The following is a 56,251-nucleotide window of genomic DNA, read 5'->3' on the forward strand; positions in this document are numbered from 1 at the left end:
TAAGCATCACCCCGTTCGTGCCATCGAGATGCGCGGCAACGATCGCTCTGACGGCATCGACGAACGGATTGCGTTCCCGGACGAAGCAGGCCTCGAAATAGGCTTTCAGATCTTCGGCAAACGGCGCGCGTGCCTCGGCATTGTCGAAGACATAACCGCCACCGACGGTCGGCTGCATGATGGCGTGAATGACCTTCTCGCGGGCGATCTCGCCCTCCCAGCGATAGTCGGGATCGTGCACGAACCATGTGTCGGGATCGGCCGTCTCCTGCAGCATCAGATAGTGCGGGAAGGGGTTCTGGTTGAACTTGTTCTCGCGTTCCGGCAGGTGGAACATGTCGAGCATGACCATGACCGAGCCGGTCTCGCCGCGCTGCTTCAACAGCCCGAGGAGCACCGCGAGGTTGTCGAGCTTGGTGCGCTGCGGGTCGTACCACTCGACGACGGAGACGCCGTAAAGCCGCTCGAACCAGCCGCGGAAAAATTCCTGGGTGATGTCGGGTGCATGATAGAGAAGCTCGAAACGCTCGCTGACCGCGAATTTCGCGTCCCAGACGCCGAAATAGAATGGCCGCTGGTCCAGCCCGTTTCGCTTCAGGCCATCCGAAACGCAGCTGACAAAGCAATGGACCTTGATGTCGTAATAGGCCTCGCCGTGCACGCCTTCGTCGGTCGTCCCGCCGGTGAGCGGAAAGGCCGGCACGATGGTCGCGGTGGGCTTGGGCACATAGAGCGCGACGAGATCGGCGACCGTTTCGATCTCCTGTTTCGCGATCGCCTCTTCCGGCACCGACAGCCCGTATTCGAGCTCGAGATTGAGGAAGATTTCGAGGATCAGGACGGAGTCGAGATAAAGATCTTCGTTGAGGCGGGCGTCGAGGCCGAAGCCGTCCATATGCCCATGCGCCATCTTGTCGGTCAGGACGGCCTCGACCGCCACCAGAACTTCGCTTTCGGTCATGATGCGGCTCCCGCAATCGGTTTGTTGAATTCGCCTGCCAGATGACGGGCCGCGACGTCGCGGCGGCTGATCTTGCCGTTCGCCTGGCGCGGAACCGCGTCGATCTGCAGGATTTCCATCGGCAACTGGTGAGATGCGAGGTGGCGGCTGCACCATTCGCGCACGGCTTGCGGCGCCACCGGCGCCTCGGCGCTGAAGAGCAACGCGACACGCTCCCCGGCAAAACGGTCGGCCTTGCGGAAGGCCACCGCATCGGTAACCTCCGGCATCGCCATGACCGCATCCTCCACGTCCTTCGGATAGACGTTGAGGCCGGAGACGTTGATCATGTCGTCCAGGCGGGAAACGAAGATGAGCATGCCGTCGGCGCGGCGGTAGCCGAGGTCGCGCGTGTGGATCGGCGCGCCGTCGCCGTTGCTGACGACGATCTCGCCCGTATCCTCGGCGCTGTCGCCGGTGGCGGCGATCAGATGCGGCAGGACGAAGCCCATGTCGCCGGCAGACGTCACATCGGGATTGATGGCGATGCAGCCGGATTCCGAGCAGCCATATTGCTGGAACATGAAACGGCTCTTGGCGCGGATATCGGCAAACCACGGCTCGGGCAGCAGCGTGCCCGAGGTCATCGTCGCGTGGATCTGCTCGCCCGCGGGCATCAGCCGCGCTAGCGTATGCAGGATCGCCGGCGAGGAGTAGAGCAGCGGCCGTTCGGTCTCGCGCAGCACCTTCAGGAGATATTTCGGGTTCGCGGTATTGACGATGACGGGTGTCTGCCCGCGCTTCAGTGCCACCAGGATACCGCAGATCAGCCCGTAGGAATGGGTGGCCGGGCAGGCGATGACCGGCGTCATGTCCTCCGGCTCGCGGAAGGTGCCGACATAGCTTTCGATCTCGGCATCGATTTCGGCCCACCTGCGCGCCACGCATTTCGGCGCGCCAGTCGTGCCGGAGCTCATCTGCAACAGCGTGCCTTCAGGCGAAAGCTGGCCGGATGGTTCGAGAACGTCGGCCGTCAGGCTGTTGTAGAACAGCCGGTCGCAGCTAGCACCGATCGCGAGCTTGCGCGCGGCCGGATAGGGTGTGCCCGGATGGATCGGCAGCACGCTCGCCCCTGCCTTGCGGATGGCAAAGAACAGCGCCAGCCAATCGGCCGTTTCCGAGAAGCAGACGGCGTAGCGGCCGGTGTCTTGCGCGCTCAGGCCGATCTCGGCTGCGAGCTCTGCCGATCTGGTGCTGAAATAGGCCTCGTCATAGAGCCTGTCGTCGATACGGATCATGGCTTTCTCCTTCGTTGGAGCGTTCTTGCGGCCAAGGCGTTCGCCACCTCGTGGTGGTATTCCGGCTTGAGCGCGAGCAGCTTCCTCGTCATCAGGGATTCGGTCAGGATGCGGGGAAGGTCGCAGGCAAGCTGCGCCAGCCGCTCCGTCGCGCCGTGCTCCGCCTCGTAGGCGGCAAGCACGGTCTGGACGCGCTGCCAGAAGAGCGTTTCCGGCAGGTCGTAGCAGTGGTCGAGAAGGTGGGAGATCTCACTCAGATTGTAGACGAACAGCGTGTCCATCACCAATTCGCGCAGCGAATCCAGGTTGTCCGTCCAATAGAACTGGTCAGGCTCCGCCTCCCGGTAAGCTGGATGGAGCGACAGGAAATCCGGCGCCTTTTCCGGCGCGCGCAGGAAGCCCGGCGAAAACTCGATGCTCTCGTGAAAATCACGAAGGATCAGCCGCACCGGCCAGCCATCGCGATGGACCAGAAGCATGTTCTGCCCATGCGCTTCAACCGCCAGCCCATGGTGCACCAGGAGGTGCCAGACGGGTAGGACGGCGACTTCAATCAGGCGGTTGATCCAGGGCATCAGACCGAAGCGCTGGATCCAGTCGTCGGCGAAGGCACGCCCGTCCGCTTCGACCATCATCAGCGCGTTGAAGGGAATGACGGCCTCGCCTGAGCCAAGCGTCGCTTCCGCACTCTCGCGCCAGATGGCTGCGACCTGTCCGGCCAAAGGGCCGTCGCTGTCGGCGATGATGCCGGCATATTCCTGCAGGACGGTGAGCGGATAGCGGTCGCGAAAGGCCGGATCTCGGGCAACCATCCCGGCGATCCAGCGCGAGATCACCGGCGCCGTGCACACCGAATGCGCCTCAAGGATGCGGCGCGACGAGGTGTTGACCATGTTGAGCGGCAGCTTGATGCTCGCGGCCAGCGGCCGATCCTGGTTCAACAGGGAACGAACTGACTGCGTCGCCGTGTACCGGTCACCCGCCGGACCAAGGCAAAAGGCTTCACCCGCGGTGATCCAGCCCGAAAGCTCAGTCTCGCTGAGTTCGCGCCACTGCCAGGGATGCAGCGGCAGAAGGCCGAACAGGTCAGGCGAAACATCGCACTCGTGCCGCTTCGCCCGGAGTTCGGACCAGGTTTCCTCGCCCAGTTCCGTTTCCCAGAAGGCATCCTCATCACCAGGGATCGCGCAGCGAAGATGCTTGCGCGCCACCAGCAACCAGACGAGCTGGAACGCGCCCCCCATTTCGGGTCCATAGGCTGCATGGTCGGCGACGGAAAAGCCGGTACGTGCCTTATAGCAGGGGTGGTAGGGATGGCCCTCGTCCAGCGCTCCCTCCAACTCGGCAAATGACAAGGCGCGGCGCAGCCGCGTCGGTACCTGACGCTCGTTCCAGGCGCTGAAGGCAATCGTCTGCGTCAGTTCGTTGAGCAGCTTTCCGCGTGTCGGTCCGCTGCCCGGCAGGACGGATACCAACTGCGCCAGCGGCGGCACGACCCAGCCGTCGGCGTCATCGCGCATTTCTACCGATCCGGCAGCCAGCCGCAGCCGGCCAAAGGGACCGATGGCGCCGCAGCAGCGGAACTGCCGACCACCGAGCGACCAGTGGAAGGTGGTGATATCCCCGTCCGTGTGCTCGCTGGCCTCAACGATGCCTTCGAACAGCAGCGCGGCAACGAGCTGGCGGAGCACCCGCTCGTCCGGGCGGCCCTTGAGATCAAGAGGCAATGGCATGGTCGGTCCTCGGCGCAGTCAGAACGGCCGGCGCCCGGAGCGGGTTCGGCACAGGGCGATAAAGGGACGGCGCGTTGCTGGATTGCAGTTCGTCGACGTCGTAGAGGCGCGTCGTCAGGTTAGCCTTGGAGACGATCGTCGGCAGATCGAGCACGTGACGGGCGAAGTCGCGACCGGCGCCACTCATCCGGGTGGCATAGCGCTCGATATGCGCGCGCAATTCGCGCAGGAGCAGGCTCTCGTCGCAGAGCCCGTCATGGCCCATGCGGCTGATCACCGAGAAGACCTGATTGACGATCAGGTAATAGGCGAAGCGATCCCGGATCTCGCTCTCGGCAAAATAGAGGGACGCGATCCTTTCAGTCTCGGGCACATGCCCGGCAATCAGGCTGCGATACCGCTCCGAGAGATAGAAGCCCTGATTGTCGCGGTAGTAGCTGACGGACGGATAGCCGGTGCCAACGTCCAACAGGCTGTTTTGCTGGTGGGCTTCAAGCGCTATCCCGTAGTCGTCATAGAGACGGAGCAGCGGTTCGACGGCGCAGTCGAGATAGCGGCGAAACCAGGCAAGCGCCGCATCCGCCAGGTTTTCGCCGGCGCGCAGAGCAGCCCTCTCAACCAGCCTTGCCAGCCGGGATGGCGCGCCGGGTAGCGGATCGGCGGTCAGGGCCGCGACGGTGACGACGCCCCGCCCGCCGCTCCCGAAAAACGGGTTCTCCCGCAGGATGACTTCAAAGCCGCTCTCGCCGCGTCCCGGCACGTCGAGCGTGATGTAAGCGGGGTCCTGAATGATGCGGAAGTTTCGCGAGCGCTCGGCAAAACCGATCCGGTCGATCAGCTTTGCCATTGCGACGCCCGCTTCGAGTTCCTGGCGACGGTTCAGCCGCACGGAGTTGGTGATGCGCACGGGCAGGGAGAACTTGAGCATCCAGTCGGCATCGGCGCCGTAGACCGTGCGCACCGACGAGGTCGCGGTGAAGGCCGGACCGGCGGGACCGAGATGCCGCAGCCGCCCCTCCCCCAACAAGCCGCTGATATCGGGATCAAGCAGCAGCGCTTCGGCCTGGAGCGGATGCATCGGCAGCAGATATTCGTCGTCGCCGATCGCGAAGCCGTCAGTATCCGGTCCGACCAGCGACCGCACGATCTCGGGCGCTGCAACCGCGCGCGCGCAATCGTGCCTGATATCGCCGCGTTTTGCCGCGAAGTAGTGCAGCTTGAACTGGCCGCGCAGTTCCGGCGCGTAGCTCTCCTGCTGCCAATAGGTCATGCCCTGGCGGCTCTTCGGTGTCGGGTGCTGCCAATGGCCGAAAACGAGCGACTGCTCCGCTTCGATGAAATGTCCGCCGTCCGCCGGTTCCGGCGCGGCCCTGTCGATATAGAGTGCGGTCTGCTGGTAGCTTTCGAGCACGCGCATCAGCAGTTCGAGTTCGAAGCCGCGCAGGGCGTCCGCCTGGGCCTCGTCGACCTGGCGGTAGCACTCGTGCACCAGGATATGGAGCGCCGAAATCAGTTCGATCTGGCGCCAGGTGGCGTCGGACACGCCTCTGCCCCATACCCGGCCGAAATGGTGGGGGCCGCAGAGCGACGGCGACGTCACCTCGGCGCGCAGGATCATCTGCTGCCTGGGAAGAGACCATTCCACGCAGTCGACGGCGCGGCCTGGGGCGCGATGCATGGCCCGGATGCCCGGATTGACTTCGCGCAGGTAGCAGTTTGCGAAGCTTTGAAAGGTGGCTATTTCTGCGATTTGCCTAGACGATTGCATCCTGATCCTCGGCACGCGACACGCATAGCCGCGCAATTGCGTTGGGCGCTTTCGACCAACACATTGAATTTTCTGATCCGAACTGTTTTGAAGCGGGCCGCTTAGCCGCCGGCTTGCCAGGCAAGCGGACCGGGCTCTTCCCGGAATGCAAAGCGCAGAAGATGGCTTTCGATCACCGATTTCGTGTCGGCGAGTTCGGCATCGTCGGGCGAGCGGGCGCGAATGCTGAGGCCATCGGCGGTCGCGTGGAGATAGCCGGTGCCGCAGTAGAACCGGAGCTCGGCGCGATCGCCCGCCTGTTCGACGTCGATCTTGTGGGCGAAATGCTTGCAGAGTTGCGTCAGGTACTTCTGGCCGTCTTCCGTCGCAAAATGGGTGGTCGCTTCTTGCATCTGGAACTTCCTGTCTTTCGGCTTTCGCTGCTCTGGCGGCCGGGACTGACCGCCTGAGCGTCTTGGGCGGCTGCCGCCGGGAGGATCCGTCAGCCGCAGTCGGGACCGCCGACCTAGAAGGTCGCTCTGGCGGTCAGGATAAAGGAACGTCCGGGCTCGTAGAGCGGCGTGACTTGACCGAATTCCTGACCGTAGGTCGCGCGGTCCGAATAGGTTTCGTCGAAGATGTTCTTGAGTTCGGCGCGCAGCGTCAGGTTTGGCCGCTGCGGCGGCACATATTCGACGAAAGCGTTGAAGACCTCGTAACCTTGAAGGGGCTTGGAGCCGGCGGCCACGTCGTCGTAGTCGAGCGCGATTTCGGCATCGGCGCCAAAGGTGACGCCCCAATCCGTCAATGTGTGCACCGCCTGCAGGGTGATGATCTGCCCGGCGGGGGTGGCGAGATAGGTGCCGAGGTCGGAATCGGCCGGCTTGCCATCGATCTCGACGTCGATATTGGCGTATTTCACCTTGAAATAGCCGTCGCCCCAGTTGTAGCCGCCGCCGATCTCGAACCCGCGTGAGCGGACGTCATGGGCCTCGATCCCGCGCGCAACGGCAAACCGTGGCGTGCGGGCGTCGTCGAGATCTGTCTGGAAAACGCTGCCTTCCACGGTAAAGCCGTTGTAGTTTGCCTCCAGCCCGAGGATGTAGTTGTCTGCCGTCACCGGCTTCGGGCCGTTGCCATAATCCCAGTTGGGATTGATGATGAAATTCTCGGCGAGCGGAATTCCGGCCCACACATGCGAGTAGCCGGCTTTGGCCGTCAACAGGTCTTCGACGAGGTCGTATTCGCCCGAGACGTTTCCGCTGAAACCGGAGTTGTTCCACGTCTGGCCGGTGGTGCCGGTAAAGCGCTGATTGTCGCCGCGCGCACCGAAGGAGAGGCGTGTGCGCTCGAAGGGCTCCAGCCGCGCCTGGGCATAGAGACCGACATTGCGCGCCTTCTCCGAGCCCGGATCGAAGAGATCCCTGAGCTTTGCCTCGTCATCGTAGAAATCGATGCCGGCGACGACGTTGCCGATATCGAAGGAGAACTTGTTCTCGAACTTGCCGTTGAAGCTGTCCGACGCGCCGACACCCTGGTAGCTCACAGGAATGCCCGGCGTCGGCTTCGGATAAACAGGCACCTCGACTTCGGTCTTGCTGTAGGCGAGCAGCAATGTCGGATCCCACCAGCCCTCGGGCGTGCTGTCGGTATAGGTGAACACCGTGTTGCCCCGTTCGAGCGTGTAGTCGCGGATGCGTGGCTCCCAGGGCTTGCTGCCCGTCGTCGATCCCATATTGGCGCGGAACGGTCGCGGTGCATCGTCGCGTATGCTGTCGTGGCTGATCTCGAAGCGGTCGCCGCTGTCGAACTCGTAGGCGAGTTTTCCAAGCCCGCTCAAGAGGTCGGTGGAGGTTCCCTGCACTTCCTGGCCGTTGCCGGCGGTGAAATCGTTGCCGGTTCCGAAGTTGAAGTACCCGAGGAACTCCAATCCGTCTCGCATGCCGTAGGCCGAGAGCCCGGTTGTCACCGTGTTGCTGTTGAAATTGTAGCTGGACGTGACGGAGCCGCCAAAGCCGTCGCCGTCCAGCAGATCGCGCGCATCGATCGTTTCATAGGAAATCGCGCCGGCGAGCGCCCCCGGACCGGCATCGGCCGGCGCGACGCCGGCATCGACGTTGACGGCCTTGAGCAGGCCCGGATCAATCAGGTTCGTGCCGTTGTGATGAAAGACCTTGTTGTTCTGCCGGCCGCCGTCCATCGTCACCGCGAGGCTGGTTTCCTCGATGCCATGGACATAGACCTTCTGCGACATCGGCAGCGAACTGCCGACCGAAATGCCGGGCTCGCCGGAAAACACGTCGGCAATGTTGGCGGGGTTCTTGCGCTTCAGGTCTTCCGACGAGATGACGATCTCGCCAGCGCCGAGCGGCCCGGCGCCGAAGGCCGAAATCGGATCGAGCACCGTTGCGCCGTCCGCAGCGACAGCAGCGCTGCCACCCGCCGAAACGGCCGAACCGACCAGCGCGGTCCCGCCCGATATCCTGTAGGAAATGCCTGTGCCGGACAAAAGCCGGGCAAGCGCCTGGTCCGCCGTCATCGTTCCGCTGACCTTGGCCGAGCGAAGCCCCTGCGATGTTGAAGCCGCCAGGGTCACCTGCAGGCCGGACTGTCGCCCGAAGGCGTTGAGCGCGGTGGAAAGCGGCTGCGACGGGATGTCGAAGCTGCGGGCATTGCTGACGCGCGACGCGGTCTGCTGGGCGGAGACCGTGGAAACGGGCATCAGCGCGAGGGAGGAAAACGCGGCGATCGCCGTCGTCGTCAGCAGGCGCCGTCTTTCACGGCGACGTCCCGTATCGAATTTCAGATGTCCCTTGCGGCATTTCGGCGAACGCATCTTACCCCCGTCTCGGCATTCCACGCGGCCTTGCGGGCGCGCGTTTCCAACCAAAGACGACCGGCCCCGGATTTTTTTTCACCGGCGCGCGATTTTTTCCTGATTTTTTTACTCCAATTAAAACCGCGTCAGGATGCGGCCATAGCGGGTCACTTCGCGCACTTTGCCGCCGAAGGGCTGCACCAGCGCCTGGAGCGCACGATCCGGATCCTTTAGGTCGTAGACGCCGGTCACGCGCCGCGCCGCGAGATCGGGCTGCGGAATGGAGATCCAGGCGGAATGGTAGCGCTGCAGCCGCTCGGCGGCTGCAGCGACCGTCACATCATTGACGAACATCCTGCCGCTTCGCCAGGCGCCGATCTCGTCTTCCGCGATCGCACTCCGCACGACCGCGCCGGTCGCATGGCTCACCGTCGCCATTTCTCCCGGCGCCAGTTCGAAGTTCTGCCTGTGCGCGTTGGCGCTGTAGGAGACGGCGACCGTGCCGTGCGCCAACTCGACGGTCGTCTCGGTGCTCGCCAGCTGCACATCGAACGCGGTCCCGAGCACGGACACCTCGACGCCCCCCGCCTCGACGACGAAAGGACGCGAGGGATCGCGGGCCACGTTGAAAAAGGCTTCGCCCTTCAGGAGCCTGACATGGCGGGTCCCGGCGCCGATGTCGGTGGCGATGGCGCTGCCGCCGCCCATTTCGATGATCGTCCCGTCCACGAGCGTAACCGTCCTGTTTTGCGCCGTCTCGGTCACATGATCGGCCTGCCACCACACGAAAAGCGACGGCACGGAGACGAAAAGCGCGAGGCAGGCAGCAAGCGCCAGCGCCACGCCGGCGGCCAAGCCGCTCGTCCCCATCCGGCGGCGTTGGCGGATCGTTGTTTCGACGGCAACGGACGGTCTTGCCCCGCGCCAAAGATGCTCGTTCACCGGCGGCACCTCGCCGAGCAGCTGCCAGGTCCGCAAAGCCGTCTCCCAGGCCTGGGCATGCAGATCCGACTGGCCCAGCCACGCACGGAACCCGGCCTCCGTCTCGCGACAGTTCGGGCGCGCCTTCAACTCGAGGAACCAGTCCATGGCCTCCTCGAGCAGAGCCTCCGATATGTGGTTGTCCTTGGTCAAAGCCTTGCCTGCCGCTTGGATGATCGACGCCCTAGCACCTTGTTTCTGTAGCCCCCTACCCCGTCAAGCGGCGTCACCGGGAAGCGGGACGCTTCCGTGGTTCCTTCGCACTGTCTTAAAGACGATCAGCACCGGAATTTTTTTCACACGGGGACCCCTGAAATTCTAGGAGGCGCCGCCGGCAAGCGTTGTCGCAACCCGCATCATGGCGGAGCGCACGTGGCGGTGTGCCGTCGCGACGGAGATGTCGAGGTGGGCTGCGATCTCTTCCAGGGTATAGCCGCCGAAACGGTGCATCTCGAGTGCAACCCGCACGTCCTCGGGTAGGTCTTCGAGAATACCGGAGATGCGTCTTATTTCATCGCTGACGAGGATGATGTCTTCGGGCGTCGGCACCTCGATCGGCATGGACCAGAACGGCGGCTCGCTCTGCTCCTCCCGCGCTTCGATCTTGCGTCGTTTCAGGAGGTCGAGGGACAGGTTGCGGACGATCTTGTAGAGATACGCGAGCGACAGGCCGGACGGCCCCGCCGAGGGCGGACTGCCGGTATTTGCCGGCGCGAATCGGATGAAGGCCTCCTGCACGATATCTTCGGCCGTTTCCCGCGATCCGACGATCCGCGTGGCATAGGCGACCAGGGCAGTGCGGTTGGCGAAATAGACCTGATGGCGCGTGTCCGTGTCGACCACTGTGTCTGATCCGATCAAATAATTTCGATTTGGCGCGCCGTGCGCACCCCTGCCGGCAGGCGATCGATGGCCAGGGACCGACCGAGCGCGGTGTCTCTTAGCACGCAGAAATAAACTTGTCTGTAATACTCATGTTAAAATTTCAAGGCACGCACGAAGGCGTGGAGAGAGCGTGCGCTTCGGGGGAGCGGGCGTTCCCGGAGCGAAGCTCCCGAACCAGATCGATCAAGGCACGCAGTTTCGCCGGCACGTGTCGGCGGCCAGGAAAATAGAGGCAGAGTCCGTCATATGGCGGCGTCCACTCCTCCAGCACCGGAAGCAGGCGCCCGGCCTTGACGTGGTCGCGCACGTGGTGATCGGAGAGATAGGCCAATCCCACCCCGCAAAGGGCCGCCTGAAGCATGAGCTCGCTGTCGTCGAGAGTGAGCGGTCCCGGCACATCGATTTCGGTGCTTTCTCCACGCCGGGAAAACTCCCAGTGGTAGATCCTGCCGCTCGCCATGCGCGCCCGGATGCAGGCATGTTGCATCAGATCGCCCGGCCGCAGCGGCACCGTTCTTTCACGAAAATACTCCGGCGACCCCACGACGATCATGCGTGACTGAGGCGCCACCGGAACGGCGATCATATCTGGCGGAACCGCTTCGGCGAGGCGAAACCCGGCATCGAAACCGAGTGCCACGATATCCACCAGCGCATTGTCGGTCGCAACCTCCAGCGCCATGTCCGGGTAGCGCCGCAGATACTCGATCAGCAGCGGCCGCAGAACCATCTTCGCCGCTCCCGGCGACGTGTTGAGCCGCAGCATTCCGCTCGGCCGCGCCTGGGATTCCGTCGCCCGCTCGACCGCGTTGTCGATGGCGGCAAGCGCCGGCAGGATCTCGGCAACGAAAGCCTCGCCGGCCGTCGTCAGCGCCACCGATCGCGTCGTGCGGTTGAACAGGCGCACGTTGAGCCGCGCCTCCAGGGCCAGGACGGCATGGCTCAACGACGAGGACGAAACCCCGAGTTCCCGGGCAGCGGCCCGAAAGCCGCCGAGCCGCGCGATCGCCGCCACGGCCTCCAGTTCGGGCAAGCTCGCCTTCATTGCACTATCTAACTCATCAGAGTGTCTTCGATTGATAATCTTATCCTGACGATCGTTCGGATGCATATCCCTGTCATCGCAACAGGAAATCGGACGATGAAGATCATTGAGCAGATGTATGTCGATGGCGCTTTCGTTGCGCCTCACGGCGACGAGCGCTTCGCGCTTTTCAATCCCGCCACGGAGGAAAAGATCGGCGAGGTTCGGCTGGGCGACGCGCAGGATGCACGCGCGGCGATTGCTGCCGCGAAACGTGCTTTCCCTGCCATGCGACGAACGACACCGGCCGAACGGATCGCCATGCTGCATGCGTTGAGGCAGGCCGTCGCTGCCAGCGCCGATACCCTTCGCGCGGCCATGGCCACCGAGTACGGCGCGCCGCAGTCCTTCCTCGCCTTCTCCGTGCCGCACGCGGCAAACGTGTTCGACGTCGCGGCAAAGACCGTGGCCGACTACGCCTTCACCCGACGCGTCGGTAATGCGGAGGTGGTGATGGAACCGGTTGGCGTGGCTGCGGCAATCACGCCCTGGAACAGCAATATCGGCTTCATCTGCACCAAGCTTGCAACCGCGATCGCCGCCGGCACGACCATCGTGATCAAGCCGTCGGAAATGAGCGCCATCCAGACCCAGATCCTCCTCGAAGCCTTGCACGAAGCGGGACTACCCGATGGCGTCCTCAACGTCGTCAACGGCTACGGCCATTTGGTTGGCGCGGAACTCAGCCGGCATCCGGACATCGCCAAGGTGACCTTCACCGGCTCGACGACGACCGGTCGGGAGATCCTGCGCAGTGCGGCGGAAAGCTTCAAGCGCGTGACGCTCGAACTCGGCGGCAAAGGCCCTCAGATCCTGCTGGATGACGCGGATCTCGACCGCGCGATCCCGCATATTCTGGCATCTGCCTTCCGCAACAGCGGACAGGCCTGCATCGCCGGAACCCGGCTGCTCGTCTCAAGGCAGAGCCATGCGGAAGTGATGTCGCGCCTTGCGCAAGCCGTTTCCGCGTTGCGCACCGGCCCTTCGAGCGATCCGGCTTCCGATATCGGCCCGATGGTGAGCGCTCGCCATTGGGAACGCGTTCAGTCTTACATCCGTCTCGGGCAGGAGGAAGGCGCAACGCTTCTGGTCGGCGGCGAAGGTCGACCGGATGGCTTGGACCGGGGCTGGTTCGTTCGCCCGACCGTCTTTTCCAACGTGGCCAATGACATGCGGATTGCGCGCGAAGAAGTCTTCGGCCCGGTGCTCAGCGTTCTTTCCTACGACACGGAAGCAGAAGCGATCGCCATTGCCAATGATAGCGAATACGGGCTGCAGTCCTATGTCCTTGGAACCGATGCCGAACGGATGCGCGGTGTCGCCCGTCGGTTGGAGACAGGCCGCGTCGTCATCAATGAAGCTCCGGCCGGCACACAGGCGCCCTTCGGTGGTTTCAAGCACTCGGGCATCGGGCGCGAATTCGGATCGTTCGGCCTCGACGCCTTCCTCGAACCGAAGGCGATCATCGGATGATACCTTGCCCGGACGGCCCGGACCCAGAGCCGTCCGGGCGACGGCCACTCCACAGCGCCCTTGGGGGCAAAGTAAGAGCGATCCCGGCAAGGGCAAAACGATCGCGGCGGCCTCCTCTCGAAGGCCGCCGCGTTTCTTGTCACGGTCGGATGAGCTCGGGCGTTATGCCGGCAGTTGCTCATCCTTGGTCTTTATCAGGCTCCAGACAACGCCCGAAGCGATGATCGCGAAGGTGACGCCGAGCGACAGAGCCGCCGGGAACTTCTCGAGCCCCAGGAGATCGGCCACGAAGATCTTCGAACCGATGAAGATCAGGACGACCGCCAGCGCCGGCTTCAGGTAGCGGAAGCGATGGATCATGGCAGCAAGCGCGAAGTAGAGAGCGCGAAGGCCGAGGATTGCGAAGATGTTCGACGTGTAGACGATGAACGGGTCCGTGGTGATCGCGAAGATCGCGGGAACCGAGTCGACGGCGAAGATCACGTCAGCCACCTCGACCATGACCAGGGCCATGAAGAGGGGCGTGATGAACCAGGTCATCTTGCCGGTCTTCGGGTTCACGAGCTTCACGAAGAAGCGTTCGCCGTGATGCTCTTCGGTGACGTTGAAACGGCTGCGCATGAAGCGCACGAGCGCGTTGTCCGAAACGTTGGGCTCGGCCTCCTTCATCACCAACATCTTGATGCCGGTAAAGACGAGGAAGGCAGCGAAGATGTAGAGAACCCAGGAGAACTGAGCCACGAGCGTCGCGCCGACGCCGATCATGATCGCGCGCAGCACGATGACGCCGAGGATACCCCAGAAGAGCACGCGGTGCTGGTAGATGCGCGGGACGGCGAAGAAGGAGAAGATGAGGGCGATGACGAAGACGTTGTCGAGCGCAAGCGTCTTCTCGACGACGAAGCCGGTCATATAGGCAAGGCCGGACTCGGCACCCAGATACCACCAGACGAAGCCGCCGAAGCTCAGGCCGAGGGCGATATAGAAGGCGGAAAGCTTGACGCTTTCGGCAACGTTGATCTCCTTGTTCTCCTTATGGAGAATACCAAGGTCGAACGACAGGATAGCGATCACGAGGGCGAAAAAGCTCGCCCATAGCCACAGTGGCGTTCCCAGCCACACTACAGACATGAAGGAAAAGTCCACAGACGGGTCCCCAATCGGCACATGTTGTCGGAATAAGGTCCGACATCGCAAGAGTGCCGAAGCTCTCGCCAGAGGGGCCCGGACCAGCGGGTTAGGCAGCAGATGGGAGCTCGGTTTTCCGGTATCAAGAGAGGCTCGCGATTTTTTTGTGAGGACTCGGCCGCGCTTGCCGGCGGCCGAACCGTTGTGGTCAAAAGGACCGACGAGATCGTTTCTTGCAGCGTGTGAGGTTGGACCGTGACGGCAGAAGACCGGACCGAAGCACCCGCGTTCGCCTGGCGCGGGCCGTTCGAAAACAGCGAAGTGAATACCCTGCACGCCGAATGCTTCGATCACGCCGTGACCGAAGACGACTGGTGGGACCAGGTCAACCGCTTCAGCCTCGGCTGGGTCACCATGCGGATTTCAGGCACGCTCGCCGGCTTCGTCAACGTCGCCTGGGACGGCGGCGTGCATGCGTTCCTGCTCGATACGATGGTGACGTCAGCGTTGAGGCGTAAGGGTTACGCCACGCTGCTCGTCGAAGAGGCCGTAACCCACGCCAAGGCCTCGGGCTGCGAATGGCTGCATGTGGACTTCGATCCTGAGCTTCGGGATTTTTACCTCGATCGGTGCGGCTTCGTGCCGACGGATGCCGGTCTCATCCAACTTCGATAAAAAAATTCTCCAGCATCTGGCCTTTGAGCATGGTCGTCCTCGCAGCCAAGTCGATGTGGTGGCTTGATAAACTTCCTATATAAGCGAACGCGACGTTCGAGGTTTCCGCCAAGACAAGGACAGATTTGATGACCGAAAAATCCCCCGCTGACAATTTCCCCGCCGGCTACGACGTTCCCAAGGTGTGGACCTGGGACAAGGGCAATGGCGGCGCGTTTGCCAGCATCAACCGCCCGACCGCCGGAGCGACGAGCGACAAGGACCTGCCGGTCGGGAAGCATCCGCTGCAGCTATATTCGCTGGCGACGCCGAACGGTGTGAAGGTCACGATCATGCTCGAAGAGCTGCTGGCGGCCGGCCATAAGGACGCCGAATACGATGCCTGGCCGATCCGCATCGGAGACGGCGACCAGTTCGGCTCCGGCTTCGTCGACGTCAACCCGAACTCCAAGATCCCGGCGCTGATGGATCACGCGCCCAAGGGCGGCGGCACGCCGGTGCGCGTGTTCGAATCGGCCTCGATCCTCACCTATCTCGCCGAGAAATTCGGTGCCTTCCTGCCGAGCGAGCTTCGCGCCCGCACCGAAACCCTGAACTGGCTGTTCTGGCAGATGGGCTCGGCACCGTTTCTGGGCGGCGGCTTCGGCCATTTCTATGCCTATGCGCCGATGAAGATCAAATACGCCATCGACCGCTACGCCATGGAGGTGAAGCGCCAGCTCGACGTGCTCGATCGCCATCTCGCCGAAAACCGGTTCCTCGCCGGCAACGAATACACCATCGCCGACATGGCCACCTGGCCCTGGTATGGCAATCTGGCGCTCGGGCAGGTATATGGCGATGCGGGTACCTTCCTCGAGGTCCAGAGCTACGAGCACGTCCAGCGCTGGACGGCAGAGATCGCCGCCCGTCCGGCGGTCAAACGCGGCCGCATGGTCAACCGCTTGAGCGGCAACCCGTCCGAACAATTGCATGAGCGCCACGACGCCTCCGACTTCGAGACGAAGACTGAGGACAAGATTGGCGAGAAGCAGACCGCCTAAGGAGAATAGAATGGCCAAGCTGGCTGATATGACGAAACACCGGGGTTTTCCCTACGCCATGCCGGGCACGGGCATCCAGTTCGTCATCCGTCGGGCCAACCCCAAGGGAGCAACGCCGATTAAGGCACTGCCCCGCCATGCCCGGCCGGGCTCCGGAGCGCACCGCATCGATGCGGCCTTCCTCCACGCCCTCTGGCATCATTTCGGCGCAGAACCATTCGAGCGTGGCAATCTCGATGCCGCTCGGCTGAACCTCCTGTTCGGACGCGAGGTGCTGCCGGTCGACAAGGATTTCGATCCGGTGTCCTACGAAGCTTTGCTCGTCATCAACGAGAAGGTTGCCCGGCAAAGCTTCCCGGAATCGTTCGTCGACGTATTCGAGGTGTGATGTCCGCGGCGGCCTGGCCGCTGCAAATATCTGAGGTGGCGCACCGCCTGCCGGTGCGCCACCTCGCTTTTCCAGATCACGCGCGGAGTGCGCCCGTCATCCGCAACACATCCTCGAGCGGGACGAGGCCCTTCATCGCACCGCTGCCGGCGGCAGGTTCGCCATCCTCGATCGCCACGGCGAAACGGAAGGCGGGATCGGCCTCGATGCGCTGGCGCAGCGCGTGGATGCGCGGGTAGCTGCGCGCATAGTCCTTCGGATCGATCGCCTCGTGGAAATCGACCCAGCGGGCCACGCCGGCAAAAACCGCATCGGCAAGCGTCGGTCGGTCGCCGAGCAGGTAATCGCTGTCGCCCATCATCGCTTCCAGCTGATTGTGACGCTTGGCGACGAATTCGCGGCCGAAGGCGCGCAGGGTTTCGCGGTACTCCTCCGTGGCGTCTTCGGTTTCCAGCGCCACCCACATCGTGAAGAAGGCGCCGGTGAAGCCGGTGTTGAGGAAGGCGATGAACTGGTGCATGCGGGCCGCCTCGAAAGTGCCCGGGGCGAAGCTGATGCGGCGCTGGTGATCGCGCGCCTCCAGCCACAGTGCGATCGCCATGGTCTCGGTCAGCACGTCGCCCTTATCGGTCACCAGCGCGGGCGTTTCGACCCGGCCGTTGAAGCGCTCATAGGCGTCGGTGCGCATTTCCCCAAGCATGTCGACACGGGTGAGGCGATAGGGTTGGCCGAGCCATTCGAAGGCGGTGACCAGGCCGGCGGAGCTGCCGAGCGGAAAGCCTGCGGTAAAGATCGCTTCAGAGACAGAAGGCATGGTGTCGTTTCTCCATTGTTGGTGTCATGGATATATCGACGTGGACGGCGGCTCTGTAGTCGGCCAAAATTGGACTTATCGTCCGCAAATGTAGACGACAAAGTTGAGGGCTGCGCGAACGAGGCCTGATTTTCGCCGAACGCCCTCGCGGGCGTTCGGCAATGTGCGGGATCGGCCGCTGATTTGGCCCCGCCGCTACGCGGAGCGAACCGGAGACGGATAGAGGCCGCCTTCGTCGGCATCGACGGTGATCGACAGGGTCACGTGCCGCGGCCGCGTCAAGGCGAACAGCACCGCTTCGGCGATGTCCCGGTTGGTTGCCGCCTCGCCCTTCTTGCGACTGCCGGCCGCCTCCCATGCGCCATCAAGCGGAGAGACATCCTCGAGGTAAGGCGGGTGCACGACGATCGAACGGGTGGGTGTACCGGCGAGCTTCTGGCGCAAACCATCGGCGAGGGCGGCCTGCGCCCGCTTGGCGGCATAGAAGGGGACGGACACGGTCTGGAGCGCTGCGTTGGGCAGGCCGCTGATCGAGCCGATCGTGACGATATCCGGCCGGGCCGAGTGAGCGAGCAAAGGCAGCAGACCCTGGGTAAACAGGAAGGTTCCGGTAACGGCCGCGTTAATGACACTGATGACCGCATCATCAGGATGATCCTCGTCGCTGTCTTCGAGCCACATGGCGCCATTGTTCACGAGGATATCGACGCGGGTGTTCTCCGCCCTGATGCCCTCGACCGCCGCAGCGACGCTTTTCGCATCGGCAAGATCGAGCGCAACGGTTTGTACCCGTCGCCCGAGATTGCGGGCAATCGGTTCGGCTACGTCCTTGAGGGCACTCTGGCTGCGCCCGCACAAAACGAGATCGCACCCCGCTTCGGCCAGGGCATAGGCCAATGCCGCTCCGAGCCCGCGACCAGCGCCGGTAACCACTGCAACAGTTCCATTCAGTTGTATCATCCGCATCCCCTAAGGCGCGCGAGGAGAAGCCCCGCGCGCGTATCGAAGCCGCACAATTAGGTATCAGGGGTTGAATTTCCAACGGGAAACCGGCGGATGCGACGACCCGGCGCATGTGGATCGGGCCGACATTGCACCCGGCAAACGCCCCCGCCTGGGAATATCAGGGTGGAGAAACGGGGGCGCCGACCTATCTCGCAGGGCAGGTGGCGAAGGAAACGGCCCATCCGGCTTCAAAACGAAAGGACGCGTCATGGCCAAGAACACGATCTGCCTCTGGTACGACAAGGAGGCCGAGACGGCCGCTCGCTTCTACGCCGAGATCTTTCCCGATAGCCGGGTCAGCGCCGTACACCGCGCGCCCGGCGACTTTCCGTCCGGCAAGGCGGGAGACGTGCTGACGGTGGAATTCACCGTCGCCGGCATTCCCTGCCTCGGTCTCAACGGCGGCCCGATGTTCAAGCACAACGAGGCCTTCTCGTTCCAGATCGCCACCGACGACCAGGAGGAGACCGACCGCTACTGGAACGCCATTGTCGGCAATGGCGGCCAGGAGAGCGCCTGCGGCTGGTGCAAGGACAAATGGGGCATTTCCTGGCAGATCACGCCACGGGTCCTGACCGATGCGCTGGCGGCCGGCGGCGCCGAGGCAAAGCGCGCCTTCGAGGCGATGATGACCATGGGCAAGATCGACGTCGCCGCGATCGAGGTGGCGCGGCGCGGCTGACGCCGCCTCTCTGAGGGAACTTTCCGGCCCGCGACGGCTTACCCAAGGGTGTGCGCGCCGTGTCAACCGGACGTGACAGGGATGGCGAACATGGCGGTTTTTCCGGTTTCCCGCCATGGCCGACGCAATGGCAGTCGAGCGCCCCACCTGTCCGGTGCGCCACACGCTGTCGGCGAAGCATCGCCGGCAGCACGATCGGAAGGACTTTGCCGGACTTTCAAAATGCCCGGCGACGCCGAACTCAGGCGCTCAGGAGATCGCGAAGCGCCTCGCCGACCCCGGTCGCCGACTGCGGGTTCTGGCCGGTGATCAACCGGCCATCGACAACCACCTTCGATGTCCAGTCCGCGGCCGGATGATGAGTCGCACCGCGCTCGACAAGCGTGCTTGCGAGAAGGAACGGCACCGTCTTGTCGAGGCCGACGGCGCGTTCTTCGGAATCGGTAAAGGCGCTGACATTGCGGCCGGCGACCAGGTAGCGGCCGTCGGAAAGCCTGACATTCACGAGGGCTGCCGGACCGTGGCAGACCGCCGCGACGGCACCGCCAGCCTCAAACACCGAACGCGTCACCCGGTCGACGGCGCTGCTTTGAGGCAGGTCCCACATCGCACCGTGACCGCCGGCGAAGAAGATGGCCGCGTAGCGGTCGGGGTCGACATCGTCGAGCCTGGCTGTTGTGCGGATCGCGGCGCGAAACGCCTCGTCGTTCCAGTAGCGTCGATTGGTGTCATCCTCCAGGTCGAGGCCGTCAACCGGCGGCTCGCCACCCTTGATCGACGCGAATTCGACCGCAATGCCGGCGGTTTCGAGCACGGAAAGCGGATGGGTGACCTCGCCGAGATAGAAACCGGTCGGCTGCCCGCTATCCCCCTTGGTACCATGGCTGGTGAGGACAAAGAGTACGGGCTTCTTCGGATTAGCGTTGGTGTTCGGCATCATCTTTTCCTGTTTGAAGCGGGTCTGAGCTTGCGACCGTTGACTGATGCTGCTTATTTATTACTTCGATTTGCGGCGATAAATGCGCCGCCGTGGAAATGATTTGGTCTTGAGAGGCAAGAATGCGGCGCTTCGATCATCTCGCCGACGTCGAGGCCTTTATCACCGTCATGGACAAGGGATCGCTGACCGCCGGGGCGGTGGCGCTCGCCACCACGCCTTCCGTGCTCAGCCGTGCGATCACCCGCCTCGAAACCAAGCTCGGCACGCAGCTGGTACGGCGCACCACGCGGCGCATCAGCCTCACGGAAGCGGGCCGCGCCTATCTGGATCAGGTCCGCGTGGCCTTTGACGCGATCGACCAGGCGGAGCGGGCCATCCAGGGCGAAGGCGCGCTTGCCGGCCGGGTCCGTCTCAGCGCCTCCACGACCTTCGGGCATTTCCAGCTACCGGAGAAACTGGCGCGTTTTGCGCTGCGCCATCCAGGCGTTACGGTCGAACTGTCGATCGCCAACCGCAATGTCGATCTCGTCGCCGAGGGCTACGACCTCGCCATCCGCCTCGGCCAGCTTCCAGACAGCGGCCTGGTCGGACGCAAGCTCGGAGACGCTCCGTTGAGGCTGGTGGCCTCTCCCGGCTACATCGCCCGGTGCGGCGCGCCGCAATCGGTCGAAGATCTCGCGGCCCACACCTGCCTGCCCTTCGTCATGCCGAGCACCGGCCGCCCGGCTCCCTGGCTGTTGCGGGTCGACGGTTCGGATGTCGACTGGGTGCCCCATGGTCCCGTGCAAGTCGAGGACGATGTGCTGGGCACCGTGTCGCTGGCGGAGGCGGGTCTCGGCATATGCCAGACCTATGACTTCGTCGTGCGCGATCGGCTCTTGCGCGGCAGTCTGGTCGAGCTTCTGCCGGAATCCGGTGGCCGGTCGCGTCCCTTCTCCCTCATTTATCCGCCGCACAAAAACCTTGCGGCTGCGACCCGAGCATTGATCGACTGCCTCATGGAGTAAGCCTGAAGGATGAGCTTGTCGGCTCAGCCGCGGAAATCGACCTCTGGCGTGCAAAGCTGGTCGCCCGGGCCAAGGCCCCAGCGACCGGCCTCATCCTAACCGTGCCAGTGCGAGCAGCGGATCACGCTGCAGAAGTTGCCGCGACGGGAGTGCGGTTCCTTGTCGGCGATGACGTCGGCCTTGACGTTGCCGAAGGTGGTGTCCGGCTTGTGCCTGATGCCGTCGTAGAAGGCCTGGATGATGTCCTCCTTGAAAGTCGGCGTGCGCGGGAAGGCGCTGACCACCGCCTCGCGCTCGGCGTCGGAATATTGCCTGTAGGTCAGCCCGAGCACGTCCATCTCGACGCCGGCCGTCACCAGCGCCACGACGGGATGCATGTGTTCGGGCCCGCCCGGCGTGGTATGGAGCGCGATCGCCGTCCAGACCGTGTAGGCATCCGCCTCCGAAATGCCGTGGCTGCGCAGGAAATCGCGGCCGGCATGGGCGCCATCGACTTCGAAGCGCTCGGTCTGGCTGCTATGGCTCGGCATCAGGCCGATGTCGTGAAACATCGCGCCGGCATAAAGCAGTTCGCGGTCGAACGTCAGGCCGCGATGAACACCCGCAAGCGCGCCGAAATGGTAGACGCGGCTCGAATGGTTGAAGAGCAGCTCCGTTTCCGTATCGCGGATGTATTCGGTAATCGCCCTGGCAAGCTTGCTATCGGGAACGGTCGCATCTTCGGCAAGGAATGGCATCGTCTTCTCCTGGGTTTCTAAGCACCCAAAGGATAGAACCGCCTGGATTGTCTGTAATCGACGTGATACGTCAAATAAGGACAAATCCGGTTTGGAGCGGCCGCGGATGCAGGAGAAGACCAGAACCGTCGTGATGGTGGCGCTGCCCGGCGTGCAGCTCCTCGACGTCTCCGGCCCGCTCGACGTCTTTGCCGAAGCCAATGCGCAGGTCCGCCGGGAGGCTTACAGTCTTCTCGTCGCGGCGGCCGGGCCGGAGCCGCTGCGCAGCTCATCCGGCGTGCGGCTGATTGCCGACCGCGTGATCGGCCGCGACTTAGACGATCCGATCGATACCCTACTTGTTGCCGGCTGCCCCAATGCCATGGACGTGCCCGCCGGCGGCATCGTCCTTGATTGGCTGCGGCAGCGTGCACCGACGGTCCGGCGCTACGGTTCCGTCTGCAGCGGCGCCTTTTTCCTGGCGGCCGCCGGCCTGCTTGACGGGCGGCGCGTGACGACGCACTGGGCCGTCGCCGCGCGGCTGGCGCAGCGTTATCCCGAGGTCACGGTGGACGAGGATGCCATCCATGTCGGCGACGGTCCCGTGCGCACGGCCGCCGGCGTGACGGCCGGTCTCGATCTGGCGCTTGCTCTGGTGGAGGAGGATCTCGGGCACGAGATCGCCATGCGGGTGGCAAGCCAGCTGGTGATGTTCTTCAAGCGGCCGGGCGGGCAGATGCAGTTCAGCCGCAAGGGCGAGGCCATGCCGGCCGGCCGCTCGGCGCTCCAGGAGTTGCAGCGCTGGGTCGTCGCCAATCCCGGACAGGATCACAGCGTCGCGATGCTTGCAAAACGCATGGATCTCAGCCCGCGCCATTTTTCACGGCTTTTCCGCAGCGAGGTCGGCATCACGCCGGCGAACTGGGTGGAGGAAGCCCGTGTCGCGGCCGCCCGGCGCCTGCTCGCGCAGGGACAGGACGCCCCCAAGCAGGTCGCCGCCCGCTGCGGCTTTGCCGATGCCGACACGCTCCGGCGCGCCTTCATGCGCCATGTCGGCGTCACGCCGGCCGAATATCGCAAGCGCTTCGCCAGCCCGGCTCTTTCCGCGGAATGAGCCGGGCCGGCGCTATTCCTACTCCGCCGCCTGCATTCTGCTCTGCTGCTTGCCCAGATAGGGCAGCGCAAAGAGATAGAGGCCAGTCGGCACAAGCACGGCCAAGGGCGGCAGTGGCGTAAGATAAACCCACTCCGGAAGCGTCGTCAGGGCCATGCCGGCGAAGATCGCAGCAACGGCAAGCGAAAAGATCAGCGATGTCCAGCGATGGATCGTTCGTATAAGAGAGGTCATTGCGATACCTCGCGTTTGAGAAACGGTGATGGCACAAGCGGATGTCAGTCGAGCCTTGCGACGACCTCGGAAAGCTGGTCGATGAAGCGCCGCCATCCGACGGTTGCACCCTGGTAGTAGGACTTCTGGTCCGCCTTGAAGCCACGCTGCTCCATGCGCAGGCTGGTCCCGCCGCTGGTCGGGACAAGGGTCCAGGTGACGACGCTTGAGAGATCCTTGGTGTCCCAGCGATAGGCGAGCGAGCGATCCTTCTCGATCGTCTCCACCTGACAGTCGACGTGGCCCCAATCGGCCGACAGCGTGAACCGGCGGCCGACTTCCGGCACGAAATCGTTGCGCATCAGCCATTCGGCGATCAGATGCGGCTGGGTCAGCGCCCGCCAGAGCTTTTCCGGCGCATGGGCAAATTCGCGTTCGACGACAACGGAGCGGGTGGTTTCGGTTGTTTCGGTCATTGATCCATTCTCTTTAACAAATCATCGAGATCATCGAAGCGGTCCTGCCAGAAGCCGGCCATCTCCGTCGTCCAGTCAACCAGCGTCGTGAGCGCTTCGCGCCGGGCGCTGTAATAGGTGTAGCGGCCCTCGTGCCGGTCGTGCACGAGCCCCGCAGCCTTCAGGATCTTGAGATGCTTGGACACGACCGGCTGCGAGACCCCGGCGTCGGCGAGCAATCCGACGACCGTGGTATCCCCCTGCCGGCAAAGGTGTTCGAAGAGCCCACGGCGTGTGGGATCGGCGAGCGCCCGAAAAACCGAGTCCTGTAGTTGCGACATGTTTCATACCCGATTGGCTATGAGATGACATATAGCCAATTGGGTATGCGTTTGTCAAACGCTTATGTTGTGCCCGCCGACACCCGTTTCAAGCCCGCTGCCGCTATCCACTCCGGCACCGAGAAAGCTTGTGCTTGTTGGCGAAATGCAGCGCCCCTATAGAAGACGCATGATCGGTCAATGTCCGCCAACGGCGGCTGAGGTAGTCAGATGGTTTCGCATATTCGTGCCGTTCCTCTCGAAAAGGCGTACCGGCTGCTGAACCATGGGCCGACGGTCCTGGTTTCCGCCCGCCATGGCGGCGTCGAGGATGTGATGGCGGCAGCCTGGGCCTGCGCGCTCGACTATGATCCGCCCAAGCTGACGGTGGTGCTCGACAGCGCCACCCGTACCCGCGGCCTTGCAGAGGAAGCGGGCGTGTTCGTCATCCAGGTGCCGACCGCCACCCAGGCGGTTCTGACCCATGCGGTGGGCACCACGAGCCTCCACGACGATCCCGACAAGCTGCGCAATGCCGGCGTCGAACTGTTCCAGATGCCTGACCATGACCTTCCGCTCGTCGCCGGCTGTTCCGCCTGGCTTGCCTGCCGGCTGATCAGCGAGCCGTCGATCGAGAGCCGATACGACCTGTTCATCGGCGAAGTCTTCGCGGCCTGGGCCGACGATCGGGTGTTTCGCGACGGGCATTGGATGTTCGAAACGGCCGATCCTGCCTTGCGCAGCCTGCACTATGTCGCGGGCGGGCATTTCTACGCTATCGGCGAGGCGATCGACGTAACGTCCCGATAGGCCGAACGCGACCGCCAACGGTGGCGCGCCGGGATGGTTACGCTCGGCTCTACACATGGAGAAGACCCGGCCGCGCCCTTTAGCACGACCGGGGCCCGCCCCGGGAGGCTGCGCACCTTTAAAAAGCACGCCAGATGCCTGGCGGCAAAGCGAGGGCCGTGACGTTGCCTCAGCTCTTTCCGGACAGGGCAATCACCCGGTCGAGCGCTGCGGCAAAGCCCTTGAGCGAGACAGCGAACGCTACGTCCTTTTCGCTGTCGCTCGCAAACGCGCCGATCTTCAACGCCGTTCCGCTGCGCAGCAGCACAACTGTCGATTCGGTAAAGGTCAAAGGCACGATGCAGCCGAGCGGCAGGCAGGTGCGGAAGCCGGTCGGCTTGCCGCCGGTCGCCTCGTCGACACCGAGCGTCACGCCCTTATCCAGGTAGAGACCGAAGGGGAGCGCGAGGCTCCCCTCGAGGCCCGCGTCCGCCGCCGTGCGGAGCTCGATCGTCAGCACATGCTGACCGCCCTTGTGGAACTGGCGCTGCGAGAGGAGGCAATGCTTCTTCCCCTCGATCTCGGCGCAGGCGACGCTCCAGTCCTCGTAGGTCTCCGAAAGCTGGGAGGGCGCTGCCGGCTTTCCGGCGGCGTCTTGCCCATAAAGCGGCGTCATGGCGACGAAGGTCGCCATCAGCATTGTCGAGAGCCAGACGAACCTGCGCATCAGAAGCGCACGTCGAGTTTGGCGTCCACGGCATTCTGCGTCGTGCCGGAGCCGAACTGGCCGGTATAGGTGATGCCAAGGCTCGCGTTGCCCGTCAGCGCGAAGTCGATGCCGGCCTCGATGATCGCCGCATCCTCGGCGATCGGCGTACCGGCGACCGAGAAGGCACTGCCCGTGCCGAACGCCATCGACGAGAACGGTGTCGTATCGCCGAAGGCATGCTGCCAGCCGAGCATGCCGCGCAGCTTTGCTTCCGTGGCGCCGAGAGCGAGCGGAGCCGAGGCGCGAAGACCAAGCGTCGTGAACGTCGTGTCTGTCGTGTTGCTCCTGCTCGACAGCGCCGCTGCGGCACCGCGCTCGGTAAAGCCATCGGTGTGCAGGCTGACATAGGCGAGGTTGGCGAAGGGCTCGAGCGCGACACTCGGCAGATCGATGCGGTAGCCGACTTCACCGAAGGCCTGGAAGGTGCCGGCGTCATAATCGGCCTTCAACTGATCGCTGAAGCCCGGGAAGGCGACATTGCGCGACGTGTTGATCGAGTGCCAGGTGTAGGCGAGGCCCGAGCGCAATGCGACGTCGCCCCAACGGCTGCCGCTATAGACGCCGAGGTGGTAGTTGTCGCTGTTGCCGCTCGCCGAGCGGCTGTCCACGTCGAAGCTGGTGCGGCTGTAACCGGCCATGATACCGACGATCGCATTGTCTGCGATTGCCGCATCGAAACCGGTGACGAAGCCGCCGGTCGACTGGTCGAGCGCACCGGCGTTGCCGTTGCCGTCGGTGTTGGTCCAGGAGCCGAATACCTGGCCCCAACCGACCATGGCCGGCGGCGCCACGGGGACAGAGTTCACCGCCGCGACTGCGCCTGTCGTGATCTTGTCCTCCGGACCGTAGGCCAGAACCGGGACGTTTGCCGCGCCGACATCGCCGAAAGCATCGCGGATGCGGTCGTTCGCCGCGTTGCGCAACAGGCTGCTGTCGTTGATCAGCGCGGTCTGCGCCGATGCATGGACTTCGCCGGAGAGCTGATCAAACGCATGGCGTGCCCCTGCCCCATCGAGCAACGTCAGCGCGTTGTAGAGGCCGACCGACGGGCCGCTCTGGGCAAGCGTGTTGAGCGCAAGTGCCGTCTGCCGCTGGTTGCCAGTGGCAGCCTCGCCTTCGAAGACACCAGGCTTGGGCTCTCCGCCCGGTTCGCCCGGCTTCGGTTCTCCACCCGGTTCGCCCGGTTTGCCCGGCTCTTCGCCGCCCGGCGTGCCGCCGTTCTTGACCTTGATCGTCAGATCGACCTGCTTTTCCTTCTGGTCGAGGGATATCTCGAGGAAGGCGGATTTCGAAATCGCTTCAGCGAACTTGCCTTCGATCGCACGATCGGCAGTCAGGATCGTGTAGGTCTGGCCGGTCTTGTAGCTGGTGTTGGCATCGAGCGCCGTCACCTGGACATTGGTGCCGGTTCCGATCTTGGCGATACCGGTGTTGTCGTTGGTGCCTATGCTCTTGACAACGATCCGGTCGGAACGACCATCGCCGGCGATATCGGCCTCATAAATCGAGCCAGAGGCCATATCCAGCCGGCCCATGATCGTCAGCGTGCCGGTCGAATTGTTGCCCGGCGAAATGATCGCATTCTTGTCGATAAACGTGTCGCCGACCGTGCCGGAGCCGCCGAGCCTGCCGAAAGCGGTCGAGTTCGGATCGCGGATGCGGTTCAACTCGCCGAGCACATTCACTTCATTGGTATAGAAGCGATCGCCCTCAACACGTCCCGTTTCGCCATCGACGATCAGGGTGCCGCCGCTCACTTCGAAGCGGGTCTCGCTGAAGTCCACGGGACCGTTGTCCGGGTCGTTGTCGATCGTGTCGATATTGCCCTTCAGGACCAGCTTGCCGCCGGAGACATTGACCTTGCCGTAGAACTTCGACAGGTCGCCGCCAACGATGGTCTCGCCGGAGAAGTTGGTGATCGTGCCCTTGCCGACCATCGTGTTGGCGAACTCGTAGCCAGTGTTCGTATGGTTGAAGTTGACGTAGCCCTTGCGCGGTCCGAAATCGATCTTGGCCGAAGAATTCACCGTGCCCGCCGCCTGCGCCTGTTCGGCAATCGGTTCGGCGATATTGTTGAGATTAACCTTGCCGCCAATCGTCAGGTTTCCCATGCCCTCGTTGTTGATGCCGCCGACGGCCGAGAGCACGATGTCACCGCCAACCGAGAGCTTGCCGCCGTTGGCGATCGAAAGGTTCGCCCGACCAGCCTCGCCGATAAGCAACCTGTCGGCGACCTTGAGTTCACTGCCGGCGCCGTCGATGGCAGCCTGGATGGTGTCGGTGCTCTCGTCCTCGCGCAGGATCGCGGTGTTTGTCGAGACGACAGCGCCCTTTTCGACGATGAACCTGTCGCCGATCGTGAGTTCGCCGGTGTTGACCCAGCGCGTATTGTCGCCGGTGACGAGTACCGTGCCGTTTTCGAAATAGGCCTTGTTGGTGTTGACGAGGCCGCCATCCTCGAACCGTGCCGTGGCGGTATTGAGCGTCAGCCCACCGACAGAGATGCCGAGAAAATCGGTGGTGAGCATGGACCCCGCGCCGCGGACGATAAGTGTTCCGTCGCCCTCCTGCAGGGCGCCGACATAGGTCTCCTTGGCCGAAACCTTGCCGCCGTTCTCGACGATCAGCGTGCCCTTGCCGCCATAGATACCGCCTTCGAAGCCGCCGACGAAAAGCATGCGGTCGCCGTTGGGATTGGCATCGACGATGTCCCAGGTCGAGCCCGGCCCGGAGACGACGACCGTCCCGACGCTGCCGCGGCTGTCTGCGATGTAGCCATCGGTGCTTTCAACCTTGGCACCACTGTTGATGGTCAGCGTCGCGCCGCCCGGCCCGCCACGGATCACGAGATTGCCGTTGATCGTATGGTCGCTGGACCACGTCGTGTCGGTTGGAACCAGCAAACCGGCCGCCTTTGCCGGCGACGCTGCGAACGGCGCCGCCGCCAGCAGCATCGAAACAAGGCCGGCCCGGCCGAGCGCGGTCGAGCTCAAAAGGTTGATCCTCAAAACGTCCGCCTTCGCACAGCTATTCAATGTCTGCCCCTTTTCCTTTGCATTCGTGGGCGCACAATTCCCAGGCGATCGGAATCGCCGGGAAAGCACGGGTCATGGGGCGGCTATAGCAAGCCCGCAAAAAGCGAGAATTCGGCTTTCTGCAAACGGCAGATTGCGGCGTTGAAGGGCTGTGGCTTTCTGCAAACGGCTTGTTTTCGGCGACGAACGGCAATCGACAACCGTATGGTCTTGAAGGATAAAACCTAGGTGGCGCGAGGATGAGACGGTTTTGCCTGACGAGGCTGGATATGCCGCAAGCGTTCGGCGAGCGACGCTCGTCCTCGGGCTCTTCTACCAGTTCATGCAGTTTGTCATCAGCACGACGCTCTGGGCTTTCCTCGGATATGACGCGATCGCGATCGCGCCAGTCACCTTGATCCTGATGCTGAACGGGACACTCATGTCCTATGTGATGGCAGCGGCGCTCTTTCGCTTCCGGGGCCGGTCCATCCTCTTCAAGCTTCTGCTCGGCTCCGCCCTGGCGCTCGTCGCCGCGGCGATCAATGCCAGCGTCGATTTCCCCAGTCACGGCCTGATCGAGCATGTCGATCCGGGCCCAATCAACTGGACCAATGTCGGCTACACGCTCATCTATTGCATGGCGTTGTTTCACGGAGGGGCGTTTCTCTACATCGCCCTTCTTGCCAACTACGAACTGCGCGAGCGGGAACGCCGGCTTGCCGTGACACGGGAGGAAGCGCTGACGGCGCAGATGCGGGCGCTGCGCTACCAGGTCAATCCGCACTTCCTGTTCAACACCTTGAACTTGATTGCCGGGCTGATCGAAGAGGGCGCGTCGACCACCGCCCGCCGCATGGTGCTTTCGCTCTCTTCCTTCCTGCGCACGACACTCGAGCTCGATCCGATGCAGGACGTCTGCCTAACCGACGAGTTGGCCTTGCAGCTCGGCTATCTCACCATCGAGGGCGAGCGCTTCTCTGACCGCATGCGGGTCAAGCTCGACATTGCACCGGGCCTGGAGCAGGCGCTGGTGCCAAGCCTGATCCTTCAGCCGCTGATCGAAAATGCGATAAAGCACGGCGTCGGCGGCTCGATCGGCGTGGTCGAGATCGTGATCCGGGCGGCAAGACAGGGCGAGACGCTGGAGCTTTCCGTCGAAAACGACCTGACGAACGAGCCGCCGCGCCCGGCGATGAAACCTGCCGGAACCGGCACCGGGCTGAGGAATGTCGCCGACCGCATCAAGGCTCGGTTTCCCGAGGTCGGCGCCTTCATTTCCGGCCTCGTTGCACCCCACCGCATTCGCGCAGCGATCACCATGCCGCTGCGGCTGGCCTGATCGCCGTTCTCCGGCCAACGACGGCCGGTAAAGGTCGAAAGTCCGGGCCTTTCTGCCAACGGCTCGATTTGACCGACGAACGGCAATCGACATCGGCGGCCGGTTGAACGATAAAAATGGCCATGAACCCTGAGGATGACGCAAGATCGGTAGACGAGAGCGCCTATATCGCCAGCGTGCGGCGCGCGACGCTCTGGCTCGGTTTTCTCTATTGGTTCGTGGAATTCCTGGTCAGCAGCATTCTTTGGGCGATCCTCGGGATCGATCCGATCATGTCGGCGCCGGGCAAGCTGCTGCTGATGTCCTGCGGCATGGCCTTCTCCTATGGCATCGCCGCTGCGATGTTCGGCGTCCGCCACCAGCATATCGCGCTGAAGATCGTCGTCGGCTTCGCGACCGCTCTGACGGCCGCCATCGCCAATACCGGCGTCGACTTTCTTCTTTATCTTTTCATCGTGCGTCCCGACCCGATCGCCCCGGACTGGACCAGCATCGGCTACACGCTGGTCTACAGCATGGCGACCTTCGTCGGCTGGTCCTTCTTCTTCGTCGCCTTGCTCTACAGCTTCGAACTGCGCGAGCGCGAGCGGCGCCTGGCCATCACGCGCGAGGAAGCCCTGGCCGCGCAGATGCGGGCGCTGCGCTACCAGGTCAATCCGCATTTCCTGTTCAACACGCTCAACTCCATCACCGGCCTGATCGAGGAGGGGCAGCCCCTTGCCGCCACGCGCATGGTGATGTCGTTGTCCAACTTTCTGCGCACGACGCTGGAGCTCGATCCGCTGCACGACGTGCGGCTCGCCGACGAACTCGCACTCCAGGCCCGTTACCTGCACATCGAGGGCGAGCGCTATTGCGACCGCATGCGGCTCCGGATGGACATCGCCAACGGCCTTGAGGAGGCACTGGTGCCAAGCCTCATCCTGCAGCCGCTGATCGAAAATGCCGTCAAGCACGGCGTCAGCCGTTCGCCGGATCAGGTGGAAATCGTCATCAGCGCCGCCAAGGTGGGGCAGGCGCTGGAAATCGCCGTCGAAAACGACATTGCGGCGGCGCCGGATACCGCCCGGTGGCCGGGCACGGGGATTGGTCTCAAGAACGTTGCCGAGCGCGTCCAGGCCCGTTTTCCGGGTGTCGGCGCCTGTGTTTCGGGCCTCGTGACCCCCCGTCGTTTCAGAGCTGCAATCACAATGCCCCTGAGGCTTGCATGAATGAAATCCAGACTGTTCCGCTTTCGATCCTCGTCATCGACGACGAGCCCCTGGCGCGGCGGCGCCTTCTGCGACTGCTCGGCGCAATACCCGCAGTTGAGGTGGTGGGAACGGCCGGCAACGTGCAGCAGGCCTGCTCGATGGTGGCCGAACTTTCGCCGGACGCAATCCTGCTCGATATCCAGATGCCCGGCGGCACCGGCTTCGACATCCTGGAGCAGTTGGGAGACAACGCGCCCGCGGTCGTTTTCGTGACTGCCTTCGACCACTATGCGCTGCGCGCCTTCGAAGCAGCGGCGGTCGACTATGTCACCAAGCCGATCGAATCCAGCCGCCTGCGCACGGCAATCGAGCGCGCCCGCGTTGCGATCGCCGCGCGCACGAGCGCCGAGCGGGTGCTCGAACTCAACGAAACCGTGACGTCGCTGCGCCAGGCGCTGCGCAAGCACGACACCCAGACCAGCGATCTCTGGATCAAGGCCCGGGGAGAATTCGTGCGGATCGCGCTCGACCGGGTCGTGCGCTTTCAGGCGGAACGCGACTATGTTCGCATTCACGTCGATGGACGGTCCTATCTGCACCACGAAAGTCTTGCCTCGCTCGAGCGTCGCCTCGATCCCGCAGAATTCCTGAGGCTGCATCGCAGCTCGATCGTGCGCCGGGACTGTATCGTGGGGCTGAAGCAGGCCCCCTTCGCCGCGCTCATCGCCCTTCTCTCCGACGGCAGCGAGATCCGCGTCGGCCGGACCTACGCCCGCCACATCCGGCCGACGACGGGCGAACGCAACCAGACGGACTAGGGACGCTTGCCGCTATCGCAGGACCGCGCGCAGCCGCGGGGCCGCGAAATCGACGAAGGCCCTGAGCTTCATCGGCACCAGCCCCTGCGGAAGATAGACGAGCTGGACCGGCAGCGCCGGGTGCTCGAACGTCTCCAGCAGAGGCACGAGCAGGCCATCCGCCACCTGGCGCGCCACCTGATAGGACAACACCCGCGTCAAGCCGAGACCGGATATCGCCGCGTCGACGGCGGATTCCGCCGTATTGACGATCAGCCGCGACCGGATCGGCGCAGCCAGCTCGCGCCCGTCGTCGAGGAAACGCCAGACATGGGCGGCCGTGACGTTTTCGAAGGTGATGCAATCATGGTCGGCAAGTTCGCTCGGATGCCGGAGCACGCCGTGTCGCGCGACATAGTCGGGGCTAGCATAAACCACCCGACGCACCGCGCCGATCTTCGTCGCGACGAGATTGCTGTCGGGCAGGTTGCCGATCCTCAACGCCACGTCGATGTGATCGTCGACGAGATTGGCGAACCGGTCGCCCAAGGCGAGCCGCATATCGACCTCGGGATGGGCCTTGAGGAATTCGACCAGGACGGGAAGCACGTGTAGGCGCCCGAAGACGATGGGTGCGGAGACCGTCAGATCGCCCTTGATCGTTCTGTATTCGCCGGCCGCCACCCGTTCCGCCTCTTCGACACGGGCGAGAATCTCCTTGGCCGCCTCGACATAGGCGCGGCCGGCCTCGGTCAGCTGGATCCGGCGGTTGGTCCTGGTGACGAGCTGCGCGCCCAGATGCGCTTCAAGCTCGGAAAGCTTCCGGCTGATCGTGGCGAGCGGCACCTTGAGGTGTCGGGAGGCGGCCGACAGGCTGCCGTGTTCGACGACCGCAAGCAGAACCCCCATAGCATTGAGGCGATCCATCTCCATCCTTCCGATATTTGGAAATCAGACTATCGAAATTGCATTCTACTGCCGAAATTTGGAAAGTCATAGATTGATCCTCGAAGGCGGTTCATCCCGAACCGCCGGAGGGCCGTGACGGTTCTCAAGCTCTTCGAGGACATTTTCCATGAAACTCTATCGCCACCCGCTCTCCGGCCACTCGCACCGGGCGCAGCTTTTCCTGTCGCTGCTCGGCGTGCCGCACGAGCTGATCGACGTCGATCTCAAGGCGCGGGCACACAAGGCGCCGGATTTCCTGGCGCTCAATCCCTTCGGCCAGGTGCCGGTGCTCGACGACGAGGGCATTGTCATCGCCGACTCAAACGCCATCCTCGTTTATCTCGCCAAGAAGCTCGGCCGCATCGACTGGCTGCCGGAAGATCCGGCCGCAGCGGCGAAGGTGCAGAAATGGCTCTCGGTTGCCGCCGGCGACATCGCCTTCGGTCCGGCAGCCGCACGTCTCGTCACGGTCTTCGGCGCCAATCTGGATGCCGATGGAGCGATCTCCAGGGCCCACCGGGTGCTTGCACAGATCGATGCCGAGCTTGCCGGCCACGATTTCCTCGTGGGCGCAAGGCCGACCATCGCCGACGTCGCCCTCTACAGCTACGTGTCGGCAGCACCGGAAGGAAACGTCGATCTTTCCGACTACGCCCATGTCCGCGCCTGGCTTTCGCGTATCGAGCGCCTGCCCGGTTTCGTCAGCTTCCAGAAGACCGCAGTCGGCCTCGCGGCCTGATCCAAGCTTCCCGGGGCGGCAGCGCTGCCCCGGTCCCCTTGCAACCGGGACACCCGACCATGCCGGACAACGCACAGCAGAAAAAACCGGATTCGCCCTGGCACGAAGGCGAACTCGCCATCCAGCGCAGCCTCGGCGTCGCCGAGCGCATGGATGCGACCGGGCGCAATTTCGTGCGCAGTTTCATGCCGGAGCAGCACCAGCAGTTCTTCCCGATGCTGCCCTTCGCCATGTTCGGGGCCGTCGATGCGAGCGGCGATGTCTGGGCGACGATGCGTGCCGCAGCCCCCGGCTTCATGCAGGCGCCGGACGCCTGGAACCTCGACATACGGTTGCCCCGCGACCCGGACGATCCGGCCGATGCCGGCATGGACGACGCGCACTCCATCGGCATGCTCGGCATCCAGCTCGAGACCCGGCGCCGAAACCGACTGAACGGCGCGATCCAACGCGATGGCGGCGACGGCTTCACGCTCCGCGTCCGGCAGAGCTTCGGCAACTGCCCGCAATATATCCAGCTTCGCCAGTTCACCTTCGTTCGTGACCCGCACCAGCCGGCATCGGTGCGCCCGGTACATGGTAGCGTGCTCGACGCGCGCGCCCGGGCGATCATCGCCAAGGCCGACACCTTCTTCGTCGCCTCCTACGTCGATCGCGATAGCGGCGAGCGCCAGGTCGACGTCTCGCATCGCGGCGGCAAGGCGGGTTTCGTGCAGATCGGCGAGGACGGCGTGCTGACGATCCCGGACTTCTCCGGAAACCTGTTCTTCAACACGCTCGGCAACTTCATGGTCAATCCGCGCGCCGGCCTGCTGTTCGTCGATTTTGCGACCGGCGACATGCTGCAGATGACCGGCAGCGCCGAAGTCATCCTGTCCTCCCCGGAAGTCGCGGCATTCCAAGGAGCTGAGCGGCTCTGGCGCTTCCGGCCGGAAAAGGTCATCTACCGCGAGGACGGCCTGCCGCTTCGCTGGGCCTTCGCGGAGGGCGGCTGGTCTCCAAGCCTCACGTCCACCGGCGACTGGGACCAGGCAAAGGTCCGGCTTGAGGCCGCAACCCTTGCCGATGCGTGGCGCCCGTTCCGGATTGCCCGCGTCGAGGACGAGAGCACGACGATCCGCTCGCTCTACCTCGAACCGGATGACGGCGTCGGGCTCATGGCCCACCAGGCCGGCCAGCACCTGCCGATCCGCATCAAGGTCGAAGACGGCGAAAGACCGCTCGTCAGAAGCTATACCCTGTCCTCGGCACCGACGGATGGTCTCTACCGCATCAGCGTCAAGAAGGACGGCGTGGCTTCCCTCCATCTACATGGGCTGACGCCGGGAGACCGGATCGAGGCGCGGGCGCCTGCCGGTGCCTTTACCATCGACGGAACCGAGCGGCGTCCGGCCGTGCTGATCGGCGCCGGCGTCGGCATTACGCCGATCCTTGCCATGCTCAAGCACATTGTCGCTGAAAGCCGCCGCAAGCGGCGCATGCGTCCGACCTGGGTCTTCCAGGCCGCCCGCTCGCTGGAAGAACGCGCCTTCGATCGGGAGATCGCCGACCTCGTCGCGGAAGGAGAGAGCAATATTCGCCTGGTGCGGGTGCTGAGCCAGCCGGCAACAGCCACCGAAGGCCAGGACTATGACATCGCCGGTCGCATCGACCTTACCCATCTCAAGGCCACCCTGCCCTTCGACGACTACGATTTCTACCTCTGCGGCCCGGCCGCCTTCACCCAGTCGCTCTATGACGGTCTGCGGGCGCTCAACATCGCCGATGCCCGTATCCATGCGGAGGCCTTCGGGCTGTCGTCGCTGACCCGGCGGCCGGACGGCGGTTCTACCCCGACGATGGAGCCGGCGGCAAACGCCCCGGTTCACGTCGTCTTTGCCAAATCGAGCAAGGAGGCGCGCTGGCAGCCGGGCGAAGGCACGTTGCTCGATCTCGCGGAGGCACGGGGTCTCAACCCGGACTACGGCTGCCGCAACGGCAGTTGCGGCACCTGCCGGACGCCGGTGCTGGAGGGCAAGGTAACCTATCCCTCGCAACCTTCTTTCCCGGTCGCCGAAGGCGAAGCGCTCATCTGTTGCGCTGTGCCGGCCGAAAGCGAGGCGGGCAAACTGCATCTTTCGCTCTGAGCCCTGGTTCGGCTATGGATGGTGCACCACATCATCAGGCAGTCGACCTCGGCCGAGCGGGATGCGCCATGAACGACCAACAGCTACGCGATATCGTGCTCTGGCTTTCAGAACAGGGCCTAAAAGGACTGGACGAGCCGGAGCTGTTTGCCGGCTTCTGCGAGCAATGTCGCGCAGCTGGTCTCGACCTTGCCCGCGCGCTCGGGCTGATCGACACGCTGCACCCCGAATTCGAGGGGCGCGCCTTCCAGTGGAACGATGAAAGCGACATTACCCCGGAAGTCATCCAGTACGGCTCGACGACCACGGGTGAGGCGCTGCTGAACTGGCAGAACTCGATCTTCTACCACATGCTGCGCGACCGGACCGCCGAGCGCCGCATCCGGCTTTCAGCCGACGAAGGCACCACCTACAACATACTGGACAAGCTGAAGGGCGAGGGCCACACCGACTGCGTCAGCATGATCCACCACTTCACCGACCAGGGCCGTGTCGGCGAGATGGACTGTTTCTATTCCTATTGGACGACACGGAGCGACGGCGGCTTCAGCGAGGATGACATCGCAGCGCTCAGGATCCTGTTGCCGACGCTTGCGCTGGCGGTGAAGGCCGGCTCCTGCGTTCGCATCATCAGCACGCTTGCCGACGTCTACCTCGGCGCCGATGCCGGCCAGCGCGTCGTCAAGGGCAGCATTGCGCGCGGTTCGGCCGAACGCATCGAAACGGTCATGTGGTTTTCCGACCTGCGCGGCTATACGCGCATCTCCGACACCGCCGCCCCCGACGAGATCATTCCGCTTCTCAACGATTATTCAGGAACCGTGATCACCGCCATTCACGACCATGGCGGCAGCGTGCTGAAGCTGATCGGCGACGGTGTTCTGGCGATCTTCAATGCCGACGATCCGGGGACGGCCTGCGCCAACGCAATCGCCGCCGAACGGCAGCTGCGCCGTATGCTCGCGGAACTCGACGCCCGCCGGCAGGCCGAGAGCAAGCCGACCACAGAGGTCTATCTCGGGCTCCATATCGGCGAAGTCTTCTACGGCAATATCGGCAGCCAGACCCGCCTCGATTTCACCGTGGTCGGCCCGGCTGTCAATGAAGTGAGCCGAATTGCCTCGATGTGCCGTTCGGTCGAGCGGCACATGATCATGTCGTCTGATTTCGTCGAAGCCTGCCCGCCGGATGAACGGGGTCACGCGGTCTCGCTCGGCCGCTTTGCACTGCGCGGCATTGCGAGGGCCAAGGAGCTGTTTACCTGGGATCCGGAGCTGCCGGTGGCCTGAGCCGCGGCGGCTACTGGCTCATTGCTCCTGCGGAAAGGCGCGAGAGGTGGCGATGCTGCAGCTCGATCTGGACCTCGTCCTGGAAGTCCATCACCTGACGGCGGACTTCGTCTTCCGAGCAGCCGCAGGCAAAAAGCTCGTCGGCTAGAGCGCGGCAGCGGCGGCGCCAGAATTGCAGCGCCTCGGCACCGTGCAGATCTTCAAGCTCGGCGGCAGCACTGCGAATGGCATGCAATCTCCTGACCACGGGAAACGGAACAATGGTGTTGGTTTCCGTGGCTTCCACTGATTGATTGCCTGCCATCGTCTCGTTTGCCCCCTGGACTTCGTGCGCTCACTCGAACGCACAAAGACGCCCTACGCGTTTCGGTATCGAACAATCGCTCCGCCTCCGGTGTCCCCAATCGAAGGCGAATTGTTCTGCTGATTCCATTTCTACGAAGCCTATGGTTAACGTTTCCTTCCCACCGGTGCCGAAGTGAACCGATTGCGTCTCCCAGGTGCCAGAGACATCGGTCGCGTCACGTGGCCGACACGCTTTCGCGCTTTTCTGGGTTGGTTTCGGTCCAAAAACATGACATTGACCATCATCTTTCTATCAGCGCCCCACGGCGCCCCCCGCCCCCAGTGAGTGCACGTGCATGCTGAAGCGTTTCTTCGCGTTCTACCGCCCCTATCGCGGCCTGTTCATTCTCGACTTCTCCTGCGCCGTGCTCTCGGGCCTGCTCGAACTCGGCTTCCCGATTGCGGTGAAGCTGTTCGTCGACCAGCTGTTGCCGAGCCAGGAGTGGACGCTGATCCTGCTGTCCTCCGTGGGGCTGCTCATCGTCTACCTGCTCAACACCGGCCTGATGGCGACCGTCACCTATTGGGGCCATATGCTCGGTATCAATATCGAGACGGACATGCGGCGCATGGCCTTCGACCATCTGCAAAAACTGTCCTTCTCGTTCTTCGACAACCAGAAGACCGGCCATCTCGTCGGAAGGCTGACCAAAGATCTCGAGGAAATCGGCGAGGTCGCGCATCACGGACCGGAAGATCTGTTCATTGCCGTCATGACCTTCATCGGCGCGCTGATCCTGATGCTGATGGTGCATTGGCAGCTGGCGCTGATCACCGCCGCCGTCGTACCGTTGACGGCCTGGGTGACCAGCCGCTACGGCGGGCGCATGACCCGGAACTTCCGCAATCTCTACGGCCGGATCGGAGACTTCAACGCCCGGATCGAGGAAAATGTCGGCGGCATGCGCGTGGTTCAGGCCTTTGCCAACGAGGAGCACGAGCGCAGCCTGTTCGAGACCGACAACCAGAACTATCGCCGCACCAAGCTCGAAGCCTACCGCATCATGGCGGCGAGCACGTCGCTCAGCTACTTGAGCATGCGGCTGACGCAGCTGATCGTGATGATCACTGGATGCTACTTCGTGCTGACGGGCGAGCTGACCAATGGCGGCTTCGTCAGCTTCCTGCTTCTCGTCGGCGTCTTCTTCCGCCCGGTCGAGAAGATCAACTCGGTCATCGAAACCTATCCGAAGGGCATCGCCGGCTTCAAGCGCTTCCTTGAGCTGATGGAAACCGAGCCCGATATCGAGGATCGCCCCGGAGCGTCCGACGTCGCCGATCTCAAGGGCGACATCTCCTACCGAAATGTCTCGTTCGGCTACAGCGCCGAAAAGCCGATCATCCAGAACATCGACCTGACGATCCATGCCGGCGAGACGATCGCTTTTGTCGGTCCCTCGGGCGCCGGCAAGACGACGATCTGCTCGCTGCTTCCGCGTTTCTACGAAGTAATGGAAGGCGCAATCACCGTCGACGGCACCGATATCCGCGACATCACCTTGGCGTCGCTGCGCGGCCAGATCGGCATCGTGCAGCAGGATGTCTTCCTCTTTGCCGGCACCATCCGCGACAACATCGCCTACGGGCGGCTCGGCGCGAGCGAAGCCGACATCCTGGACGCGGCGCGCCGCGCCCGGCTCGACGGCATGATTGCCGCCCTGCCAGACGGCATGGACACGGTGATCGGCGAACGCGGCGTCAAGCTTTCCGGCGGGCAGAAGCAGCGGCTGGCAATCGCCCGCATGTTCCTGAAAAACCCCGCGATCCTCATTCTCGACGAGGCCACCTCGGCGCTCGACACGGAAACTGAGAGAGCCATCCAGCAGTCCCTCGCCGAACTCTCCAAGGGGCGCACGACGCTGATCATCGCACACCGGCTGGCGACGATCCGCGATGCCGACCGCATCGTCGTCGTCGACGGCAGCGGCATTCGCGAGCAGGGACCGCATGCGACGCTGCTGGCCGCCAAGGGCGCCTATAGCCGGCTCTATCACGCCCAGGCCAGCGCCGGCTGAGGAGAGCGGTCGACGCGGCATTGCAAGTGCCGGGACGGGGCGGTACGAACGAAGGCAGACACCGCCCTGCCCTTCGTCGGACCGATCCTTAAGCGCCATGACCACTTTTGAACTCTCCGCTCTCGAACGCGCCGTAAAAGCCCTGCCCCAACACTATCCTGGTCCCGGCGGCGTCGCCGGTGTGGTCCGGGATGGCCAGGTGATCCTCAGCCACAGTTGGGGCTATGCGGACCTCACCGCCCGCAGGCCGATGACGGCGACGACCCGCGTACCGATCTGCTCGATCACCAAGCAGATGACCTGCGCCGTGCTTCTGGACACGGTCGGCGAACCGGCGACGCTCGACCGCGCGCTCGATGCCTATCTGCCCCTCCTTGAAGGCAGGCGCCCGACGGTCAACCATCTCTGTCACAACCAGTCGGGACTGCGCGACTACTGGGCGCTGACCGTGCTGCAGGGCGCCAGGCACGACGGTGTCTTCCGCCGCGAGGACGCACGTCCCCTGCTCTCCTCCGCGCGCTCGACCCATTTCGAGCCGGGCACGCGCTACTCCTATTCGAACGGCAATTTCCGCATTCTCGCCGACCTCATCGAAGAGCATACCGGGCGCTCGATGGCCGAGCTTTATCAGCGCTCCGTCTTCGGCCCGGCCGACATGCGGACCGCCGCCCTCACCGCCGATACGAGCCTGCCCCCCGACGGCATTGTTGGCTACGAGGGGAACGAGACGGCCGGCTATTTCGAGGCGGTCAACAATATCTACTGGGCCGGCGATGCCGGTGTTTCGGCTTCGCTCGACGATATGCTCGCCTGGGAATGCTTCATCGACCGGACGCGTGATGACGCGAACGGCCTCTATCGCCGCCTGTCCGCACCGCAGACCTATGCCGATGGCCGCCCGGCCCATTATGGGTTCGGCCTTGCGCATGAGAAGATCGGCGAGATCGCCATGACCGGCCACGGCGGCGCGCTGCGCGGTTTCCGCAGCCGCAGGCTCTATGCGCCCACCGAGCGCCTTTCCGTCGTGGTGATGTTCAATCACGAGGCCGATGCCCATGCGGCCGCGACGGCGCTGATGAAGGTCGCCCTTGGCCACAGCGATGCCGAGCCCGCGACCGGCACCTGGGACGCCGACGGCACCGGCAGCTATCTCGACCCGGAAACGGGCCTTGCACTCGTTACCAGGCCGACCGGCAAATCCCGCGTCGCGCTGAGCTTCGCCACGGGCGCCGAGACGCTTGCCGTCGGTCCGGATGGCCGCGCGCAGTCGGCGGCCGTTACGCTTCGGGTGGAAGGCGCCTCGCTTCACATGGAGCGCCCGCGGGAGAACCTGACGGTTCACGCTGCGCGCATCTCCGGCACCGCCAAGCCGGATATCGCCGGCCGCTACCATGCAGCAGAACTCGACGCCCATCTCGACATCGTCTCTGCCAACGGCGTCTTCTATGGCGGTTTCGACGGCCCGCTTGGCAGAGGCGCCATGCACGCCATGCGGCCGCTCGCCGAAGATGTCTGGCTGCTGCGCTGCAAACGCTCGATGGACGCGCCGGCACCGGGAGACTGGACCGTACTCGTTTCGCGTGACGCAGACGGCAAGGTGACGGGGCTGACGATCGGCTGCTGGCTCGCCCGGCGGATCGACTATAGCAAGATCGGCTGATGTCCAGATCGCGCCGCCGGCTATGCTTGGCATCGAGACCATGCACCACGAGATGACCAGGAACCGGAAGACCAGCACGTGAAACAGAAGCGACCGACTGCCGCCCGAGATACGGGCCGCCGCCCCGCGGCCGATACGGGCAAGCGCGTGACTGTCGCCCGCGCCCTTTCCAAGCTTGGCTACTGCTCGCGCACGCAGGCCGAAAAGCTGGTGCTTGAAGGCCGCGTCAGCATCAACGGCCGCAAGGCGCCTGGTCTCTCCGCATGGGTCGATGTCGACACGGACCGTCTCGCCGTCGACGGTAAGGCCGTGCTTGCCGAAGAGAAGGTCTACCTGATGCTGAACAAGCCGCGCGGGCTGGTGACGACCAGGCATGACCCGGAGGGCCGGCCGACGGTCTTCGACTGCCTGAAGGACGTGGATTCCACCCATCTGTCGCCGGTCGGCCGCCTCGACAAGGCGAGCGAAGGTCTTCTGCTGTTCACCAACGACACGGTGCTTGCGCAGCGGCTGCTCGACCCGGAAACCCATGTTGGCAAGATCTACCACGTACAACTGACAGGGCAGATCGACGACACACAGCTTGCGCAAATGGTCACCGGCATCGATGAAGGCGGCGAGACGTTGCGGGCCGCCCGGGCCGAACACTTGCGCGCGGGAGACCGCAACATGTGGATCGAGGTGGAACTCGAAGAGGGTCGAAACCGCCAGATCCGCCGCATGCTCGACGCGCTCGGCTTCGAGGTGCTGCGGCTGCTGCGGGTCTCGATCGGGGCGATCGCTCTCGGTGATTTGCCGAAGGGTGCGGCACGAGCGCTCAGCGCCGACGAAATCGCCGATCTGAGGCGGCGCACCGGCCTCTAGGAAATCATGGGCGTGGCTTTGCGAAACGCGCGATGGGTGGATTTCCACCCACGCCAGCGCCGCCATGTTTCCGAATCCACCCAAAGTCCCTGTCCCCTCCCGACAAATGCGTCTGATCGCCTGGACAGGCCGTTGTCTGCATCCAGATTGCGTCTGCAAATGGGGGCATCCAGTACCGGCGTGGGAGGAAACCTTGCCGGCTGGCCATATTTCATCCGGGAGGAAGAAGATGAAAACCCTCAATGCATTGCTCGGCGCCGTCGCCGCCCTTTCCATTTTCGCCGTTTCCGCCAACGCACAGACCTATCCCGAGCGTTCGATCACCATGGTCGTGCCCTTCTCCGCCGGTGGCCCGACGGATACGGTTGCGCGTCTGGTTGCCGAATCCATGTCGAAGGATCTCGGCCAGCAGATCATCGTCGAGAACGTCGGCGGCGCCGGCGGCACGCTTGGCGCAGGTCGCGTCGCCCAGGCCGATCCGGACGGCTATACCGTTCTGCTCCACCACATCGGCATGGCGACCAGCGCCACGCTCTACCGCAAGCTCGCCTATGACACGCTGAACGCCTTCGAATATGTCGGCCTCGTCACCGAGGTGCCGATGACCATCGTTGCCCGCAAGGATCTCGAGCCGACCGACCTCAAGAGCCTCGTCGAATATGTGAAGGCGAACAAGGACACGGTTACCGTCGCCAACGCCGGCATCGGCGCCGCCTCGCACCTTTGCGGCATGATGTTTATGAGCGCCATCGAAACGCCGCTGACCACCGTTCCCTACAAGGGCACCGGCCCGGCGATGACCGACCTTCTCGGTGGCCAGGTCGATATCATGTGCGACCAGACGACCAACACCACCAAGCAGATCCAGGGCGGCACGATCAAGGCTTACGCCGTTACCTCGCAGGAACGCCTCAAGGTCTTCCCGGACCTGCCGACCACCTCCGAAGGTGGCCTGCCGAACCTGCAGGTTGGCATCTGGCACGGCGTCTACGCGCCGAAGGGTACGCCGGCTGAAGTGACCGAACGTCTGTCGAAGTCGCTGCAGGTCGCGCTCAAGGATCCGAACGTGGTTGCCCGATTCGGCGAACTCGGCACCGAGCCATCTTCGGACGCAGACGCCACGCCGGCCGCACTGAAGACCAAGCTCGAAGGCGAAATCGCCCGCTGGAAGCCGGTCATCGAAGCCGCCGGCCAGTACGCCGACTAATCCATCGCTCATCGCGCCGCGCTCTCGATCCGTCTCGGGGCGCGGCGGTTCTGACATGGGCATCCGGCGGTGTCCGGGTGGGCGCCGTCAACACTGGTTGACAGCTGTCAACGCGACGTTGCCCAATGTGCGAACCCGGCGCGAGCCGGCAATGCCAATGCGGGGGGCCGTCGACGCCTCGGCCCGGCTACCCCCGCGAAAACAAATGGGGACACGATGAAATCACTCTCCTTCGATAGCACCAATGCGCTCTGCGGCGGGATCCTGACCGCGGTCGGCCTGTTCTTCGCCTGGCAGGCCTTCAACCTCGAGCTCGGCACGGCCTTCCGCATGGGGCCCGGCTATTTCCCGCTCGTGCTCGCGATCATCCTGACGCTCCTCGGCATCGTGATCCTCGTACAGTCCACCCGCGTCCAGGGGGAACCGATCGGCGCGATCGCGCTGCGTGGCATGCTCTTCATCTTGCCGGCACCGGTCTTCTTCGGCCTCACGGTCCGCGGCCTCGGCTTCGTGCCATCGCTGTTCTTCACGGCACTCATCGCCTGCTTTGCCTCTGGCCGCATGACCCCGCTCATGGCTTTGGCGCTCTCCGCAGTGCTCACGGCCTTCTCCGTCGCCGTGTTCAGCTATGGTCTCGGCCTGCCCTTCCAGCGCTTCGGCCCCTGGGTCCAGTTCTAGGAGACGCGCAATGGAACTTTTCAACAATCTCGCGCTCGGCTTTGTGACCGCCGGTTCGCCCGCCAACCTGCTCTTCTGCCTGATCGGCGTACTTCTCGGCACCCTGATCGGCGTGCTTCCCGGCATCGGCGCCACCGCAACCATCGCAATGCTCCTGCCGATCACCTTCCAGCTCGAGCCGGTCTCCTCGCTGATCATGCTGGCCGGTATCTACTACGGCGCGCAATATGGCGGCTCGACCACGGCAATCCTGATCAACATGCCGGGCGAATCCTCGTCGGCCGTCACTGCGATCGACGGCTACCAGATGGCCCGCAAAGGGCGAGCGGGCGCGGCCCTTGCGATCGCAGCCCTTGGCTCATTCTTCGCCGGCACCGTCTCCACCTTCCTCGTCGCCGTGTTTGCGCCGCCACTGACGGAAATTGCCCTGCAGTTCGGCGCCGCCGAGTACTTCTCGCTGATGATCGTCGGTCTCGTCTCGTCGATCGCGCTTGCCCATGGGTCTATCGTCAAGGCGCTGGCGATGGTCGCGCTCGGCCTGCTACTCGGACTGGTCGGCACCGATATCTACTCCGGCACACCGCGCTTTACCCTCGGCATCCGCGAATATGCCGACGGACTGAATTTCGTGGCCCTCGCCGTCGGCGTCTTCGGCATAGCCGAGATCCTGCGCAACCTTGAAAACGAAAGCACCCGCGAGGTGCTGATGGCCAAGGTCACGGACCTGATGCCGACAAAGGACGATTTCAAGCGCATGTTCGCGCCCGTCGTGCGCGGTACCATCATCGGCTCGGCGCTCGGCATCCTGCCCGGCGGCGGCGCGATCCTCGCCGCCTTTGCGTCCTACACCGTCGAGAAACGCGTCTCGGACCATCCCGAGGAGTTCGGTCACGGCGCCATCGCCGGCGTTGCCGGTCCGGAAAGCGCCAACAATGCCGGCGCGCAGACCTCGTTTATTCCACTCCTGACGCTCGGCATCCCGGCCAACCCGGTCATGGCGCTGATGATCGGTGCGATGATCATCCAGGGCATCGTGCCCGGACCGAACGTTGCCACCGAGCAGCCGGCCCTCTTCTGGGGCATCATCGCCTCGATGTGGATCGGCAACCTGATGCTGGTGGTCCTGAACCTGCCGTTGATCGGGCTTTGGGTGAAGCTGCTCAAGATCCCTTACTACGTGCTCTTCCCGATCATCATGGCCTTCTGCTCTATCGGGGTCTACAGCGTCAACTCCAACGTCTACGACCTCTATGCCGTCGCCTTCTTCGGCCTGGTCGGCTACCTGCTGTTGAAGCTGCGCTGCGAACCGGCGCCGCTGCTGCTCGGCTTCGTGCTCGGGCCACTGCTCGAAGAAAACCTTCGTCGGGCCATGATCCTGTCGCGCGGCGACCCGACGACCTTCGTTGCCCGGCCGATCAGCGCCATCCTGCTTCTGATTGCGGCTCTGGTGCTCGTCGTCGTGTTCCTGCCCAGCGTTAAGGCCAAGCGCCAGGAGGTCTTTGTCGAGGAGGATTGATCCTGCCCGCCAATTTCGTCACAATACCAATATAATTCAATAACTTAACCGCCGCGCCTCCAATTGGAAGCGCGGCGTTTTGCTGCCTGCGGCATTCTGCCCCTGCGCGGTTTGCCACATTGAGCTTTATCAAGCCAGTCGCCTATCTCTGCCCCATCGAAACAGAAACGAGCCGGGGCGATGACACGTCGCGAGAAAGCCAGATGGAACAATGCCGTGCGCATGCTTTGCGCCGCGGCTCTGTTCCTGCTTGGTTTTGCCCATCTCGGCCCTGCGCTCGCCGCGCGCCTGCCGGCGGCGGAACTGGCGCTTTATGACCTGCCCGACGGATCCTTGCCCGACTTTTGCCAGACCGGTTTGGGTGAAGACGGCAAGGAGCAGCCCGGTCATAAACATGTCTGCAGCGCCTGTCGGTTCTTCTGGGCGCTGCTGGCACCGCCGGACGGTTCTCTTAGCGAACGTCTGGAGGGTAGCCGCACGCCAGCAATCCGGGTGTCGGCAGTTCAACCGACGCCGCAAGTTCACGCTCCCAATGCCCGTCCCCGAGGCCCACCGCAGGTCGTCATCCGGCTTTGACCTCCGTTGACAGCTGTCAACATCCTCCTTCGACGCCGGTCGGCATCGGGGCGTCACGCCCCCTTGCCTCGGTCATGCGGACGTTTTTCATGCCAGAAACCCTGATCACCACTGCCGCGCCAGCGGCTCCTCCCCGCGCGTCCTCGATAAGGCCGCCTCGCCCGGCATCGCGCAGCCGTGTCGTCGGCGAAAACCTGACCCTGCTCTATGAGGGCGGACGCAACCGCGCGCTCTACCGTGTCATTGACGGCTGCGTCGTGCTTTCGCAACTCCTCGACGACGGTCGTCGGCAGATCACCGACGTGCTCGGGCCGGGCCGGCTCTTCGGCTTCACCATCGACGGCCGCAATATCGCCACCGCCGAAACCCTGAGCATCGCCCGCATCGAACCCTTGGGTGATGCGGATCTCAACGCAACCAATCCGGCCGTAGCGAGCGAGCTGAAGACGACGCTTCACCGGATGCAGGTCCATGCCACGCTGCTTGGCCGCAAGACCGCCAGCGAGAAAGTCGCCAGTGCATTGGTGGAACTGTCGCGCCTGTTCAATCGAACCGGCCGCAACGGCGCCCCTGCCCGGTTGAGCTTCCACCTGCACCTGACCCGCGCCGACCTTGCGGACTGGCTCGGTCTTACCGTCGAAACGGTGAGCCGTTGTCTCAACCGCTTCAAGCGCGAGGGCCTGATCGACTTCAGCCATCCGAAGACAATGCGTGTCCTTGATCCCGAACGCCTCGAAGCGGCCGCTGGCTTCACCCGTCAACGAACCGGCGACACGATACGCCCCTGAATAAAACCCGCGCCGCCTGTCCCCCCAATGCGGCCACCTACGCAAAGGAAAAACCATGATTGCGAGACTTGTCTACCACGTGCCGGTGTTCGGCTGGATGCTGAAGGAAGCCGTGCAAGGTTCACAGACCGCCAAGGTGCTGTTTCTCGTCAACTGTGCGCTGCTCTGGCTGCTCGCCATCCTCACCTTCGGATACCCGGCAATCATCATTCCGGCCCTGATACTGGTGCCGGTGATCTTCGTTCTCCTGATCCTGATCACGATGGGCTGAACGCCACCTCATCCCGGCATCAAGCTTTCAGGCCTGACGCCGTCTCAAAGCACGCCCCAGCCGCGGTAACGCCCGCGGCCGGTCATCTCGCGGATGCCAAGCTCGCGAACGAGGTTCAGCGCGCCACGCGGTGTTACGCCGACATGCTTGGCGACCAAAGCCGCCGAAACGATCGGCCGCGACAGAACCAGGTCGATCAGGGCCGGCAGACTGCTGTTGGAACGACGATCGCGGATGCGCATGTCCATCTGAGTCTTCGCGAGCGACAGCCGGTCGAGTTCCCTGAGACCGAGATCCGCCGTCACCGTCATCGCCTCCAGGAACGCGCTCCAGCGGGTCAGGGGATCCTGGGACCTCCGTCGCTCATAGCGGATGGTCTTAAGCCCTATGTTGAACGACAGCAGGTGGGAGGTGACTTTGCCTCTGGAGCGCAGGTAAGCGCCGACCAACAGTGCCCCCAGCCAATGCTGACGGCGCAAGGGTTCCTTCCGATCCCAGGCATCGAAAAGCAAGGCGGCGCCAAGGCAGGGCGGCAACTGATCAGCCGCAGCTGTCATCTGGCGCCATTCGTCGAGACGTGCATCCTCGTCCCAATCCTCGTCGAAGAGCAGGCCGAGCTGTCCCACCGGCTCGCGCGCGGTGGCAAGCGCCGTCCGTTCGACGACCTCCAACGTATCTTGGTCATGGGCGTCGAGCAGGCGTTGCGATCGAGCGATGGCCGCATCGATGGCCGCGAACTCGGCTGCCATCGGATTGTTGTCGCCTTCGTCCTCCACCTCGCGCTCCGGCTCACGGTCGACACCTGCTGCCCGATGCGTTTCGCCGCGGCCAAGCGCGGGGAGATCAAGCTCCGATGCAGGGCTGTGCTCGCCCCTCAGCGTTGCAAGCCCCGGGGCGGAAAGGGCCCAACCAGGCTCGCCGAGCCAAATGCGGCGGCGGGTTCTCAGGACCGAGTGGGCGATGGTCAATTCGTGGGTCGGCGTACGGACGTCCATGTGCGCATCGTGCAGCACAAGATCCTCGACGTGAACGAGTTCGCCCGCCACCCACAGCGCTGCCGTCGCATCGAAGAAATGGCCGCGTTCGCGGTATCCGTCCTCGACGACATGACGGTTGGTGCGCTCATCCAGGCGCGCCAGGGCGTCTTCGGCCGAAATCATCAGCGGGATGAGCGTTGGATGGTAGGGATCGGGAGACTGGTATCGCATTTTGAATGTAAACGGTTGCTGCGGATGTTGACCGTAACACGAGAATCATTTCCCCCAACAGGCAGGAGACGCTTTCTCCACCGCTTGAAGACGGCAAGCTGCGCCGACTGATTACGGTTGCTCGACGGCGCGAGCATCACTATTCAGATGGGAATTGCCTTATTGAGGTGCGTTGCGTTGACAGCTGTCAACCCTGTTGGTCTCCTCGTTCTTCGCGTACCATACTCGCTGTCTCCTCCGGTCATGCTCGTGTTTCGCAATCACGCGGCCACGGGGTCCGCCTGTCTGAAGCTTGTACGCCTTACGTTACCTTTTCGCGGCTCAGCGTTTTGAGGGTAGGGGGCGCAGCTCCAAACCGTCAACCTGTTGACAGCTGGCAACAGCCCGCTCATTTGCCACCTAAACAGCTTGGATTCCGCCGCTAAATCGGGCTCTAGTAAGGATCACTGAAGAGGCTCAATCTCTCGCTCGAGTTCAAGGAATTCGAAACCTTGGAGAACATATCCGCGCAACGGAACAGAACACCCTTTTCCTTTCCAAAAGAAAGAGAAACAGCAATGTTTTCCGAGGAATGGCGAGAGGCTGAAAACGATCTCAGAGGTAAGAATAACCGAGAGATGTCAACGAATCCCTGCACTTCCAGTGTCCCGCATTTCACCGTCACAGACAAGCCGCACCGTTTCTGAACGGCCCATGCGGTTGCGCTGTTCATCCGCTCATGGCAACCGCTCCAGCCTGGGCTCGTAAGCGGGCCGATAGCATCGCCGAGACGGTGAATGTCTGGCTTCTCGCCCGACGCGTCAGGTCACGGAGGTAACCTCCGGCCGAATGAATGTGCTCGGATCGTTCGAGAAGGCAGGCGAGTACCGTTGCCGTCGTTTCGGGACCAAGCACCGTGCATGCCTCATCGTAGGCCTCCGGGCTGACGCCGAGCATCGTCCTGACGACGGTTGCCGCTACGAACATGTCCCGCCAACTGCCAATTTGCCCCGTCGGGCCATAGCCGCGGATCTGTGGGCATGCTTTCAGCACGACCGGCAGCGCGCCGGCATGATCGTGAAGGCGGGAAGGGGTGGACGACCTTGCACGACCTGCAACAATGTCAGCATCGGCCGTGCATGACGTCTTGGTGCCAGCCAGATCCGAAAATGCTGCTTCAGACCTTTCACAAGCGAATTCAGATTCAGAGTGATAATCGGATTCTGAATTCTGTATGTGCCGCTCATCCTGGCGTTCATTGGCAGCCGTATTCTGCGTTTTCAGCAGGTTTTCCAGATAATTAGTTAGATTGTCGCGGAGTGCCGACAAAACGGCAAGCGCGCGCTCCACTTCGGTGATGAGCGGCTTGCGTGAAAGTGCCGTGTAGATGGCCTGGCACCGGGTTTCGGCTTCTTCCGCTTGGGGAACATCGGACTGGCGCAGGAGCTCGACGAGCTTGACGACGTCGCGCCGGCAAAGGCTGAGACGTTCGCGCATTACCTGCAGGTATCGACGGTCCGCTTCCAGCCGAGCGGCCTCTGCCGCGAACTCAGACGCGCGTGCGAGCATCGGTGCGAGATCGAAGCCAAAGGCCTGGCCAATCGCGCCCTTGCGGTCACGGCGTGCATAACGCTTGCCGTTTGGGCTGTCGCGCCTGAGGATAAGGCCAGCCTCGACAAGAGCCGTCAGATGCCGCCTCAGCGTCGTTTCGGCCATGCCGTGCGTGCGGAGCGAAAGCTGCGCATTCGACGGAAACACGACGAGGCCGGCAGCCGGGTCGAGTTCGGTCTTCGGATAAAACGACAGCAGTGCATTCAGCACCGCGAGCGAACGGTCGGAAACCCCAAGGCTTGTCTTGGCGGCACATACCGTTCGAAACAATTTCCACTTGTCGACGCTCCCGTCGTCGACGGCCGAGGCGCTGGAAAGTTGGTGTGCCAACATCCCAAGCGTCATTGACCGCCGCCCAAAGGGCGTCGTGACAATCCCACGATCCATTTTCTTCACCTTTTCCAAGGCAAAAGAAATCCGTTCGCCGAAACGACGTTGAAAACTCTTGACACCGATTCGCGGAAATGGGATTCTCTAGTTGCTACACGAGAGAAGGGTTTCCGCAGCGCTAGTCGTTCGGAAGCCTTTTTCTTTTGCTCAGTTAGTCTCCTGTTTCCTCTTGATATTCGAGGTACAGAGATTTGAGCCTCTGCCTCACGAAATCTGCAAAGCCTGGTGCCGTCTTGCTGTTGAAGGCAAGCGTTGTCTCGCTGTCCGTTTCACGGATCCGCACCGGGGTTGTGTTGTCTGGCGCCAGCCATGGGATCGGCCGGGCACGCGCCCTGGAGGCGCTTAAGAAAGTACACAAGGCGTCGAAGCGCTGATCGCTGCCGGCCTTCTGGAATTCACGGCTTTGCATGAAGGCGTCTGCCGCCCCCTGCTTGCCGTCTTGCGCGACGAGGTCAGCGAGTTCAAACCAGCGGCGCCGTCCAACCGATGGCGCGGGCCCGATGGCCTCGATCAGTGCAATCGGTAGCCGGCGAACAACCGAAATCATCTTCGACAGGGCGGCTTTGTCGACACCCAGCGCCGACATGATGATCTCGCGCGAAAACCCACGATCTTCAAGGCGACTGCCGAAGAGCGACCGCTCGATGAAGGAGAGGTCGGAACGGGTGTTGTTTTCCTGTCCCTGGGAGACGACCAATTGCTCGTCATTGAGATTGCGAACGATCGCACGAACACTGCTGCCGATGTCGCGGGCAGCAGCCAGACGGCGATGGCCATAGGCGACCTGGTAGCGCCCCTCGGCGGTCGGGTGCGGACGGACCAGGATAGGCACCTGTTGTCCGTGCTCCCGCATCTGTTCGGCGAGGCTCAATTGGGCTTCGGCGGCGATCCCGAGGCGATCGACGATGAAGGATGCATCGATGAGCGATGGATCGAGTTCGACGACCGCTTGCCCTTCGGCGAGCTGCCGTTCGAGCTCCTGGGCACGCTCGACCTTCTGCGTGATGTTCGACAGGGACCGGGTGATGCCTCCGACCGCGGTCGGGGGGCGGGCACCGGCCATCAGCCCGGCGATCGGTCGGTCTTTGCCCGGTGCGCCGTTGGCATCGTCGATGCGCTCGTCCGATATTCCGATCAGGTTTTTGCGGGCCATGGATTACTTCCTCCCCCAGACCTTGCGGACCAGGTCCTCGATCTCGCCATTGACGAGATTGAGAGAGTCCATGGCGCGGTCGTAGGTGCCGCGGACAAACTGCGCGCGCTCGACTTCGTAGAGCGTTTGCTTCGTCACGCCGGCGTCGGAGATGGCTGTCGACTTCACCATGGCGTTCTGCAGCATGCGATTGCCGAAAATGGCGCGCATGAAACCGGTCATCTGGCTTTGCGGGCCGTCGTTGGGCTCGAACCGTGTTCCGAGATAGCGCATCCAGTCATAGCTGGTGCGGCCACCGGCCTTTTCGACGACGCTCATCAGCTCGCTCGTCATCGACAGGAACTGCGACATCGACATGACGTCGAGCATCTGCGGATGCACGGTGATCAGCACGGAGGTTGCAGCACAGAGCGCGGACATGGTGAGGAAGCCGAGCTGCGGTGGGCAGTCGATGACGACGATGTCGTAGAAGCTCTCGATATCGGCGAGTACGTCGCCGATACGGGCAAAGAAAAGGGTTTCGGCGGCTCCGTCCGTCATCATCGCCTTCGGCGTTTCGTGCTCGAACTCCATAAGCTCGAGGTTGCCGGGAATAAGATGCAGATTGGCCGTGTAGGTCGACCGCACGATATCGGCGATCGGCCGCGGGGCATCATAACGGATTGCGCCATAGAGCGTCTCGCCTTCGCCGACATCCAGCTCCGGCTGGTGGCCGAAGAGGGCCGATAGCGAGGCCTGCGGATCGAGGTCGATCGCGAGTGTTCTATAGCCGCGAAGCGCCAGATATTGGGCGAGGTGGGCGGAGGTCGTCGTCTTTGCCGACCCGCCCTTGAAATTCATCACAGACAGGACCTGCAGCTTTTCATCGCCGCGCCGGTGCGGGACATATTTGCCCGACTTGCCGCCGTCGTCGAGAACGCGGCGAATGCGTTCGATGTCGGAAACGGCATACATGCGCCGACCGTTTGACAAGGGCGCTGGGCCGTGGCCCTCTGAGGCCACCTGCCTCAGATAGCCTTCGCCGATTCCGATGAAGGCTGCCGCTTCGGCAGGGCTGAAGAGACGCATCTGCTTTTGTGCGTGCGGTGGGAAGATTTTCTTTTGGTGCTGCTGCAGCTGATGGGCAAGCTCCAAAGCGTCGGCAGCCAGAAGCGTCGGCAGATGCTCCTGCGCGTCCTGGCTTTGAATTTTTTGCTGCAACATTGATATCCCCGAAAACTGCGCAAAAATCGTCATATCCGGACAATATGCGCAGATGCACTATGCTCCGATTCGGCGCGGTTTTACAAATGCATAGCGTTTTGGCGGATGTCCGGCCCTGGTGGCGGGAAGGGGGCCATGGCGCCGTCCGGTTGTCCGCGGACAACTGCCGTTCGGCGATGCTGGCACATCTTCAATTAGAGCATAGATTTAGTAGACTATTGACAATCGATTTGATTGTGTCAGGATTGTGGTCAGTTGGCGATTGGATGCACGGAGCTTCCTGATGTTCTATCTCGGCGGAATGACCCTTGGCTATCTTGAGCCGCCCCCGCCTTTGCCGAAGGCGATGAAGGCAAAGCGGCAGCCGGAAGTGGATGTCGCTTCCACGACGCTCGATACGGCGACGTGCGAAGAGTCCGATCGTAATCAGGAATGGGCGCGAGCTTTGCTGACGCCCTGGCACCTCCTTTACTGAGGAGCGTCGGCGTGGCGCAAGACTGCGCCGGTCCAGCCGTTGCCAGCTGTCAACGCGCAAGTCGATTTCCGCGGTCGTGGAAAAGCGCAAATCGGAGAGAGAAGGGCTGTTTCGTGGCTGCGAATTGATTAAGTTCGCTGTCATGGACACCAAGCAAGATCGATCCGTTTCAAGCGCTCCGCCTGGCGATGCGGCCGACAATCAGGGGCAGGTGCTGTCGCTGCATCAGCGCATACTCGGTGACGTCGAAGGGCGCATCCTTTCCGGGGAGTGGCCGCCGGGACACCGCATCCCGTTCGAGCACGAACTGACCGAGCAATACGACTGCTCGCGCATGACGGTGAACAAGGCCCTGACGGAACTCGTCAAGCGCGGGCTGATCGAGCGGCGGCGCAAGTCGGGAAGCTACGTTACATTCCCGCAGGTCCAGTCCGCCGTCATGGAGATCCACGACGTCAAACTGGAAGTCCAGTCGCTGGGGCTCGATTACAGCTTCCGCGTCGATGAGCGAAAAGTGCGCAAGGTCGAGGGCCGGGATCGGGAACGCCTGGATCTCCCGAGTCCGGGCAAGCTGCTGGACGTAACGTGCCGGCATTTTGCAGGCTCACGTCCCTTTTGCTTCGAGGAGCGGTTGATCAGCCTTTCTGCGGTTCCGGAGGCCGAGGAGGAAACGTTCGAGACCGCGGCGCCCGGTTCGTGGCTGCTCGGCAAGGTGCCGTGGAGCACGGCCGAACACCGCATTCGCGCCGTGGCGGCCAGCAAATCGGCGGCACAGGCGCTCGACATCGCCACCGGCACCGCCTGCCTCGTCATCGAGCGGCGCACCTGGAGCGGACGGGCGCCGGTCACGCATGTGCGGCTCACCTATCCCGGCGACCGCCACGAGCTCGTTGCTCAATTCGCGCCGAGCCCGATCGGCTAACCGGCCTCACCGGTTGTCCGCGGACAACTCGTGAGGCCGGGGTAGCAATAGCTCCGGCTATCCCGCGGCGACGCGCAGCCTCGGCGATGGTTCGTTGCCGGAAAAAGCAAAGACCTCAATCGGTTCGCCGATCCCCCTGACGGGGTAGGCGCCGAGATGCTCCATGCTCGAGGCGCAGCCGGCGAGCTCGACGAAGGCGCGCGACAGCAGCACCGGGCGCTTTGTTTCCTTGGTCAGGCTCTCAAGCCTCGACGCGATGTTGACGGCGGGTCCGATGACCGTGAAGTCGAGCCGGCGGCGCGAGCCGATGTTGCCGTACATCACGTCGCCGACATGCACGCCGATCCCGTAGCCGAACGGCTCGCGGCCCTTCGCGAGGTTGTCCTGGTTGAGCAGGACGATTGCCGCTTCCGCCTCCCGGATGGCCTGGAGCAGGTTCTCGGCGGCGTCGGGGTTGCTCAACGGAAAGATCGCCAGCAGCCCGTCACCCATGAATTTGAGGATCTCGCCGCCATGGCGCTCGATCGGTTCCGACATGGCGTCGAAATAGGCGTTGAGCAGTTCGATCACGTCGTCGCGGGGCCAGAGATCGGAAAGCTTGGTGAAATTGCGCAGGTCGCAGATGAGGATGGCGGCGCCGACTGTGACCCCGCTACCCCGTGTCGTGGCTCCGGCGAGGATCTGTTCGCTCGCGTGCGGGCCAACATAAGTTTCGAGCAGCGTTCGGACAAAGCGGTTCTTCAGCCGGATTTCACTGACCAGCGCTAGCGCCGGCACCATTTTCGCGAGGAAGGCCAGATGCTCATCTTCGAAGCCGCCCTTCCGGTCGGTGGCAAAGGTGACGATGTGGCGTTTCCCGAGCGTGTGCTCGAGTGGCCAGGCGATGTATTCGGTCAGGCCTTCGGCTCTGAGGTCAGCATAAAGCGAGCTCTGCTCCTGCTCTTCCGTCAGGTCCTCAAGGTTGGTGCGAACCTCGGTGCCCCCGTTGTTGATCACGTAGAGCGGGCTGTTGAGGTAGAGAGCGGTGTTCTGGGTGCCATAGTCGTAGAGATCGATTTCACCCTCGGCCAGTCCCTTGCGCCAGAGGATGCGGGCGCCCAGCCATTGCGGATGGTTGATGCGGAAGTGCAAGGTGGCGCGCGCAACGGGAACACCGGCTGCCTGCAGCCGTTCGCCCAACTCGACGAGGATGTTGTCGATGAAGCGCTCGTTGCGCGTTTCGATGATCAGCCAGTCGAGCACGCCTTGGCGTCGAGCCGGCCAGCTGCCATCCTCGGGTGAAGGCGAGGGGGCCTCAGATGGGGTCTGCATTGCTGTTCTCCATGACGCTCAAACGGGTGACGCCGCGTAAGCCGAACGATTTATCGCAGCAAATGTGGAGCATCGGCACCGCCTTGATAAGGGGCAACCGGAAAAGCTTTTGAGAAATCTGGGGCGGCATGCCGCCCGCTTCTGTCAGGCGATCGGGCGTGTCGGCGCGGCCGCAGACCGATTTCCATCGGTCAGCGGCAATTGCAGGCGCACCCGCGTGCCACGCCATGTGCCAGCGAGAATGTCGATACGCCCGCCGTGGAGCCGGGCGATCTCCCGCGCGAGATTGAGCCCGAGGCCGGCGCCGGTGGAGCGCGGGCGCAAGCGATAGAAAGGTTCGAAGACGCGATCGCGCTCCTCCGTGGGAATTCCGGGGCCCTCGTCGTGGATTTCGAGCCCGCCTGCGGCATCGACCAGCACGGTGATTGTGCCGGCACCGCCGCCATGTTCGATGGCGTTGCGCAGGAGATTGGCCACAGCCTGCTCGATCTGCCGCGGGCGCGCGCGGACCAGGGCGGCCGGCGCTTCGCCTTCGAATGCCAGCTCGTAGCCGGCTTCAAACGCAAGCGGTGCGAAGTCTGCAGCCATAACCCTCCCGAGAGAAACGAGGTCGACCACCTCGAGCGGGCCGCCGGCATGTTCGAGGACTTGTCGGTCGAGAAGCTGCTGGGCGAGATGCGACAGGCGCTCGATATCGAGCCTCAGGCGGGTGGTTTCGGGGTCTTCCTGCAGAAGCTCGGCGCGGGTTCGCAGGATCGCGATCGGGGTGCGCAATTCATGGGCGGCATCGGTCAGGAAGCGGTTGCGCTGGTCGTATCCCTCTCCAAGCCGCGCCAGGGCCCGGTTGAAGGCCCGCACCAGAGGGGCGATTTCGGTCGGCACTTCCTCGGTTTCGAGCTGCACAGCGCGGTTGTCGATGTCGATGCGCCCCGCCTGGTCGGCGGTCGAAACGAGACTTGCAAGCGATCGGCGCACGACGGCCGGCGTCGTCAGCAGGGTGGAGACACCCATGACCAGGATGATCGGCAAAAGGAAGCAAAGGACGACGAGGACAAGTGTCGGCATGACCTTCATCCAGGCCGTCTTGCCGTCGAGGTCGCGCGCCATGTCGACATTGATGCTGATCTGCACGTCCAACGGTTCGTTGTCGCGGCGGGAAGAAACGGTCGCGGTGAGGATCTGGACCCGGCCGGCTTCGGTCTCCACATTGTGCAGGACCGCGTCCGGCAGCGTGCCGCCCTCTTCGAAAAGCAATTTCGCTCCCTCCACCCGTTGCAGCAGGTCGTCACCGGCTCCCTCATAGGGGGCAGGGACGTTCCCGTAGCGCACGACCTGGCCGGCGGCGTCGCGGACGATGTACCAGAGATTGGGATAGGACTGGCGAAGCTCCCGCAGGTCCTCCGTCTCGTGCACGGTCAGCAGGCCGTTCGCGTCGCGCCCGACGGCGCGGTCGAGCACATCCACAGCGGCTTCGTTGTCGACGAGGAGGCGTGGCTGGGCGATGAACACGCCCAGGAAGAGGAGCCCGATGAAGACGACCAACGTGGCCGCCTGCAGGAGGATCAGCCGACGGACGAGGACCCATTGCAGCGAGCGCGGGCGAACCTTGATCAT

At 63.4% G+C, this 56,251-nt stretch carries 53 protein-coding genes (2 of these 53 cut by a window edge); 25 read left to right on the top strand and 28 right to left on the bottom strand.

Features of this window, described 5'->3' with window-relative positions; genetic code table 11:
* The 9 genes from JVX98_RS04510 to JVX98_RS04550 all read right to left on the bottom strand — a co-directional run.
* Nucleotides 1–961, bottom strand: partial view of a DUF6005 family protein gene (locus tag JVX98_RS04510; RefSeq protein WP_205235943.1) — the 5' portion only. Its footprint begins 353 nt before the window's first position; the window shows 961 of its 1,314 coding nt (coding positions 1–961); the start codon lies at nt 959–961; the stop codon falls past the left edge of the window.
* Nucleotides 958–2,238, bottom strand: coding sequence for an AMP-binding protein (locus tag JVX98_RS04515; RefSeq protein WP_205235944.1), 1,281 nt, complete (start codon nt 2,236–2,238; stop codon nt 958–960). The genes JVX98_RS04510 and JVX98_RS04515 overlap by 4 nt, the downstream gene beginning before the upstream one ends.
* Nucleotides 2,235–3,971, bottom strand: coding sequence for an IucA/IucC family siderophore biosynthesis protein (locus JVX98_RS04520; RefSeq protein WP_205235945.1), 1,737 nt, complete (start codon nt 3,969–3,971; stop codon nt 2,235–2,237). The genes JVX98_RS04515 and JVX98_RS04520 overlap by 4 nt, the downstream gene beginning before the upstream one ends.
* A complete protein-coding gene (locus JVX98_RS04525) occupies nt 3,955–5,649 on the bottom strand; it encodes an IucA/IucC family siderophore biosynthesis protein (RefSeq protein WP_371826492.1) in 1,695 nt (564 codons plus the stop codon). The genes JVX98_RS04520 and JVX98_RS04525 overlap by 17 nt, the downstream gene beginning before the upstream one ends.
* 191 nt (nt 5,650–5,840) lie before the next feature.
* On the bottom strand, nt 5,841–6,131 hold the full coding sequence (locus JVX98_RS04530; RefSeq protein ID WP_205235947.1) for a DUF2218 domain-containing protein: 291 nt from the start codon (nt 6,129–6,131) through the stop codon (nt 5,841–5,843).
* Nucleotides 6,132–6,244: 113 nt separating this feature from the next.
* Complete coding sequence (locus JVX98_RS04535; RefSeq protein ID WP_205235948.1) at nt 6,245–8,554, bottom strand: TonB-dependent receptor; 2,310 nt, start codon at nt 8,552–8,554, stop codon at nt 6,245–6,247.
* 117 nt (nt 8,555–8,671) lie between these two features.
* Nucleotides 8,672–9,670, bottom strand: coding sequence for a FecR family protein (locus JVX98_RS04540; RefSeq protein ID WP_205235949.1), 999 nt, complete (start codon nt 9,668–9,670; stop codon nt 8,672–8,674).
* A gap of 165 nt (nt 9,671–9,835) precedes the next feature.
* Nucleotides 9,836–10,360: an RNA polymerase sigma factor gene (locus tag JVX98_RS04545; RefSeq protein ID WP_205235950.1), complete on the bottom strand. Its 525-nt coding sequence runs from the start codon at nt 10,358–10,360 to the stop codon at nt 9,836–9,838.
* Between the two features lie 142 nt (nt 10,361–10,502).
* A complete protein-coding gene (locus tag JVX98_RS04550) occupies nt 10,503–11,447 on the bottom strand; it encodes a LysR family transcriptional regulator (protein WP_205236989.1) in 945 nt (314 codons plus the stop codon).
* A 96-nt stretch (nt 11,448–11,543) separates the two neighbouring features.
* Between JVX98_RS04550 and JVX98_RS04555 the strand changes: the two genes are divergently transcribed.
* Complete coding sequence (locus JVX98_RS04555) at nt 11,544–12,959, top strand: aldehyde dehydrogenase family protein (RefSeq protein WP_205235951.1); 1,416 nt, start codon at nt 11,544–11,546, stop codon at nt 12,957–12,959.
* A gap of 162 nt (nt 12,960–13,121) precedes the next feature.
* Here the strand turns inward: JVX98_RS04555 and JVX98_RS04560 are convergent, their stop codons facing one another.
* Nucleotides 13,122–14,090: a TerC family protein gene (locus tag JVX98_RS04560; protein ID WP_371826493.1), complete on the bottom strand. Its 969-nt coding sequence runs from the start codon at nt 14,088–14,090 to the stop codon at nt 13,122–13,124.
* A gap of 252 nt (nt 14,091–14,342) precedes the next feature.
* On the opposite strand from JVX98_RS04560, the gene JVX98_RS04565 reads away from it, so the two are divergent.
* The 3 genes from JVX98_RS04565 (at nt 14,343) to JVX98_RS04575 (ending at nt 16,193) form a co-directional block, all read left to right on the top strand.
* Entirely contained in the window at nt 14,343–14,762 is a 420-nt protein-coding gene (locus tag JVX98_RS04565; protein ID WP_205235953.1) for a GNAT family N-acetyltransferase, read from the top strand.
* Between the two features lie 128 nt (nt 14,763–14,890).
* Nucleotides 14,891–15,805 (top strand): glutathione-dependent disulfide-bond oxidoreductase, encoded by a 915-nt coding sequence (yghU, locus tag JVX98_RS04570; protein WP_192451205.1) that lies wholly within the window; start codon nt 14,891–14,893, stop codon nt 15,803–15,805.
* Nucleotides 15,806–15,815: 10 nt separating this feature from the next.
* On the top strand, nt 15,816–16,193 hold the full coding sequence (locus JVX98_RS04575; protein ID WP_034787648.1) for a hypothetical protein: 378 nt from the start codon (nt 15,816–15,818) through the stop codon (nt 16,191–16,193).
* A gap of 76 nt (nt 16,194–16,269) precedes the next feature.
* Here JVX98_RS04575 and JVX98_RS04580 read toward each other — a convergent pair whose 3' ends face one another.
* Complete coding sequence (locus JVX98_RS04580; protein WP_205235954.1) at nt 16,270–17,007, bottom strand: glutathione S-transferase family protein; 738 nt, start codon at nt 17,005–17,007, stop codon at nt 16,270–16,272.
* 195 nt (nt 17,008–17,202) lie between these two features.
* A complete protein-coding gene (locus tag JVX98_RS04585; protein ID WP_205235955.1) occupies nt 17,203–17,967 on the bottom strand; it encodes an SDR family oxidoreductase in 765 nt (254 codons plus the stop codon).
* Nucleotides 17,968–18,220: 253 nt separating this feature from the next.
* On the opposite strand from JVX98_RS04585, the gene JVX98_RS04590 reads away from it, so the two are divergent.
* Nucleotides 18,221–18,694: a VOC family protein gene (locus JVX98_RS04590; RefSeq protein WP_192451202.1), complete on the top strand. Its 474-nt coding sequence runs from the start codon at nt 18,221–18,223 to the stop codon at nt 18,692–18,694.
* Between the two features lie 241 nt (nt 18,695–18,935).
* Here the strand turns inward: JVX98_RS04590 and JVX98_RS04595 are convergent, their stop codons facing one another.
* Nucleotides 18,936–19,631, bottom strand: a complete 696-nt coding sequence (locus JVX98_RS04595) for a type 1 glutamine amidotransferase domain-containing protein (protein WP_205235956.1) — start codon at nt 19,629–19,631, stop codon at nt 18,936–18,938.
* 122 nt (nt 19,632–19,753) lie between these two features.
* Here JVX98_RS04595 and JVX98_RS04600 point away from each other — a divergent pair, with 122 nt between their 5' ends.
* On the top strand, nt 19,754–20,641 hold the full coding sequence (locus tag JVX98_RS04600) for a LysR family transcriptional regulator (protein WP_205235957.1): 888 nt from the start codon (nt 19,754–19,756) through the stop codon (nt 20,639–20,641).
* Nucleotides 20,642–20,736: 95 nt separating this feature from the next.
* Here JVX98_RS04600 and JVX98_RS04605 read toward each other — a convergent pair whose 3' ends face one another.
* Entirely contained in the window at nt 20,737–21,378 is a 642-nt protein-coding gene (locus JVX98_RS04605) for an HD domain-containing protein (protein WP_205235958.1), read from the bottom strand.
* Nucleotides 21,379–21,484: 106 nt separating this feature from the next.
* On the opposite strand from JVX98_RS04605, the gene JVX98_RS04610 reads away from it, so the two are divergent.
* Nucleotides 21,485–22,471: a GlxA family transcriptional regulator gene (locus tag JVX98_RS04610; RefSeq protein WP_205235959.1), complete on the top strand. Its 987-nt coding sequence runs from the start codon at nt 21,485–21,487 to the stop codon at nt 22,469–22,471.
* Nucleotides 22,472–22,489: 18 nt separating this feature from the next.
* Here JVX98_RS04610 and JVX98_RS04615 read toward each other — a convergent pair whose 3' ends face one another.
* From JVX98_RS04615 to JVX98_RS04625, 3 genes are read right to left on the bottom strand one after another with little or no spacing between them, the layout of a single operon-like run.
* Complete coding sequence (locus tag JVX98_RS04615) at nt 22,490–22,705, bottom strand: hypothetical protein (RefSeq protein WP_192451197.1); 216 nt, start codon at nt 22,703–22,705, stop codon at nt 22,490–22,492.
* A gap of 44 nt (nt 22,706–22,749) precedes the next feature.
* Nucleotides 22,750–23,160: an SRPBCC domain-containing protein gene (locus tag JVX98_RS04620; protein ID WP_192451196.1), complete on the bottom strand. Its 411-nt coding sequence runs from the start codon at nt 23,158–23,160 to the stop codon at nt 22,750–22,752.
* Nucleotides 23,157–23,480 (bottom strand): helix-turn-helix transcriptional regulator, encoded by a 324-nt coding sequence (locus JVX98_RS04625; RefSeq protein ID WP_205235960.1) that lies wholly within the window; start codon nt 23,478–23,480, stop codon nt 23,157–23,159. The genes JVX98_RS04620 and JVX98_RS04625 overlap by 4 nt, the downstream gene beginning before the upstream one ends.
* 210 nt (nt 23,481–23,690) lie before the next feature.
* Here JVX98_RS04625 and JVX98_RS04630 point away from each other — a divergent pair, with 210 nt between their 5' ends.
* Complete coding sequence (locus JVX98_RS04630; protein WP_205235961.1) at nt 23,691–24,269, top strand: flavin reductase family protein; 579 nt, start codon at nt 23,691–23,693, stop codon at nt 24,267–24,269.
* A 169-nt stretch (nt 24,270–24,438) separates the two neighbouring features.
* On the opposite strand, the gene JVX98_RS04635 is transcribed toward JVX98_RS04630, so the two are convergent.
* Both JVX98_RS04635 and JVX98_RS04640 read right to left on the bottom strand, forming a co-directional pair.
* Entirely contained in the window at nt 24,439–24,975 is a 537-nt protein-coding gene (locus JVX98_RS04635; RefSeq protein WP_205235962.1) for an invasion associated locus B family protein, read from the bottom strand.
* On the bottom strand, nt 24,975–28,010 hold the full coding sequence (locus JVX98_RS04640) for an autotransporter domain-containing protein (protein WP_205235963.1): 3,036 nt from the start codon (nt 28,008–28,010) through the stop codon (nt 24,975–24,977). Before JVX98_RS04640 ends, JVX98_RS04635 begins: the two co-directional genes overlap by 1 nt.
* 292 nt (nt 28,011–28,302) lie before the next feature.
* Here JVX98_RS04640 and JVX98_RS04645 point away from each other — a divergent pair, with 292 nt between their 5' ends.
* From JVX98_RS04645 to JVX98_RS04655, 3 genes are all read left to right on the top strand, one after another.
* The gene (locus JVX98_RS04645) at nt 28,303–29,373 is read left to right on the top strand and encodes a sensor histidine kinase (protein ID WP_246764799.1); all 1,071 of its coding nucleotides are present in this window, start codon (nt 28,303–28,305) and stop codon (nt 29,371–29,373) included.
* A 122-nt stretch (nt 29,374–29,495) separates the two neighbouring features.
* On the top strand, nt 29,496–30,584 hold the full coding sequence (locus JVX98_RS04650) for a sensor histidine kinase (protein WP_205235964.1): 1,089 nt from the start codon (nt 29,496–29,498) through the stop codon (nt 30,582–30,584).
* Entirely contained in the window at nt 30,581–31,384 is an 804-nt protein-coding gene (locus tag JVX98_RS04655; protein WP_205235965.1) for a LytTR family DNA-binding domain-containing protein, read from the top strand. The genes JVX98_RS04650 and JVX98_RS04655 overlap by 4 nt, the downstream gene beginning before the upstream one ends.
* A 12-nt stretch (nt 31,385–31,396) precedes the next feature.
* Here JVX98_RS04655 and JVX98_RS04660 read toward each other — a convergent pair whose 3' ends face one another.
* Nucleotides 31,397–32,290 carry a LysR family transcriptional regulator gene (locus JVX98_RS04660; protein WP_205235966.1) on the bottom strand — a complete coding sequence of 298 codons (894 nt, stop codon included), beginning with the start codon at nt 32,288–32,290 and terminating at the stop codon, nt 31,397–31,399.
* 148 nt (nt 32,291–32,438) lie between these two features.
* Between JVX98_RS04660 and JVX98_RS04665 the strand changes: the two genes are divergently transcribed.
* The 3 genes from JVX98_RS04665 to JVX98_RS04675 all read left to right on the top strand — a co-directional run bounded on the left by JVX98_RS04665 (nt 32,439) and on the right by JVX98_RS04675 (nt 36,465).
* Nucleotides 32,439–33,050, top strand: coding sequence for a glutathione S-transferase family protein (locus JVX98_RS04665; protein ID WP_192451188.1), 612 nt, complete (start codon nt 32,439–32,441; stop codon nt 33,048–33,050).
* A gap of 59 nt (nt 33,051–33,109) precedes the next feature.
* Nucleotides 33,110–35,176, top strand: a complete 2,067-nt coding sequence (locus JVX98_RS04670) for a pyridoxamine 5'-phosphate oxidase family protein (RefSeq protein ID WP_205235967.1) — start codon at nt 33,110–33,112, stop codon at nt 35,174–35,176.
* Nucleotides 35,177–35,244: 68 nt separating this feature from the next.
* A complete protein-coding gene (locus tag JVX98_RS04675) occupies nt 35,245–36,465 on the top strand; it encodes an adenylate/guanylate cyclase domain-containing protein (RefSeq protein ID WP_205235968.1) in 1,221 nt (406 codons plus the stop codon).
* 10 nt (nt 36,466–36,475) lie between these two features.
* Here JVX98_RS04675 and JVX98_RS04680 read toward each other — a convergent pair whose 3' ends face one another.
* Nucleotides 36,476–36,769 (bottom strand): DUF6074 family protein, encoded by a 294-nt coding sequence (locus tag JVX98_RS04680; RefSeq protein ID WP_043615232.1) that lies wholly within the window; start codon nt 36,767–36,769, stop codon nt 36,476–36,478.
* A gap of 337 nt (nt 36,770–37,106) precedes the next feature.
* On the opposite strand from JVX98_RS04680, the gene JVX98_RS04685 reads away from it, so the two are divergent.
* From JVX98_RS04685 to JVX98_RS04725, 9 genes are all read left to right on the top strand, one after another.
* Entirely contained in the window at nt 37,107–38,825 is a 1,719-nt protein-coding gene (locus tag JVX98_RS04685) for an ABC transporter ATP-binding protein (RefSeq protein ID WP_205235969.1), read from the top strand.
* A 97-nt stretch (nt 38,826–38,922) separates the two neighbouring features.
* The gene (locus tag JVX98_RS04690) at nt 38,923–40,485 is read left to right on the top strand and encodes a D-aminopeptidase (protein ID WP_205235970.1); all 1,563 of its coding nucleotides are present in this window, start codon (nt 38,923–38,925) and stop codon (nt 40,483–40,485) included.
* Between the two features lie 78 nt (nt 40,486–40,563).
* Nucleotides 40,564–41,349 (top strand): pseudouridine synthase, encoded by a 786-nt coding sequence (locus tag JVX98_RS04695; protein ID WP_205235971.1) that lies wholly within the window; start codon nt 40,564–40,566, stop codon nt 41,347–41,349.
* Nucleotides 41,350–41,578: 229 nt separating this feature from the next.
* Nucleotides 41,579–42,556, top strand: coding sequence for a tripartite tricarboxylate transporter substrate-binding protein (locus JVX98_RS04700; protein WP_205235972.1), 978 nt, complete (start codon nt 41,579–41,581; stop codon nt 42,554–42,556).
* Between the two features lie 216 nt (nt 42,557–42,772).
* Complete coding sequence (locus tag JVX98_RS04705) at nt 42,773–43,234, top strand: tripartite tricarboxylate transporter TctB family protein (RefSeq protein WP_043615217.1); 462 nt, start codon at nt 42,773–42,775, stop codon at nt 43,232–43,234.
* 10 nt (nt 43,235–43,244) lie between these two features.
* Nucleotides 43,245–44,750, top strand: a complete 1,506-nt coding sequence (locus JVX98_RS04710) for a tripartite tricarboxylate transporter permease (RefSeq protein ID WP_205235973.1) — start codon at nt 43,245–43,247, stop codon at nt 44,748–44,750.
* A 180-nt stretch (nt 44,751–44,930) separates the two neighbouring features.
* Nucleotides 44,931–45,326, top strand: a complete 396-nt coding sequence (locus tag JVX98_RS04715; protein WP_205235974.1) for a hypothetical protein — start codon at nt 44,931–44,933, stop codon at nt 45,324–45,326.
* A gap of 89 nt (nt 45,327–45,415) precedes the next feature.
* Nucleotides 45,416–46,114 (top strand): helix-turn-helix domain-containing protein, encoded by a 699-nt coding sequence (locus JVX98_RS04720; RefSeq protein WP_205235975.1) that lies wholly within the window; start codon nt 45,416–45,418, stop codon nt 46,112–46,114.
* Nucleotides 46,115–46,169: 55 nt separating this feature from the next.
* Entirely contained in the window at nt 46,170–46,385 is a 216-nt protein-coding gene (locus JVX98_RS04725; RefSeq protein ID WP_205235976.1) for a hypothetical protein, read from the top strand.
* Nucleotides 46,386–46,429: 44 nt separating this feature from the next.
* Here the strand turns inward: JVX98_RS04725 and JVX98_RS04730 are convergent, their stop codons facing one another.
* From JVX98_RS04730 to repA, 4 genes are all read right to left on the bottom strand, one after another.
* Nucleotides 46,430–47,593, bottom strand: a complete 1,164-nt coding sequence (locus JVX98_RS04730; protein WP_205235977.1) for an RHE_PE00001 family protein — start codon at nt 47,591–47,593, stop codon at nt 46,430–46,432.
* A 708-nt stretch (nt 47,594–48,301) separates the two neighbouring features.
* A complete protein-coding gene (gene repC / locus JVX98_RS04735) occupies nt 48,302–49,570 on the bottom strand; it encodes a plasmid replication protein RepC (RefSeq protein WP_205236991.1) in 1,269 nt (422 codons plus the stop codon).
* Nucleotides 49,571–49,724: 154 nt separating this feature from the next.
* Nucleotides 49,725–50,726: a plasmid partitioning protein RepB gene (gene repB, locus JVX98_RS04740; RefSeq protein ID WP_205235978.1), complete on the bottom strand. Its 1,002-nt coding sequence runs from the start codon at nt 50,724–50,726 to the stop codon at nt 49,725–49,727.
* Nucleotides 50,727–50,729: 3 nt separating this feature from the next.
* Nucleotides 50,730–51,926 (bottom strand): plasmid partitioning protein RepA, encoded by a 1,197-nt coding sequence (gene repA, locus JVX98_RS04745; protein ID WP_371826521.1) that lies wholly within the window; start codon nt 51,924–51,926, stop codon nt 50,730–50,732.
* A 286-nt stretch (nt 51,927–52,212) separates the two neighbouring features.
* On the opposite strand from repA, the gene JVX98_RS04750 reads away from it, so the two are divergent.
* Entirely contained in the window at nt 52,213–52,404 is a 192-nt protein-coding gene (locus JVX98_RS04750; protein ID WP_205235980.1) for a hypothetical protein, read from the top strand.
* Between the two features lie 142 nt (nt 52,405–52,546).
* A complete protein-coding gene (gene hutC, locus JVX98_RS04755) occupies nt 52,547–53,326 on the top strand; it encodes a histidine utilization repressor (protein ID WP_205236992.1) in 780 nt (259 codons plus the stop codon).
* Between the two features lie 57 nt (nt 53,327–53,383).
* Here the strand turns inward: hutC and JVX98_RS04760 are convergent, their stop codons facing one another.
* Nucleotides 53,384–54,637, bottom strand: a complete 1,254-nt coding sequence (locus tag JVX98_RS04760; RefSeq protein WP_205235981.1) for an adenylate/guanylate cyclase domain-containing protein — start codon at nt 54,635–54,637, stop codon at nt 53,384–53,386.
* A 144-nt stretch (nt 54,638–54,781) separates the two neighbouring features.
* Entirely contained in the window at nt 54,782–56,251 is a 1,470-nt protein-coding gene (locus JVX98_RS04765; protein ID WP_205235982.1) for a HAMP domain-containing sensor histidine kinase, read from the bottom strand.
* Nucleotides 56,248–56,251: the final stretch of a response regulator transcription factor gene (locus JVX98_RS04770; RefSeq protein WP_034787757.1), read on the bottom strand. 671 nt of this gene lie beyond the right edge of the window; only the last 4 of its 675 coding nucleotides appear in the window; the start codon falls outside the window, past its right edge — the gene reads right to left on this strand; the stop codon is at nt 56,248–56,250. The genes JVX98_RS04765 and JVX98_RS04770 overlap by 4 nt, the downstream gene beginning before the upstream one ends.

Source organism: Ensifer sp. PDNC004, assembly GCF_016919405.1.
In the GTDB taxonomy this organism is placed as follows: Bacteria; Pseudomonadota; Alphaproteobacteria; order Rhizobiales; family Rhizobiaceae; genus Ensifer.

Excerpts from the sequence above, each read along its gene's own strand:
- JVX98_RS04515 (WP_205235944.1), bottom strand. The coding sequence starts at position 2,238 with ATGATCCGTATCGACGACAGGCTCTATGACGAGGCCTATTTCAGCACC.
- JVX98_RS04520 (WP_205235945.1), bottom strand. The coding sequence starts at position 3,971 with ATGCCATTGCCTCTTGATCTCAAGGGCCGCCCGGACGAGCGGGTGCTC.
- JVX98_RS04525 (WP_371826492.1), bottom strand. The coding sequence starts at position 5,649 with ATGCATCGCGCCCCAGGCCGCGCCGTCGACTGCGTGGAATGGTCTCTT.
- JVX98_RS04530 (WP_205235947.1), bottom strand. The coding sequence starts at position 6,131 with ATGCAAGAAGCGACCACCCATTTTGCGACGGAAGACGGCCAGAAGTAC.
- JVX98_RS04535 (WP_205235948.1), bottom strand. The coding sequence starts at position 8,554 with ATGCGTTCGCCGAAATGCCGCAAGGGACATCTGAAATTCGATACGGGA.
- JVX98_RS04550 (WP_205236989.1), bottom strand. The coding sequence starts at position 11,447 with ATGAAGGCGAGCTTGCCCGAACTGGAGGCCGTGGCGGCGATCGCGCGG.
- JVX98_RS04555 (WP_205235951.1), top strand. The coding sequence starts at position 11,544 with ATGAAGATCATTGAGCAGATGTATGTCGATGGCGCTTTCGTTGCGCCT.
- JVX98_RS04560 (WP_371826493.1), bottom strand. The coding sequence starts at position 14,090 with ATGTCTGTAGTGTGGCTGGGAACGCCACTGTGGCTATGGGCGAGCTTT.
- yghU (WP_192451205.1), top strand. The coding sequence starts at position 14,891 with ATGACCGAAAAATCCCCCGCTGACAATTTCCCCGCCGGCTACGACGTT.
- JVX98_RS04575 (WP_034787648.1), top strand. The coding sequence starts at position 15,816 with ATGGCCAAGCTGGCTGATATGACGAAACACCGGGGTTTTCCCTACGCC.
- JVX98_RS04580 (WP_205235954.1), bottom strand. The coding sequence starts at position 17,007 with ATGCCTTCTGTCTCTGAAGCGATCTTTACCGCAGGCTTTCCGCTCGGC.
- JVX98_RS04585 (WP_205235955.1), bottom strand. The coding sequence starts at position 17,967 with ATGATACAACTGAATGGAACTGTTGCAGTGGTTACCGGCGCTGGTCGC.
- JVX98_RS04590 (WP_192451202.1), top strand. The coding sequence starts at position 18,221 with ATGGCCAAGAACACGATCTGCCTCTGGTACGACAAGGAGGCCGAGACG.
- JVX98_RS04595 (WP_205235956.1), bottom strand. The coding sequence starts at position 19,631 with ATGCCGAACACCAACGCTAATCCGAAGAAGCCCGTACTCTTTGTCCTC.
- JVX98_RS04600 (WP_205235957.1), top strand. The coding sequence starts at position 19,754 with ATGCGGCGCTTCGATCATCTCGCCGACGTCGAGGCCTTTATCACCGTC.
- JVX98_RS04605 (WP_205235958.1), bottom strand. The coding sequence starts at position 21,378 with ATGCCATTCCTTGCCGAAGATGCGACCGTTCCCGATAGCAAGCTTGCC.
- JVX98_RS04610 (WP_205235959.1), top strand. The coding sequence starts at position 21,485 with ATGCAGGAGAAGACCAGAACCGTCGTGATGGTGGCGCTGCCCGGCGTG.
- JVX98_RS04615 (WP_192451197.1), bottom strand. The coding sequence starts at position 22,705 with ATGACCTCTCTTATACGAACGATCCATCGCTGGACATCGCTGATCTTT.
- JVX98_RS04620 (WP_192451196.1), bottom strand. The coding sequence starts at position 23,160 with ATGACCGAAACAACCGAAACCACCCGCTCCGTTGTCGTCGAACGCGAA.
- JVX98_RS04625 (WP_205235960.1), bottom strand. The coding sequence starts at position 23,480 with ATGTCGCAACTACAGGACTCGGTTTTTCGGGCGCTCGCCGATCCCACA.
- JVX98_RS04630 (WP_205235961.1), top strand. The coding sequence starts at position 23,691 with ATGGTTTCGCATATTCGTGCCGTTCCTCTCGAAAAGGCGTACCGGCTG.
- JVX98_RS04635 (WP_205235962.1), bottom strand. The coding sequence starts at position 24,975 with ATGCGCAGGTTCGTCTGGCTCTCGACAATGCTGATGGCGACCTTCGTC.
- JVX98_RS04650 (WP_205235964.1), top strand. The coding sequence starts at position 29,496 with ATGAACCCTGAGGATGACGCAAGATCGGTAGACGAGAGCGCCTATATC.
- JVX98_RS04655 (WP_205235965.1), top strand. The coding sequence starts at position 30,581 with ATGAATGAAATCCAGACTGTTCCGCTTTCGATCCTCGTCATCGACGAC.
- JVX98_RS04660 (WP_205235966.1), bottom strand. The coding sequence starts at position 32,290 with ATGGATCGCCTCAATGCTATGGGGGTTCTGCTTGCGGTCGTCGAACAC.
- JVX98_RS04665 (WP_192451188.1), top strand. The coding sequence starts at position 32,439 with ATGAAACTCTATCGCCACCCGCTCTCCGGCCACTCGCACCGGGCGCAG.
- JVX98_RS04670 (WP_205235967.1), top strand. The coding sequence starts at position 33,110 with ATGCCGGACAACGCACAGCAGAAAAAACCGGATTCGCCCTGGCACGAA.
- JVX98_RS04675 (WP_205235968.1), top strand. The coding sequence starts at position 35,245 with ATGAACGACCAACAGCTACGCGATATCGTGCTCTGGCTTTCAGAACAG.
- JVX98_RS04680 (WP_043615232.1), bottom strand. The coding sequence starts at position 36,769 with ATGGCAGGCAATCAATCAGTGGAAGCCACGGAAACCAACACCATTGTT.
- JVX98_RS04685 (WP_205235969.1), top strand. The coding sequence starts at position 37,107 with ATGCTGAAGCGTTTCTTCGCGTTCTACCGCCCCTATCGCGGCCTGTTC.
- JVX98_RS04690 (WP_205235970.1), top strand. The coding sequence starts at position 38,923 with ATGACCACTTTTGAACTCTCCGCTCTCGAACGCGCCGTAAAAGCCCTG.
- JVX98_RS04700 (WP_205235972.1), top strand. The coding sequence starts at position 41,579 with ATGAAAACCCTCAATGCATTGCTCGGCGCCGTCGCCGCCCTTTCCATT.
- JVX98_RS04705 (WP_043615217.1), top strand. The coding sequence starts at position 42,773 with ATGAAATCACTCTCCTTCGATAGCACCAATGCGCTCTGCGGCGGGATC.
- JVX98_RS04710 (WP_205235973.1), top strand. The coding sequence starts at position 43,245 with ATGGAACTTTTCAACAATCTCGCGCTCGGCTTTGTGACCGCCGGTTCG.
- JVX98_RS04715 (WP_205235974.1), top strand. The coding sequence starts at position 44,931 with ATGACACGTCGCGAGAAAGCCAGATGGAACAATGCCGTGCGCATGCTT.
- JVX98_RS04720 (WP_205235975.1), top strand. The coding sequence starts at position 45,416 with ATGCCAGAAACCCTGATCACCACTGCCGCGCCAGCGGCTCCTCCCCGC.
- JVX98_RS04725 (WP_205235976.1), top strand. The coding sequence starts at position 46,170 with ATGATTGCGAGACTTGTCTACCACGTGCCGGTGTTCGGCTGGATGCTG.
- JVX98_RS04730 (WP_205235977.1), bottom strand. The coding sequence starts at position 47,593 with ATGCGATACCAGTCTCCCGATCCCTACCATCCAACGCTCATCCCGCTG.
- repC (WP_205236991.1), bottom strand. The coding sequence starts at position 49,570 with ATGGATCGTGGGATTGTCACGACGCCCTTTGGGCGGCGGTCAATGACG.
- repB (WP_205235978.1), bottom strand. The coding sequence starts at position 50,726 with ATGGCCCGCAAAAACCTGATCGGAATATCGGACGAGCGCATCGACGAT.
- JVX98_RS04750 (WP_205235980.1), top strand. The coding sequence starts at position 52,213 with ATGTTCTATCTCGGCGGAATGACCCTTGGCTATCTTGAGCCGCCCCCG.
- hutC (WP_205236992.1), top strand. The coding sequence starts at position 52,547 with ATGGACACCAAGCAAGATCGATCCGTTTCAAGCGCTCCGCCTGGCGAT.
- JVX98_RS04760 (WP_205235981.1), bottom strand. The coding sequence starts at position 54,637 with ATGCAGACCCCATCTGAGGCCCCCTCGCCTTCACCCGAGGATGGCAGC.
- JVX98_RS04765 (WP_205235982.1), bottom strand. The coding sequence starts at position 56,251 with ATGATCAAGGTTCGCCCGCGCTCGCTGCAATGGGTCCTCGTCCGTCGG.